The 57,671-nt window shown below is 64.6% G+C and carries 44 protein-coding genes, 3 other RNA genes and 1 pseudogene (2 of these 48 cut by a window edge); 24 read left to right on the forward strand and 24 right to left on the reverse strand.

Annotated features, from left to right (window positions below):
• Both XcyCFBP4188_RS10855 and XcyCFBP4188_RS10860 read right to left on the reverse strand, forming a co-directional pair.
• On the reverse strand, positions 1-2,004 hold the 5' portion of the coding sequence (locus XcyCFBP4188_RS10855; protein ID WP_006449791.1) for an NADP-dependent malic enzyme. Its footprint begins 306 nt before the window's first position; 2,004 of the gene's 2,310 nt are visible here — the first part of the coding sequence; it begins with the start codon at positions 2,002-2,004; its stop codon lies off the left edge, out of view.
• A gap of 199 nt (positions 2,005-2,203) precedes the next feature.
• On the reverse strand, positions 2,204-3,550 hold the full coding sequence (locus XcyCFBP4188_RS10860) for a dicarboxylate/amino acid:cation symporter (protein ID WP_104592088.1): 1,347 nt from the start codon (positions 3,548-3,550) through the stop codon (positions 2,204-2,206).
• 286 nt (positions 3,551-3,836) lie between these two features.
• On the opposite strand from XcyCFBP4188_RS10860, the gene XcyCFBP4188_RS10865 reads away from it, so the two are divergent.
• From XcyCFBP4188_RS10865 to XcyCFBP4188_RS10880, 4 genes are all read left to right on the forward strand, one after another.
• Positions 3,837-5,009, forward strand: a complete 1,173-nt coding sequence (locus tag XcyCFBP4188_RS10865) for an OprO/OprP family phosphate-selective porin (RefSeq protein ID WP_104592089.1) — start codon at positions 3,837-3,839, stop codon at positions 5,007-5,009.
• Positions 5,010-5,247: 238 nt separating this feature from the next.
• Complete coding sequence (locus tag XcyCFBP4188_RS10870; RefSeq protein ID WP_104592090.1) at positions 5,248-7,893, forward strand: PAS-domain containing protein; 2,646 nt, start codon at positions 5,248-5,250, stop codon at positions 7,891-7,893.
• 305 nt (positions 7,894-8,198) lie between these two features.
• Positions 8,199-9,035 (forward strand): DUF1460 domain-containing protein, encoded by an 837-nt coding sequence (locus XcyCFBP4188_RS10875; RefSeq protein WP_104592091.1) that lies wholly within the window; start codon positions 8,199-8,201, stop codon positions 9,033-9,035.
• 339 nt (positions 9,036-9,374) lie between these two features.
• On the forward strand, positions 9,375-11,495 hold the full coding sequence (locus tag XcyCFBP4188_RS10880) for a TonB-dependent receptor (RefSeq protein ID WP_233397291.1): 2,121 nt from the start codon (positions 9,375-9,377) through the stop codon (positions 11,493-11,495).
• A 268-nt stretch (positions 11,496-11,763) separates the two neighbouring features.
• Here the strand turns inward: XcyCFBP4188_RS10880 and XcyCFBP4188_RS10885 are convergent, their stop codons facing one another.
• The 4 genes from XcyCFBP4188_RS10885 to XcyCFBP4188_RS10900 form a co-directional block, all read right to left on the reverse strand.
• Positions 11,764-12,402 carry a response regulator gene (locus XcyCFBP4188_RS10885; RefSeq protein ID WP_024938967.1) on the reverse strand — a complete coding sequence of 213 codons (639 nt, stop codon included), beginning with the start codon at positions 12,400-12,402 and terminating at the stop codon, positions 11,764-11,766.
• 194 nt (positions 12,403-12,596) lie between these two features.
• Positions 12,597-13,646, reverse strand: coding sequence for an ABC transporter substrate-binding protein (locus XcyCFBP4188_RS10890; RefSeq protein ID WP_046932869.1), 1,050 nt, complete (start codon positions 13,644-13,646; stop codon positions 12,597-12,599).
• Entirely contained in the window at positions 13,646-15,031 is a 1,386-nt protein-coding gene (locus tag XcyCFBP4188_RS10895) for a sensor histidine kinase (RefSeq protein WP_104592093.1), read from the reverse strand. Before XcyCFBP4188_RS10895 ends, XcyCFBP4188_RS10890 begins: the two co-directional genes overlap by 1 nt.
• A complete protein-coding gene (locus XcyCFBP4188_RS10900; protein ID WP_104592094.1) occupies positions 15,024-15,725 on the reverse strand; it encodes a response regulator in 702 nt (233 codons plus the stop codon). Before XcyCFBP4188_RS10900 ends, XcyCFBP4188_RS10895 begins: the two co-directional genes overlap by 8 nt.
• Positions 15,726-15,967: 242 nt before the next feature.
• On the opposite strand from XcyCFBP4188_RS10900, the gene XcyCFBP4188_RS10905 reads away from it, so the two are divergent.
• The 4 genes from XcyCFBP4188_RS10905 (at position 15,968) to XcyCFBP4188_RS10920 (ending at position 20,737) form a co-directional block, all read left to right on the forward strand.
• Positions 15,968-17,161, forward strand: coding sequence for an OprO/OprP family phosphate-selective porin (locus XcyCFBP4188_RS10905; RefSeq protein WP_104592095.1), 1,194 nt, complete (start codon positions 15,968-15,970; stop codon positions 17,159-17,161).
• A 114-nt stretch (positions 17,162-17,275) separates the two neighbouring features.
• Positions 17,276-18,604, forward strand: coding sequence for a CitMHS family transporter (locus XcyCFBP4188_RS10910; protein ID WP_074058229.1), 1,329 nt, complete (start codon positions 17,276-17,278; stop codon positions 18,602-18,604).
• Positions 18,605-18,727: 123 nt separating this feature from the next.
• Entirely contained in the window at positions 18,728-19,468 is a 741-nt protein-coding gene (phbB, locus tag XcyCFBP4188_RS10915; protein ID WP_023905067.1) for an acetoacetyl-CoA reductase, read from the forward strand.
• A gap of 237 nt (positions 19,469-19,705) precedes the next feature.
• Positions 19,706-20,737 carry a LacI family DNA-binding transcriptional regulator gene (locus XcyCFBP4188_RS10920; protein ID WP_104592096.1) on the forward strand — a complete coding sequence of 344 codons (1,032 nt, stop codon included), beginning with the start codon at positions 19,706-19,708 and terminating at the stop codon, positions 20,735-20,737.
• 73 nt (positions 20,738-20,810) lie between these two features.
• Here XcyCFBP4188_RS10920 and XcyCFBP4188_RS10925 read toward each other — a convergent pair whose 3' ends face one another.
• Complete coding sequence (locus XcyCFBP4188_RS10925; RefSeq protein ID WP_104592097.1) at positions 20,811-22,130, reverse strand: MFS transporter; 1,320 nt, start codon at positions 22,128-22,130, stop codon at positions 20,811-20,813.
• Positions 22,131-22,397: 267 nt separating this feature from the next.
• Here XcyCFBP4188_RS10925 and XcyCFBP4188_RS10930 point away from each other — a divergent pair, with 267 nt between their 5' ends.
• The 3 genes from XcyCFBP4188_RS10930 (at position 22,398) to XcyCFBP4188_RS10940 (ending at position 27,232) form a co-directional block, all read left to right on the forward strand.
• A complete protein-coding gene (locus XcyCFBP4188_RS10930; protein WP_167393531.1) occupies positions 22,398-24,851 on the forward strand; it encodes a TonB-dependent receptor in 2,454 nt (817 codons plus the stop codon).
• 34 nt (positions 24,852-24,885) lie between these two features.
• Positions 24,886-26,805: an alpha-amylase family protein gene (locus XcyCFBP4188_RS10935; RefSeq protein WP_104592099.1), complete on the forward strand. Its 1,920-nt coding sequence runs from the start codon at positions 24,886-24,888 to the stop codon at positions 26,803-26,805.
• Positions 26,806-27,155: 350 nt separating this feature from the next.
• Positions 27,156-27,232: non-coding RNA, sX9 sRNA (locus XcyCFBP4188_RS10940), on the forward strand.
• 64 nt (positions 27,233-27,296) lie between these two features.
• Here the strand turns inward: XcyCFBP4188_RS10940 and XcyCFBP4188_RS10945 are convergent.
• Positions 27,297-27,977, reverse strand: coding sequence for a type 1 glutamine amidotransferase domain-containing protein (locus tag XcyCFBP4188_RS10945; RefSeq protein ID WP_104592100.1), 681 nt, complete (start codon positions 27,975-27,977; stop codon positions 27,297-27,299).
• Positions 27,978-27,988: 11 nt separating this feature from the next.
• On the opposite strand from XcyCFBP4188_RS10945, the gene XcyCFBP4188_RS22855 reads away from it, so the two are divergent.
• The gene (locus XcyCFBP4188_RS22855) at positions 27,989-28,156 is read left to right on the forward strand and encodes a hypothetical protein (protein WP_155767035.1); all 168 of its coding nucleotides are present in this window, start codon (positions 27,989-27,991) and stop codon (positions 28,154-28,156) included.
• Here the strand turns inward: XcyCFBP4188_RS22855 and XcyCFBP4188_RS10950 are convergent.
• The 3 genes from XcyCFBP4188_RS10950 to rsgA all read right to left on the reverse strand — a co-directional run bounded on the left by XcyCFBP4188_RS10950 (position 28,151) and on the right by rsgA (position 30,703).
• Positions 28,151-28,224, reverse strand: a non-coding RNA gene (locus XcyCFBP4188_RS10950) — sX9 sRNA. The two genes, XcyCFBP4188_RS22855 and XcyCFBP4188_RS10950, sit on opposite strands and share 6 nt — an antisense overlap.
• Positions 28,225-28,347: 123 nt before the next feature.
• Positions 28,348-29,610, reverse strand: a complete 1,263-nt coding sequence (locus XcyCFBP4188_RS10955) for a flavohemoglobin expression-modulating QEGLA motif protein (RefSeq protein ID WP_006451985.1) — start codon at positions 29,608-29,610, stop codon at positions 28,348-28,350.
• Between the two features lies 1 nt (position 29,611).
• Positions 29,612-30,703: a ribosome small subunit-dependent GTPase A gene (gene rsgA / locus XcyCFBP4188_RS10960; RefSeq protein ID WP_104592101.1), complete on the reverse strand. Its 1,092-nt coding sequence runs from the start codon at positions 30,701-30,703 to the stop codon at positions 29,612-29,614.
• Positions 30,704-30,856: 153 nt separating this feature from the next.
• Between rsgA and XcyCFBP4188_RS10965 the strand changes: the two genes are divergently transcribed.
• The 3 genes from XcyCFBP4188_RS10965 to XcyCFBP4188_RS10975 are packed head-to-tail and all read left to right on the forward strand — an operon-like array spanning position 30,857 to position 33,480.
• Positions 30,857-32,128, forward strand: coding sequence for a pyridoxal phosphate-dependent aminotransferase (locus tag XcyCFBP4188_RS10965; RefSeq protein WP_104592102.1), 1,272 nt, complete (start codon positions 30,857-30,859; stop codon positions 32,126-32,128).
• Positions 32,128-32,751 (forward strand): SGNH/GDSL hydrolase family protein, encoded by a 624-nt coding sequence (locus XcyCFBP4188_RS10970; RefSeq protein ID WP_006449297.1) that lies wholly within the window; start codon positions 32,128-32,130, stop codon positions 32,749-32,751. The genes XcyCFBP4188_RS10965 and XcyCFBP4188_RS10970 overlap by 1 nt, the downstream gene beginning before the upstream one ends.
• 57 nt (positions 32,752-32,808) lie before the next feature.
• Positions 32,809-33,480 (forward strand): class I SAM-dependent methyltransferase, encoded by a 672-nt coding sequence (locus tag XcyCFBP4188_RS10975; RefSeq protein ID WP_006449296.1) that lies wholly within the window; start codon positions 32,809-32,811, stop codon positions 33,478-33,480.
• 34 nt (positions 33,481-33,514) lie between these two features.
• Here XcyCFBP4188_RS10975 and XcyCFBP4188_RS10980 read toward each other — a convergent pair.
• From XcyCFBP4188_RS10980 to XcyCFBP4188_RS11000, 3 genes are all read right to left on the reverse strand, one after another.
• A non-coding RNA gene (locus tag XcyCFBP4188_RS10980) (sX9 sRNA) lies at positions 33,515-33,590 on the reverse strand.
• Positions 33,591-34,772: 1,182 nt separating this feature from the next.
• Positions 34,773-36,956 carry a TonB-dependent siderophore receptor gene (locus tag XcyCFBP4188_RS10995; RefSeq protein ID WP_104592103.1) on the reverse strand — a complete coding sequence of 728 codons (2,184 nt, stop codon included), beginning with the start codon at positions 36,954-36,956 and terminating at the stop codon, positions 34,773-34,775.
• A gap of 415 nt (positions 36,957-37,371) precedes the next feature.
• Positions 37,372-38,148, reverse strand: coding sequence for a polysaccharide deacetylase family protein (locus tag XcyCFBP4188_RS11000; RefSeq protein WP_006449804.1), 777 nt, complete (start codon positions 38,146-38,148; stop codon positions 37,372-37,374).
• 60 nt (positions 38,149-38,208) lie between these two features.
• Here XcyCFBP4188_RS11000 and grxD point away from each other — a divergent pair, with 60 nt between their 5' ends.
• The gene (gene grxD / locus XcyCFBP4188_RS11005) at positions 38,209-39,135 is read left to right on the forward strand and encodes a Grx4 family monothiol glutaredoxin (RefSeq protein ID WP_104592104.1); all 927 of its coding nucleotides are present in this window, start codon (positions 38,209-38,211) and stop codon (positions 39,133-39,135) included.
• 439 nt (positions 39,136-39,574) lie between these two features.
• Here the strand turns inward: grxD and XcyCFBP4188_RS11015 are convergent, their stop codons facing one another.
• Positions 39,575-40,141, reverse strand: a complete 567-nt coding sequence (locus XcyCFBP4188_RS11015) for a DUF924 family protein (protein WP_006448582.1) — start codon at positions 40,139-40,141, stop codon at positions 39,575-39,577.
• Positions 40,142-40,275: 134 nt separating this feature from the next.
• Between XcyCFBP4188_RS11015 and XcyCFBP4188_RS11020 the strand changes: the two genes are divergently transcribed.
• The 5 genes from XcyCFBP4188_RS11020 to XcyCFBP4188_RS11040 all read left to right on the forward strand — a co-directional run bounded on the left by XcyCFBP4188_RS11020 (position 40,276) and on the right by XcyCFBP4188_RS11040 (position 45,813).
• Positions 40,276-41,673: an amidohydrolase gene (locus tag XcyCFBP4188_RS11020; RefSeq protein ID WP_006448581.1), complete on the forward strand. Its 1,398-nt coding sequence runs from the start codon at positions 40,276-40,278 to the stop codon at positions 41,671-41,673.
• A complete protein-coding gene (locus XcyCFBP4188_RS11025; protein ID WP_104592105.1) occupies positions 41,670-42,950 on the forward strand; it encodes an amidohydrolase family protein in 1,281 nt (426 codons plus the stop codon). Before XcyCFBP4188_RS11020 ends, XcyCFBP4188_RS11025 begins: the two co-directional genes overlap by 4 nt.
• 175 nt (positions 42,951-43,125) lie before the next feature.
• The gene (locus tag XcyCFBP4188_RS11030) at positions 43,126-43,533 is read left to right on the forward strand and encodes a ribosomal maturation YjgA family protein (protein WP_425525214.1); all 408 of its coding nucleotides are present in this window, start codon (positions 43,126-43,128) and stop codon (positions 43,531-43,533) included.
• Between the two features lie 138 nt (positions 43,534-43,671).
• Complete coding sequence (locus XcyCFBP4188_RS11035) at positions 43,672-43,998, forward strand: hypothetical protein (protein ID WP_043889875.1); 327 nt, start codon at positions 43,672-43,674, stop codon at positions 43,996-43,998.
• 207 nt (positions 43,999-44,205) lie between these two features.
• The gene (locus tag XcyCFBP4188_RS11040; RefSeq protein WP_104592107.1) at positions 44,206-45,813 is read left to right on the forward strand and encodes a rhamnogalacturonan lyase B N-terminal domain-containing protein; all 1,608 of its coding nucleotides are present in this window, start codon (positions 44,206-44,208) and stop codon (positions 45,811-45,813) included.
• A 202-nt stretch (positions 45,814-46,015) separates the two neighbouring features.
• Here the strand turns inward: XcyCFBP4188_RS11040 and XcyCFBP4188_RS11045 are convergent, their stop codons facing one another.
• Positions 46,016-46,813, reverse strand: coding sequence for a GH12 family glycosyl hydrolase domain-containing protein (locus tag XcyCFBP4188_RS11045; protein ID WP_104592108.1), 798 nt, complete (start codon positions 46,811-46,813; stop codon positions 46,016-46,018).
• A gap of 238 nt (positions 46,814-47,051) precedes the next feature.
• Positions 47,052-47,867, reverse strand: a complete 816-nt coding sequence (locus XcyCFBP4188_RS11050) for a GH12 family glycosyl hydrolase domain-containing protein (protein WP_043910621.1) — start codon at positions 47,865-47,867, stop codon at positions 47,052-47,054.
• A gap of 486 nt (positions 47,868-48,353) precedes the next feature.
• Between XcyCFBP4188_RS11050 and XcyCFBP4188_RS11055 the strand changes: the two are divergent.
• Positions 48,354-49,296: pseudogene (locus XcyCFBP4188_RS11055) on the forward strand (DegV family protein).
• Between the two features lie 646 nt (positions 49,297-49,942).
• On the forward strand, positions 49,943-50,281 hold the full coding sequence (locus tag XcyCFBP4188_RS11060) for a hypothetical protein (RefSeq protein ID WP_006448759.1): 339 nt from the start codon (positions 49,943-49,945) through the stop codon (positions 50,279-50,281).
• Between the two features lie 41 nt (positions 50,282-50,322).
• Here the strand turns inward: XcyCFBP4188_RS11060 and XcyCFBP4188_RS11065 are convergent, their stop codons facing one another.
• The gene (locus XcyCFBP4188_RS11065) at positions 50,323-51,249 is read right to left on the reverse strand and encodes a DMT family transporter (RefSeq protein WP_006448760.1); all 927 of its coding nucleotides are present in this window, start codon (positions 51,247-51,249) and stop codon (positions 50,323-50,325) included.
• Positions 51,246-52,037, reverse strand: coding sequence for a PhzF family phenazine biosynthesis protein (locus XcyCFBP4188_RS11070; protein ID WP_043907262.1), 792 nt, complete (start codon positions 52,035-52,037; stop codon positions 51,246-51,248). The genes XcyCFBP4188_RS11065 and XcyCFBP4188_RS11070 overlap by 4 nt, the downstream gene beginning before the upstream one ends.
• Before the next feature lie 130 nt (positions 52,038-52,167).
• Between XcyCFBP4188_RS11070 and XcyCFBP4188_RS11075 the strand changes: the two genes are divergently transcribed.
• Positions 52,168-53,577 carry an aminotransferase-like domain-containing protein gene (locus XcyCFBP4188_RS11075; RefSeq protein WP_104592109.1) on the forward strand — a complete coding sequence of 470 codons (1,410 nt, stop codon included), beginning with the start codon at positions 52,168-52,170 and terminating at the stop codon, positions 53,575-53,577.
• Between the two features lie 493 nt (positions 53,578-54,070).
• Here the strand turns inward: XcyCFBP4188_RS11075 and fghA are convergent, their stop codons facing one another.
• The 5 genes from fghA to XcyCFBP4188_RS11105 form a co-directional block, all read right to left on the reverse strand.
• Positions 54,071-54,901 carry an S-formylglutathione hydrolase gene (fghA, locus tag XcyCFBP4188_RS11085; RefSeq protein ID WP_074058254.1) on the reverse strand — a complete coding sequence of 277 codons (831 nt, stop codon included), beginning with the start codon at positions 54,899-54,901 and terminating at the stop codon, positions 54,071-54,073.
• 58 nt (positions 54,902-54,959) lie between these two features.
• The gene (gene gfa / locus XcyCFBP4188_RS11090) at positions 54,960-55,535 is read right to left on the reverse strand and encodes an S-(hydroxymethyl)glutathione synthase (protein ID WP_043909729.1); all 576 of its coding nucleotides are present in this window, start codon (positions 55,533-55,535) and stop codon (positions 54,960-54,962) included.
• Between the two features lie 68 nt (positions 55,536-55,603).
• Positions 55,604-56,713: an S-(hydroxymethyl)glutathione dehydrogenase/class III alcohol dehydrogenase gene (locus tag XcyCFBP4188_RS11095; protein WP_006451640.1), complete on the reverse strand. Its 1,110-nt coding sequence runs from the start codon at positions 56,711-56,713 to the stop codon at positions 55,604-55,606.
• A gap of 63 nt (positions 56,714-56,776) precedes the next feature.
• Positions 56,777-57,052 carry a metal/formaldehyde-sensitive transcriptional repressor gene (locus tag XcyCFBP4188_RS11100; protein WP_023905100.1) on the reverse strand — a complete coding sequence of 92 codons (276 nt, stop codon included), beginning with the start codon at positions 57,050-57,052 and terminating at the stop codon, positions 56,777-56,779.
• Positions 57,053-57,330: 278 nt separating this feature from the next.
• Positions 57,331-57,671, reverse strand: the end of a protein-coding gene (locus tag XcyCFBP4188_RS11105; RefSeq protein ID WP_104592111.1) for a PAS domain-containing sensor histidine kinase. The gene runs 3,256 nt beyond the window's last position; 341 of the gene's 3,597 nt are visible here — the last part of the coding sequence; the start codon falls outside the window, past its right edge — the gene reads right to left on this strand; its stop codon occupies positions 57,331-57,333.

A 57,671-nucleotide genomic window follows, 5' to 3' on the forward strand; every position in this document is an offset into this window, starting at 1 on the left:
GCCCTGCATTTCGCCGTCGATGTTGAGCTCGGGCTTGCGCTTGAGCAGTGCTTCGCGCACCGCACGCATCTTCAAGGCATCGCGCGAATCGTGGCTGCCGAAGTTGGAGTGCGACAGCAGCGCGATGTTCGGCTCGATGCCGAACAGCTTGAGGCGATACGCGGCCTGCAACGTGGCTTCCACCACTTGTTCGACAGTCGGGTCTTCCTGCACATGCGTATCCAGGAAGAAGAACACGCCCAACTGGTTGATCACGCCGGTCATCGCCGAGGTGGAGCTCACGCGCGGTTCCAGCGGAATCACGCTGCGCGCGTAGCCCAGCTTCTTGTGGAAGCGACCGACCACGCCGGACAGCATCGCATCGGCCTCGCCACGCGCCACCATCACCGCGGCAATCAAGGTCGGACGCGAGCGCATCAACTCCTTGGCGGCAGTGACGGTCACGCCGCGGCGTTCGGTCAGTGCGTGGTAGTACTGCCAATACTCGTTGAAGCGCGGGTCGTCGTAGATGTTGGTGATTTCAAAATCCACGCCGGCGGTCAGGCGCAGACCCATGCGTTCGATACGCGCCTCGATGACGTCCGGGCGGCCGATCAGGATCGGGAAGGCCAGGCCTTCGTCGACCACGTTCTGTACCGCGCGCAACACCACTTCTTCTTCGCCTTCGGCATACACCACGCGCTGCTTGTCGGCGCGTGCGCGGTCGTAGACCGGCTTCATCATCAGGCTGGTGCGGTAGACGAACTGGCCGAGCTTGTCGCGGTACGCCTCCATGTCGTCGATGGGCCGCGTGGCCACGCCCGAATCCATCGCCGCCTGCGCAACGGCGGAAGACAACTCCACCAGCAGACGCGGGTCCAGCGGGCGCGGAATCAGGTATTCCGGGCCGAAACTCGGGGTCTCGCCGCCGTAGGCAGCGCCCAGGTCGGAAGCCTCGCGCCGTGCCATCGCCGCAATCGCCTTGACGCAGGCGATCTTCATTTCCTCATTGATGCCGGTGGCGCCCACGTCCAGCGCGCCGCGGAACAGGTACGGGAAACACAGCACGTTGTTGATCTGGTTCGGGTAGTCAGAACGGCCGGTGCCGATGATGCAATCCGGACGCACCGCCTTGGCCGCTTCCGGGGTGATCTCCGGATTGGGATTGGCCAGCGCGAAGATCACCGGCTGGCGCGCCATCGTGGCGACCATTTCCGGCTTGAGGATGCCGGCCGCCGACAGGCCCAGGAAGATATCGGCGCCCTCGACGATTTCGGCCAGGGTGCGCTTGTCGGTGTCGCGTGCGTAGCGCTGCTTGTCCGGGTCCAGATCGGTGCGGCCGGTGTGGATCACGCCGTCGCGGTCCAGCGCCAGGATGTTCTCCGGCTTCAGGCCCAGCGAGACCAGCATGTTGACGCAGGAAATGCCGGCCGCGCCCATGCCGGTGGTGGCCAGCTTGACCTCTTCGATCTTCTTGCCGGTGACCACCAGCGCGTTGAGCACCGCGGCGCCGACGATGATCGCGGTGCCGTGCTGGTCGTCATGGAACACCGGGATATTCATGCGCTCGCGCAGCTTGCGCTCGACGATGAAGCACTCCGGCGCCTTGATGTCTTCCAGATTGATGCCGCCGAAGGTCGGCTCCAGGCTGGCAATGATGTCCACCAGCTTGTCCGGGTCGTTCTCGTTGATCTCGATGTCGAACACATCGATGCCGGCGAACTTCTGGAACAGCACGCCCTTGCCTTCCATTACCGGCTTGGACGCCAGTGGGCCGATGTTGCCCAGGCCCAGCACGGCGGTGCCGTTGGTGATCACCGCCACCAGATTACCGCGCGCGGTGAGCTCGCTGGCCTGGGTGGGTTCTTCGACGATCGCCTCGCAGGCGAAGGCCACGCCCGGCGAATACGCCAGCGACAGATCGCGCTGGGTCAGCATCGGCTTGGTCGCGGTGACCTTGATCTTGCCGGCCGGCTGCTGGCGGTGATAGTCGAGGGCGGCCTGTTTGAAGTCGTCGTTGGACATCGGCTGTGTGGGTCTCGAAGGCGCAGGAGGGCTGAATTCTACCCTCCTGCCTGAACAAGGGCCTGTCGCGCAGCTGTCAGCGCGGCAGGGAGATTGCATGCTGCAGCGCGTCGTGCACTGCGGCCGGGGTCTGGCTCAAAGCGAAAACGGCCCTGCATCCCGCCGGCATCACCGGCGGAATACAGGGCCGCAGGAAGCATCAGCGCGCGCTGATCGGGGCGACGACGCCGGTCGAGGCCACCGGCGCCTGCAGCGGCGGCGAGCCGCCATCCAGCACCAGCTTCAACTGGTCGCGATCCAGCGCATTTTCCCAGCGCGACACCACCACGGTGGCGACCGCGTTGCCGATGAAGTTGGTCAGCGAGCGGCACTCGCTCATGAAACGGTCCACGCCCAGGATCAGCGCCATGCCGGCCACCGGCACGTCCGGCACCACCGACAGCGTGGCCGCCAGGGTGATGAAGCCGGCACCGGTCACGCCGGCCGCACCCTTGGAGCTGAGCATGGCCACCGCCAGCAAGGTGATCTGCTGGCCCAGGGTCAGGTCCACATTGGTGGCCTGGGCGATGAACAATGCGGCCAGGGTCATGTAGATGTTGGTGCCGTCCAGATTGAATGAATAACCGGTCGGCACCACCAGGCCCACCACCGACTTCTCGCAGCCGGCCTTTTCCATCTTTTCCATCAGCGACGGCAGCGCCGACTCCGACGAGGAAGTACCCAGCACCAGCAGCAGCTCGGCCTTGAGATAGCGGATCAGCTTGAGCACCGAAAAGCCGCACAACCGACAAACAATGCCCAGGATCACCAGCACGAAGAACAGCGAGGTCACATAGAACGAACCCACCAGCCAGGCCAGATTGACCAGCGATTCCAGCCCGTACTTGCCGATGGTGAAGGCGATCGCACCGAACGCACCGATCGGCGCGGCCCTCATCAACATGTGCACCAGGCGGAATACCGGTGCGGTCAATGCTTCCAGAAAGCTCAGCACCGGGCGGCCGCGCTCGCCGACCAGGGCCAGCGCGATACCGAACAGCACCGCCACGAACAGCACCTGCAGGATGTTGCCATCGACGAACGCGCTGATCAGCGTGGCCGGGATGATGTCCATCAAAAAGCCGACCAGGCTCAGCTCGTGCGATTTCTGCACGTAGGTGTTGACCGCGCTCTGATCCAGCTCGGCCGGGTTGATGTTCATGTCCGCGCCGGGCTGCACCACGTGCGCCACGATCATGCCCACGATCAACGCCAGCGTGGAGAAGAACAAAAAGTAGGCCATCGACTTGGCGAACACCCGGCCCACCGTCTTGAGATGGGTCATGCCGGCGATGCCGGTGACGATGGTCAGGAAGATCACCGGGGCGATGATCATCTTCACCAGCTTGATGAAGGCGTCGCCCAGCGGCTTGAGGCTTTCGGCGAAGGCCGGCTCGAAATGGCCGAGCAAGGCACCCAGGACGATCGCCACCACCACCTGGAAATACAGCTGGCGGTAGAAGGGGACGGACGCCGGCAACGGGCCGGCTGGCTTGCTGATGTGCATGACACCACTCCGAGGGAACATAGAGGGCGCCTGAGCAGGCACCCGGTGCACGCATTCTGGCCGCACGTCACAGCCAGGGCCGATAGCCCATTGGTACTACGCACTGTCCGCGGGCTGAACGCCGTCTTACACTTCAGCCGCGCCATCGCCGGCCGTTAATTTCGTTTAACGCAGACACCGATTCCTGTGTTGTTGGCCGTCCGGAACCTGCGCGCTTGCTGAAGCTATTCAGTGCGACCGCCATGGCAGGACGCCCGGCCCCTTCTCATTGCCGAAGATCACTCCTATGCGCCTCAATCCGCTCGTTCTCGCGTTGGCCATCGCCGCCGCGCCCGCTGCCGCCAATGCGGCCACCTCGATCGAAAACTGGCCGACCAAGTACACCTTCGGTGATGGCACCGAGCTGGGTCTGACCGGCAACTACGCCTACGACGACAACAACTTCTCCGGCGACGACCGCCTGGAAGACCGCACCGACTTCCGCCGCAAGGAGTTCGGCGCCACCCTCAAGAAGAAGGGTGCCTACGACGCCATGGTGTATTTCGACTTCGAAGCCAAGCTATGGCTGGACGTGTTCTTCCGCTTCGAGACCAAGGCGCTGCTGGGCCAGGACTACGGTCGCGTGCGGCTGGGCTACATGAAGGTGCCGGTGGGTCTGGAAGCGGTGCAGAGCTCGCGCGCGGGCAGCTTCATGGAACTGGGCCTGCCGGTGCAGGCGGTGTTCCAGGGCCGCCGCACCGGTGTGGAGTGGACGCTGGAGCGTCAGCAGTACCTGCTGCAGGCCGGCGCGTACGGCGGCCAGGATCTGCAGGGCGACAACCCGGGCACCACCCAGGCCGTGCATGCGGCATGGACCCCGTTCAAGGCCGAAGGCGACGTGCTGCATCTGGGTATCGCCGGCTCGGTCGAAAACCCGCGCGGTTTCAGCGACGGCCGCGGCGTGTCCTTCAGCCCGCGCGTGCGCCTGCGTGCCCGCCCGGAAGCCGGCCTGACCGACGTGCGTCTGATCGATACCGGCACCATCCTCGATGTGGACCACGTGATCCGTACCGGCGTGGAAGCGGTCTGGATCCACGGCCCGTTCTCGCTGCAGAGCGAAGCGCTGCGTGCCGAAGTGGCGCGTAATGCCGGCCAGCCGCACTTCATCGCGCAGGGCCAGTACCTCTACGGCACCTGGTCGCTGACCGGCGAGTCGCGCAGCTATGCCGGCGGCGTCCCGGGCAATATCAAGCCGGCGCACGACTACGGCGCGGTCGAGCTGACCGCCCGTTACAGCCGTCTGAATCTGGAAGACAACAACGTCCACGGCGGCCGCCAGCACGACACCACCATTGGCGCCAACTGGTACCTCACCAGCCACTTCAAGATGCAGGCCAACTACAGTTGGGTGGATTCCTCGCGCAATGGCGTGCATGAGACCCCGCACGTGATGGAACTGCGTGCGCAGGTGCAGTTTTAAGCGCTGTTGAGCAGAGGCAACGCGGGCCGGGTTGGCCGCACGTTGCCTTGGTTGGCCGCTTCAACGCGGTGATGCTGTAACGCACACCAGCGTGTGTGCCTCTGCGGCCGCATCCTTCCGAGGATGCGGCCGTAGTCGTTTGTCGGGGGCTTGTTTGGTGGTCATGCGGGGCGGTTGTCGGGGCGGATATCCGCGGCCATAGCTGCGCGATGTACCTGCGCACCGCCATACTTGCCGCATGTACGCCTCGCAACGCCGCCGCCTGCTGTTCACGCTGTCCATCGTATTGGGCGGCATGTTGGTGGCCATGTTCGCGGCCGGGCATTTTGTCGAGCAGAACGCCTTGCGCGACGAAAGCGCCACCGTGCGGCGTCAGCTGCGGCTGTATGCGCAGGCCTTGCAGCAGCGTATCGATCGCTATCGCACCTTGCCCCAGATTCTGGCGCTGGACCCGGAGCTGCGCGCTGCGGTGTCCGGGCCGTTGTCTGCCGCGCAGGTGGAACAGCTCAACGACAAACTCGAACGCGCCAACAACGTCACCCAATCGTCCACGCTGACGGTGATCGACCGCAGCGGTATCGCGTTGGCGGCCAGCAACTGGCGCGCGCCGCGCAGCAATGTGGGCGTGGACTACGCGTTCCGCCCTTATTACCAGCAGGCACTGGCCACCGGCAGCGGCAGCTTCTACGGCATCGGCATGACCACCAGCGAGCCGGGGTATTTCCTCTCGCAGGCGATCGTCGACTCTGCCGGGCAGGTGCAGGGCGTGGTGGTGATCAAGATCGCGCTGGCTGCACTGGAACGCGAATGGCTGCAGACCCCGGACATCGTGCTTGCCTCCGATGCGCACGACGTGGTGTTTCTGGCCAGCCGCCCCGAGTGGCGCTACCGCATGCTGGCACCGTTGAGCCTGCGCGATCGCAGCGAATTGCAGAGCACCCGCCAGTACGCCGACCAGGGATTGCTGCCGTTGCAGCGCCGGCTGATCGAGCAGACCGGCAACGGTGGCGTATTGACCGAGGTGCGCGAGCCAGCGCTCGCCGGCCCGGTGCTGTGGCAGACCCTGGAAGTGCCCGAAAGCGGCTGGCGCCTGCATCTGCTGCACGACACCCGCGCCAGCGCAGCCGCCGGCCGCGCTGCTGCGATTGCCGCCGCCGGTGTATCGCTGGCACTGGCCTTGCTGTGGTTGTTCGTGCAGCAACGGCGGCGGCTGGCGGCTTTGCGTCAGCGCAGCCGGGACGAACTGGAAACACTGCTGCAACAACACGCCGAAGAACTGCGCACCGCCCAGGATGGCGTGGTCACCGCCGCGCAGCAGGCCAATGCGGGCTTGAGCCGCAGCCTGGAACACCTGCCGCAAGGCGTGGTGGTGATCGACGATGCGCTCAATCTGGTGGCGTGGAATTCGCGCTATGTCGAGCTGTTCCGCTTCCCGCCCGAGCTGCTCAAGATCGGCCGCCCGATCGAAGACCTGTTCCGCTTCAACGCACGCCGCGGCCTGCTCGGTCCCGGACCGATCGAAGCGGCGATCGAGCGCCGCTTGAACCACTTGCGCAGCGGCAAACCGCATATGCGCGAGAGCGAGAAGGAAGACGGCACGGTGCTGGAAATCCGCGGCAATCCGCTGCCCGATGGCGGCTTCGTCACCAGTTACGCCGACATCACCAGCTACAAGAACGCCGCGCGCGAACTGCGCTCGTTGGCCGACGCGCTGGAACACCGCGTGGCCGAACGCACCCGCGACCTGGCCGCCGCCAAGCGCGAGGCCGAGAGCGCCAATCGCTACAAGACCCGCTTCGTCGCCTCGGCCGTGCACGACCTGCTGCAGCCGCTCAACGCCGCGCGCATGTTCGTCTCGGTATTGCGTGGCCAGGTGCGCGAGACCGGCAGCGCGCGCGTGGTCGACAACATCGAAGGCGCGCTGGCCGCGCAGGACGCCATCCTCAACAGCCTGCTGGATATCTCGCGGCTGGAAGCGGGCAGCCTGAAAACCCAGGTGCGCGATTTCGCCATTGCCCCGCTGCTGGAAACGCTGGCACGCGAGTTCGGGATCCTGGCCGAAGACCGCGGCCTGGTGCTGGATTGGGTGCCCACCTCAGCGGTGGTGTTGAGCGATGAAAACCTGCTGCGGCGCATCCTGCAGAACTTTCTCTCCAATGCCATCCGCTACACCCCGCGTGGGCGGGTGCTGATCGGCTGTCGTCGCCGTGGCGGCTGGCTGCGCATCGAAGTGCACGATCAAGGACCCGGCATTCCCGAAACACTGCAGCATGAAATCTTCGAAGAATTCCGCCGCCTGGACGACGGCGTGGCCAACGATCGCGGCGCTGGTCTGGGGCTTGCCATCGTCGAACGTATCGGCCGCCTGCTCGGTCACCGCATCGGCCTGCATTCCACGCTGGGGAGCGGCAGCGTATTTTCGGTAACGCTGCCGCTGGGCGAGCGTGCCGCCATCGCCAAGCAATTGCCGCCGCCCACCACCACTGCAGAAAACGCCAACGACCCGATTCTGCACGGCTGCCGCGTCTGGTGCGTGGACGATGAGCCACGCGTGTGCGAAGCCACGCGCGTCCTGCTCGAACGCTGGGAATGCCGGGTGGATTTTGCCGGTGCCCCCGACGATGCATTGGCCGCCGCCAACGCCGACGAGGTGCCGGAACTGCTGCTGCTGGACGTGCGCATGGGCGAGCACTACGGCCCCATCTTGCTGCCGCAGTTGGTGCAACGCTGGCAACGCGAACCGCGGGTAATTTTGGTCACCGCAGAACCCGACCCCGCGCTGCGCGAGCATGCGCTGGACCTGGGCTGGGGATTGTTGTCCAAGCCAGTGCGCCCGCCGGCACTGCGCGCTCTGATGACGCAAACACTGTTGCGACGCGGGTGAGCTGCGCAATCAGCAGCATCGACAGGCAGGTTAGGCCTGCGGTTGGTGTGTAGCGACAATGTCGGCTTGCTTACCGCCGAGAGGCCGAACGATGTCGCGCCGTGCTGCATGCGTCCTATGCAGCGATTTCCGCGCCGCGCACGGTCTTGCGAGTTTCGCCGGATCGTTTCAGCGTACAGAAGTGCGTTCCGTTTCAAGCGTGCATTCGCGATGGCGCTACAGTGCTTGCGCCTCTGTCGCTGCGCAGATCTGCTTCGTGCATAGCTCAGCTGCCGATTTTTCTCCCCCAGGAAATTGGAGCCCACATGTTCAGACCTGCCTCCGTGATGTTGACCGCGTTGCTTGCCGCAGGCTGCGCGGCCGATCTGCCTGCGCACGCGTCCACGCCATCAAGGACCGTGCAGCCCTCCGGCCCGGTGCACGCGGAGATGGACCCATCCACGCTGCAGACCTTGAATCGCGTGCTGCATCAGGCATCCACGCATCGCGGTCTGAGCCCGGGGCATCTGATCAAGCTGCTCTCGGCGGAATTTCTCGGCACGCCGTATCAGGCCAACATGCTGCAGGGATCGGCCACCACGCCGGAGCAGCTGATCATCGACTTCAGGGGCCTGGATTGCTTCACCTATCTGGACTATGTCGAAGCGGCGCGCCACGCCCATTCGCAGCAGGACTTTGTCGATCGCGTGATCCTCACCCGCTACGTCGATGGCATCATCGGCTTCACCTCGCGCAAGCACTTCTTTTCGGACTGGGTCGCACGTCCCTACCAACTTGCCGACGACATCACCGCCACGCTCAGCCCCAGGGCCGTGAGCGTGGACAAGGCGCTCAATCTCAAAGCTGACGGCAGCAACTATCTGCCCGGATTGCCGGTGGTGCAGCGGTCCATCACCTACATCCCCGCCGCCGATGTGGATAGCACTGTCGTTAGGCGACTGCGCACCGGCGACTATGTGGGCAGGTACTCGCCGGCGCCCGGGCTGGATGTCAGCCATGTCGGCATCTTCGTCATGACCGACCAGGGTCCGGTGTTGCGCAATGCCTCATCGCGTCCGGAAAACGAAAAGGTCGTGGACTCGCCGTTCATGGAGTACGTCGCACGCACGCAGGGCATCGTCGTCTACAGGCCCCGGCCCTGATACCGATCGCGACGCGGATAACATCCATTCCGGAGGCAACGGGCGTCTCAATCCGCTCCGCTCGGCAAGCGCATTGTCGGAACCGCCTTGTGTCAGTGGGGTGGGCGAGTGGCAGCCCCATCGCCCGCTCCAGCGCGCGCTGCGCGATGCCAACGCAGCGTGCGGATCTACAGGATCGCCGCTCAGCAATCGCGGGGGTGTCGGCGCGACGCCGGCACTCGCGGATCCAGCCGGGCACCGGGACGAGTGCACCTGCTACAATATCGAGAACGATTCTCATTTGAATTTGCGTAGCGGTGCATGTCGCGTGCTCCGTCCGCGCCTCGGAGTTCTTACTCGATGAAGCTTTCCGCCCATGGATCGGCCGCCATGCCGTTCGTTGCCACCCTCTGCCTGCTTGCCTCTGCCACCGCGTCCGCACAATCGGATGTCACCGATACGCTGGACACGGTGGTGGTTGCCGCCTCGCGCTCCAACATGACCGTGGCCGAGTCGCCGCAGACGGTGCTGATCATCGACAAGGCGCAGATCCAGCAACAGCTGACCATCTCCAGCAACTCCTCCGACGTGCTCGCCAACCTGATTCCTTCGTACACGCCCAGCCGCGGCAAGATGAACGGCAGCGGCGAAACCCTGCGCGGGCGCACGCCGCTGATCCTGATCGACGGCGTGCCGCAGTCCAATCCGATCCGCCCCACCGGTCGCGAAGCGCACACCATCGACTACGCGATGGTCGAGCGCATCGAAGTGATCCAGGGCGCCAACGCGATCAACGGCCTGGGCGCCACCGGCGGCACCATCAACATCATCACCCGGCGTCCGCAGGACGGTGAGCTCAACCAGCACGTCGACGTGCAGGCCACCGCCCCCACCTCGGAAACGCGTGCGGAAACCACCAGCGTCGAGACGCGCTACCGCGTGGACGGCCGCTCGGACAAGCTCGATTACCTGCTCTCGGCCAGCTACAGCGACCAAGGTCTGTATGTGGATGGACAAGGTCGGCCAATCGGTGCCGACAACACCCAGGGCGACCTGATGACCTCCAAGAGCTACGACGTGCTGGCCAAGCTCGGCTACGCGCTCACCGATGCGCAGCGCCTGAGCGTCAGCGTCAACCGCTATCGCATCAAGAATGACAACGACTACATCGGCATCGCCGGCAACCGTGCGCAAGGCCTGCCCACCACCTCGGTGCGCGGCACCCCGCAAGGCACCGCGCCCTGGAACGATGTGCTGACCTCCAGCCTGTCGTACACCGATGACGATCTGGCCGGCATGCAGCTGAGCGCGATGGTATTCAACCAGGAATTCGAAGGGCTGTTCGGCGCCGACAATTCGTCCACGTTTCAGGACCCGCGCATCGCACCGGTCGGCAGCTTGTACGACCAATCGCGGTCGGTCGCGTCCAAATGGGGCAGCAAGATCAGCCTGACCAAGGATGATCTGCTCGATGGCCGGCTCAAGCTCACCGGCGGCGTCGACCTGCTGGCAGATACCGGCAAGCAGGATCTCTACGGCACCGGACGCACCTATGTGCCCGAGTCGGACTACCGCAATCTGTCGCTGTTCGTGCAGGGCGAATACAAGCTGCTGCCCGAACTGAACCTGCACGCCGGCGTGCGCCGCGAAGAAGCCGAGTTGAAGATCGACAGCTACCAGACCCTGTGGCGCTACAACCGGGTCGATGTCGAAGGCGGCACGCTCGACTTCAACCAGACCCTCTACAACACCGGCCTGGTCTATACGCCACTCGAAGGTGTGAGCTTTTTCACCAGTTATTCCGAAGGCTTCGGCATGCCGGACGTGGGCCGCGTGCTGCGCGCGATCAATACGCCGGGCACGCGCGTGGCCAACCTGAGCACGCTGGAACCGATCCTGACCAAGAGCGTGGAAGCCGGCACCCGCCTCACGCGTGGCGCCTTCGATGCGGACCTGAGCTACTTCCAGTCCAACTCGGATCTGGGCACGCGCGTGGTACCGATCAATGGCGCTTTCATGATGAGCCGCGAGAAAACCCGCGTGCAGGGTGTGGACGCCAGCCTGGGGTATCGCCTGGATGCGGCGCATCGCCTGCGCCTGTCGTATGCGTACACGCGTGGCCGCTACGACAGCGACAACGATGGGCAACTGGATGCCCGCCTGGATGGCCTCAACGTAGCGCCCAATCGCGTGATCGCTTCGTGGTCGGCGCAGTGGACACCGAAGTTCTCCTCGTTCGTGCAGGCCCAGCATGCCTTCAGCCAATCCTTCGACGAGGCCGACAAGCGCTTCAGCGGCTACACGCTGGTGGATGCGACCTTCAACTACGCGTTGCCGCGCGGTGCAGTGCGCATGGGTGCGTCCAATCTGTTCGACAAGCAGTACATCACCTACTACTCGCAATCGGCCCTGGTCGAACCGCTGCGCTACTTCGCCGGACGCGGCCGCACGTTTACGCTGGGATATTCGCTGGATTTTTGATGCTGTCGCGGCATCGTCGGCTGCACGCTTGCGCGCGATGGGTCTGCGCAAGCGTGCTGTTGCACCGGTGCCGCATTGCCTGCGATCCCGCTCGTTGCTGGCTGCTCGCTCAGCAGGAGCGTTCCGATTTCAACGTTCCAGTTCGCATGCCTGCATGCGCACGGATGCACGTCTGCACTCAGCAGCCTGGCCGCTCACTCGCCGCACGGCGCTAGCGCTGCATCGCCGAACGGCGAAAGAAAACAATCAGCACGGTGGCCCGATTCGATCAGCCCTCGCCTTCCGGCTCCAGCGCCTTGACCAGCACTGCCGCCTGCGTGCGGCTGTAGCAATCCAGCTTCTTCAGGATCGCGGTGACGTGCACCTTGACGGTGTTCTCGGCCAGCCCGAGTTCGTGCGCGATCTGCTTGTTGAGCAGGCCATCGGCCAGGCTCAGCAAGACGCGGAATTGCTGCGGGGTGAGCTGGGCGAGTTTGGAGGCCAGCTGCGCGTCGGCCTCGGAGCGCTCGGCGGTCATCGGCGGGAACCAGGTGCCGCCCTCCAACACGCTGGCCACCGCGGTGCCGATCGATTCGGCCGGGGTGGATTTGGGAATGAAACCGGCCGCGCCGAATTGCTGCGCGCGCCGGATCACGCGCGGGTGATCGTTGGAGGAGATCACCACCACCGGGATGTCCGGATGCTCGCCACGCACGTGCAACAGCGCCGAGAAGCCGCGTGCGCCCGGCATCGCCAGGTCCAGCAGCACCAGCTCGGCCTGCGGGTGCGAGCGCAGCATGGCGCTCAGCGTGGCGGCGCTGGAGGCCTCCACCACATCGGCCTGCGGCAAGGTCTGCTGCAGTACGTGGATCACGGCGGCACGGAACAGCGGGTGGTCGTCGGCGACGAGGATGGTGAGATCGGCCATGCGCCAAGTCTGGCACATGGACGTGTCTGTTTCCGTCCCCGAGCGTCCACCGCCACGGCGGCGCGCGTGTCAGGGCGGCGCGCCGCCGGCGGCGCATGCGCGGCGACCGCCGATTCCAGCTCCCGCACATGCACCCCTGGCGGTCACGCAGCGCGGACGCGCAGCGCATATCGCCGCTCGTGTTATTGCTCGCGCTAGCGCGGCGGCTGCGTGCTGGCGCGCCAGGCGTCCAGAAACTGCCGGCGCTTGAGTTTGTCCAGATACACCAGCAGGCCGGGGCCCAGCGGGATCGGGCGGAACGGCGGTTGCGCCGAGCCGCCACGGCCACCGGCGGCCGGCAGGATCGGCATCAATCGCGCCTCGCGCGAGAGCACCTGCTGGCCGCGTGGCGAGAGCAGATAGTCGAGGAATCTGCGCGCCTCGGGCGCATGCGGCGCGGTCTTGGGGATCACTGCGGTGCGCAGCGCCACCAGCGTGTAGTCCTGCGGCTGCACGATGCCCAGCGGCGCGCCGGCATCGATGCGCGTCTGCGCGTACGAGCCAAGCACGTTGTAGGCCAGCAGCAGCTCGCCACGGCTGACGCGGTCGAGCAAGGTGCCCGTGCGTTCTTCCAGCCTGACCTGGTTCGCGCCCAACGCGGCCAGCAGCGCGCCGGCGATACTGCCGACCTGCCCGTCCTGGGTGGCGAACAGATAGCCCACGCCGCTGCGCTCCACATCGTAGGTGCCCACCCGGCCGCGCAGCGGTGCATCGGGCGCGCGCAACAGGGCCAGCAGCTGTCTGCGCGTGCGCGGCACGCGTGCGGCCGCCAGCTTGCGGGTGTTGTAGACGATGGCCACCGGCTCGTAGCTGATGCCGAACACCTCGTGCCGCCACTGCGCCCACGCCGGCAGCGCTTCGGTCTGTGCGGAGCGGTGCGCGAGCGCGTGACCGTCGTTCACCAGCTTGGTCTGCAGATCCATGCTGGCGCTGATCAGCATGTCCGCAGCAGGCGTGGCCTTGCCTGGATGCAGATAGCGCGCATAGATGTCCCAGGCGATCACGTCTTCGTAGATCACCTCGGTGCCCGGATGCAGGCGCTGATAGTCCTGGATGACCGCGCCGAACACTTCCAGATCGGTGGAGCCCTGCACGCGCAATTGCGCCTGCATCGGGCCCTGCGCGGGAAACCGCCGTACATCGCCGGGCGCGGCGCAGGCGATGCCATGTGCCAGCAACACCACCATCAGCAACAGCACGCGCATCAGCGTGTCCCTCCAGGAAAATGCAACGAGGCGATCAGCCCGCCGCCAACGCGGTTGGCCAGATCGATGCGCCCGCCATGCGCCTCGACCACGCGTTTGACGATCGCCAGCCCCAGCCCCGCACCGCCGGCCGGCGCATCCGGCCCGCGCGCGAAACGCTCGAACACGCGCTCGGCTTCGGCTGCGGGAATGCCGGGGCCGTGATCGGCGATGGTGATGACGTGGTGGCTGCCATCGCTGGTAAGCGCCACCTGCAATGGCGCGCCGCCACCGTACTTGCAGGCGTTGTCGATCAGGTTCTTGAGCGCCTCGCGCAACAGCAAGGCATCGCCATGCAACAGCGCCGGTTGCGGGTCGATCGCCAGGTGCGCGCGCGGTGCACTGTCGCTACGCGGTAGCGCTTCGTGCAAGGCCTTGTGCAAGACCTCGGCCAGATCCACCGTGGCAAAGCGCTGCAGATTGGCGCGGTGAATCACGCTGGCATCGCTGAGTAATTGATTGAGCAGCCGGCTCATATGGCTGGCATTGCGCTCGATCGCCACCAGGCTGCGCTGCATCTCGCGCGGGTCGTCCTCGTCCATCGCCAGCTGCGCCTGCGCGCGCAAGGCAGCCAGGGGCGTGCGCATCTGGTGCGCGGCTTCGGCCATGAACGCGCGCAATGTTTCGTTGCTGGACGACAGCCGCGCCATGAAACGATTGAGCGCGGTCACCATCAACTGCATTTCCTGCGGTGCCGGCACGCTCAGCGGTTTCAGGTCGGAGGGCTCGCGCCGCGACAGATCGCGCTCGATGCGCTGCAACGGACGCAACGCGCGGTACACGCCCAGCCACACCAGGCCCAGGGCGAGCAGCGACAACACGCCGATCGCCACCAAGGCATTGAGCACCACATCGCGCGCCAACGCATCGCGCGCGCGCCGGGTCTGGCCTACCTGCACGCGCACTTCGCCCTGCCCGGACGCCGATGCCACCCGATGCATCACCACCGCAAAGCGCACCGGCTCGCCGCTGTAGTCGGCGTCGAACAACAGCGGGCGCTCGTCGCTGGGCGGGCGTGGCGGCAGCGGCAAATTCTCTTCGCCGGTGATGGTGCGGCCTTGCGCATCGAACACGCGATAGAACACGCGGTCTTCCGGCGCCATGCCGAGCAGATCCAGCGAGGCATACGGCAGATCCACCTGCCAGTCGCCGCCGACCAAGGCCACGCTGTCGATGATGGACAGTGCCGAGGACACCAGCAGATGGTCGTAGGAGCGATTGGCCGCCCGCTCGCCGTAATCGCGCGCGGCAAAGAACAGCACCACCGCGCCAAGCAGCGACAGGCTGCCCAGATACAGCAGCAAGGTGCGCCGGATCGAGGGCGCTACCAGCAGCGGCTCAGCCATCGACGCCCGACTCCACCGGCGCGTGCTGGTCGGCTTCTTCGAGCTTGTAACCGGCGCCGCGCACGGTGACGATGCGCAACGGCGCCCCCGCCAACTTGCGACGCAAGCGGCCGACATACAGCTCGATCGCATTGGGCCCGGCATCGTCGTCGAAACCGAACAAGCCGTTGCCGATCTCGTCCTTGCCCACCACCTGCCCGAGCCGCCCGATCAGGATTTCGAACAGCCGGTATTCGCGATTCGGTAATTCGATTGGCACGCCGTCCAGCAGTAGCGTGTGCGCGGCGTTATCGAACACGAAACCGCCGATCTGCACCACTTCGCTGGCCTGGCCGCGATTGCGCCGCAGCAGCACGCGACAGCGCGCTTCGAACTCGCGGAAATCGAACGGCTTGCCCAGGTAATCGTCCGCGCCGACATCCAACGCCTGCACGCGGTCTTCGATGCCATCGCGCGCGGTCAGCATCAGCACCGGTGTGGTATCGCCGCGCTCGCGCATGCCGGCCAGCACCCGCAAGCCATCCAGCTTGGGCAGGCCGATATCCAGCACCACCAGATCGAAGCTCTGATAGCGCAACACACTCGCCGCCGCCAGGCCATCGGCCTGCCAATCCACCGCATGCCCGCTACGGCGCATGCGCCGCACGATGGCATCGGCGAGGTCGGCGTTGTCTTCGACTAGCAGCAGGCGCATTGGGCGGGGAATCGAGAATGGAGAATGGGGAATCGGAACGGCGGTTGGCTGCGGCCGGAAGGTAACAGGCCGCGAAGACAAAAGCTCTTAACGCTCTTGCGATTCCCCATTCCCGACTCCCCATTCCCGCCCCAACGACAGGTCCATGACAGCTTCACCGGACTAGGCTGCTGCCAACCTGCCGCAGCGTGCTTGTGCGGTGCATCGCTGAACGTGATTCACACATGTACCTGGGAGGGTCTGTGAGCAACGACACCCTGCGTCTGCGCGTCTTCACCGCCTGCGCCGCGATCTGCCTGGCGCCGGCGGCGCATGCGGCGGATGGCGACGGTCCGGTCACCGCCGAGGTGGGTGGGCGCGTGCACTGGGACTTCACCATGTTCGACAACGACGAACGCGGCACGCCCGAGCGCAACGACACCCAGTTCCGCCGCGTGTGGCTGGATGTGGCGGGCAAGTTCTACGGCTTCAACTACAAGGCCGAAGCGGAATTTGCCGGCCTGCAATACGAATCCGGCAGCCGCGGCATCCTGGCGCGCGATGTGTATATCGCCAAGAAATTTTCCGCCGGTACGCTGACCGTTGGCCAGTTCAAGCAGTACTTCTCGCTGGACGATCGCACCGGCTCCAACTACGGCCCGTTCCTGGAACGCGGCTATGCCTCCACCACGCTGGCGCCGATCTATCGCAAGGCGATCTCCTGGCAGGCCAATCGCCCCGATGCGACCTGGTCCACCGCGGCCTACAGCCTGGAAAGCATCGACAATTCCTCGACCAAGGGCGGCGCGCTCGGCACGCGGCTGACCTTCGCACCGGAGATGGGCGAGGCGCGGCTGCGCCACCTGGGTGTGTCGCTGGCGCACGAGCGCTATTCGCATCCGGGCAGCGGCGGTGCGGCGCCGTTGCTGATCCGTCCACGTCCGGAGAACGATCTGGCCAACAACAGCCGCATCACGCTGGCGCGCTTTGCCGATGGCCGCGACACCGACTTCGATAAATGGTCGCTGGAATACGCCGAAGTACTGGGCCCGTGGTCGTGGCAGAGCGAATTCAGCGGCGGCCTGTTCGACGATGGCGGGCAGCATGCCAAGGTGTTGGCTAGCTACGGCTTGGTCAGTTGGTTCATCACCGGCGAGTCGCGCGGCTACGACCGCAAGACCGGGCGTTTCAGCCGCATCAAGACGCCCAATCGCCCATCCGGCGCGTTCGAGCTGGCCTTGCGCTACGACTACATGCGCGGCGACCAACATATGGATGGCCAGCCCAACTTCATCGATGCCAGCACGCAGTCGTGGACGCTGGGCGGCAACTGGTATTTCAAGCCGAATCTGCGCGTGATGCTCAATGTGATCGACAGCCGCAACCGCGACCGCATGGTCGATGCGGTGGTCGATCACACGCTGGCAGTGACCGGCCGTTTTCAGTACGACTTCTGATGTGTCGTTCGTGACCGAGCCAGATTTCCAGCAACTGCAAACGCGTCATCGCTTCCGCGCTGCATGCGCACGCCCCATCCTCTCCCTGTTGTACGTCTCAAAGGATTTTCCCGCATGCTGACCGCGCTCGGTTTCGGAATGGTGATCACCTTCATGTACCTGATCATGAGCAAGCGGTTGTCGCCGCTGGTGGCTCTGATCACGGTGCCGATCGTGTTCGCGCTGCTGGGCGGCTTCGGCACCGGCATCAACGAGATGATGCTCGAAGGCATCAAGAAGATCGCGCCCACCGGCGTGATGCTGATGTTCGCCATCCTCTACTTCGGGGTGATGATCGATGCCGGCCTGTTCGATCCGCTGGTCGGCCGCATCCTGCGCCTGGTCAAGGGCGACCCGTTGAAGATCGTGATGGGCACGGCGATCCTGGCGATGCTGATCTCGCTCGATGGCGATGGCTCCACCACCTACATGATCACCGTGTCGGCGATGCTGCCGCTGTATCAGCGCCTGGGCATGAACGCGCTCAACCTCACCTGCGTGACCATCCTGGCCAGCGGCGTGATGAATCTGACCCCGTGGGGCGGCCCCACCGCGCGCGCCGCTACCGCCTTGCATGTGGATCCGGCCGATGTATTCGTGCCGCTGGTCCCGGCGATGGCGATGGCGATCGCCGGCATCATCGCGCTGGCCTGGCTGTTGGGGATGCGCGAACGTCGCCGCCTGGGCGTGGTGCGCTTGCCGGCCGACGGCAACTGGCTGGACACCAGCCTGCCGGAGGAAAACGACGCGTTGCCGCGCGTGGAAGACACCGAGGACATGAAGCGGCCCGAGCTGCTGTGGGTGAACCTGATCCTGACCCTGGCGCTGATGGCCGCACTGGTGGTCGGGGTGCTGCCGATGCCGGTGCTGTTCATGATCGGCTTTGCGCTGGCGCTGATGATCAACTACCCCAACCTGGCCGAGCAGCGCCGCCGGCTGGTCAATCACGCCGGCAACGTGCTGTCGGTGGTGTCGCTGATTTTTGCCGCCGGCATCTTCACCGGCATCCTGTCCAACACCGGCATGGTCGAGGCGATGTCGCGCAGCTTTCTGGCGGTGATCCCGGACAGCTGGGGCCCGTATCTGGCGGTGATCACTGCGATCGTCAGCATGCCGTTTACGTTCTTCATGTCCAACGACGCGTTCTACTTCGGCGTGCTGCCGATCCTGTCCGAAGCGGCCGGCCACTACGGCATCACCCCGGTGGAAATGGCCCGCGCCTCGCTCGCCGGCCAGCCGGTGCATCTGCTCAGCCCCCTGGTGCCCTCGACCTATCTGCTGGTTGGCCTGGCCAAGGTGGATTTTGCCGACCATCAACGCTTCACGCTGAAGTGGGCGGTGTTGATTTCGATGCTGATGTTGGCGGGCGGATTGTTGTTTGGCTTGTTTCCGTTGGCGCGCTGACGCCCGCCGGGATTCGGCATTCGGGAGTGGGGATTCGCCAAAAGCCAGAGCGAACGCCAATGCCCGCTGTTGCCAATCCCATCATCCCCAATCCCGAATCCCAACTCCGAAGGAGTTACACCAATGACACTTCGCATCGCATACGTCACCAGCGGCATGGGCAGTGTGGGCACCGCGATCTGCCAGAAGCTGGCGCGCAGCGGGCATACCGTGGTCGCCGGTTGCGGACCCAATTCGCCGCGCAAGACCTCGTGGTTGCGTGAGCAGCGCGAGCAAGGCTTCGAGTTCGTTGCCTCCGAGGGCAATGCCGCCGATTGGGATTCCACCGTGGCCGCGTTCGCCAAGGTCAAGGCCGAGGTCGGCGAGATCGATGTGCTGGTCAACAACGCCGGCGGTAGCCGCGACACCTTGTTCCGGCAGATGACGCGCGACGACTGGAACGCGGTGATCGCCAGCAACCTGCACTCGTTGTTCAACATCACCAAGCAGGTGGTCGATGGCATGACGTCGCGCGGCTGGGGACGCATCGTCAATATCGGCTCGGTCAGCGCGCACAAGGGCCAGATCGGGCAGATCAATTTCGCTACCGCCAAGGCGGCGATGCATGGTTTCAGTCGCGCGTTGGCGCAAGAGGTCGCCTCGCGCGGCGTCACCGTCAACACCATTTCACCGGGCTATATCGCCAGTGCCTCGATCAGCAGCTTTCCGCCCGACGTACTCGACCGCCTGGCCACCTCGGTGCCGGTGCGCCGGCTCGGCAAACCTGCAGAAGTCGCAGGTTTGTGCGCGTGGCTGGCTTCCGATGAAGCCGCCTACGTGACCGGTGCGGACTATGCCGTCAACGGCGGCCTCTACATGGGCTAGCGCGGCCAAAAAAACTACTGCGCTCACCACCAGATGAGCGCGGCCGGTGCTCGCTACGTTTGTCTGCTCCTGCGAAGCGTCATGCTTGGCGAGTGGCAAGCACAACCTACAGGCTGTGCGCTTGCACCGATGTGCGTGCTTGCAGTTGGTCATCCCCCGCAAGCAACCGCCACTGCGATGAGTGACCCACCTGCTGCGCGAACTGATTACACTCTGGTTTTTAAGCAGCGCGTTGTCATGGTCAAACCTCCAGAACGCGCAACGCCGGGCGCCCGCCCGCAGATGGCCGATATCGCCCGCATGGCGGGCGTGTCCGAATCCACCGTGTCGCGCGCACTCGCCGGCAGCCCGGTGGTGGCCGAGCGCACACGCGCCTACATCAAGCAGATTGCCGCCGATGCCGGCTATCAGGTCGATCCGATCGCACGCAGCCTGCGCGCCAAACGCTCAAACACCGTGAGCGTGGCAGTGCCGATGATGCATGCACTCGATCAGCCGTTATCCGATCCCTTCATGATGACCATGCTGGCGTTGCTGGCCGAAGAGCTCACCGGGCGCGGTTACAGCATGCTGCTGTCCAAGCTGGATCGGCATCAGGATGGATGGGTGGAACAACTCGCACGCGGTAGCCGCTCCGATGGCGTGATCGTGCTCGGGCAAAGCTCCGAACACGATGCGCTGGATGCTGCCGCGCGCGACGGTCTGCCGATGGCGGTGTGGGGCAGCAAGATCGAAGGGCAGTCGTACATCAGCGTGGGCAGCGACAACTTTCAGGGCGGCGCCATTGCCACCGAGCATCTGATCGCCAGTGGCCGTCGCCGTATCGCCTTTCTGGGCGACGATCAACTGCCCGAGGTCGCACCGCGCTTTGCAGGGTATCGGCATGCACTTGAGCAGCACGGGCTGGAATTCGACACGCGCCTGCATGCGCGCAGCCACTTCCTCAGCGAAGACGCCTACCGCCTGACCCGCGCAATGCTCAAGAAGACCGACCCACCGGACGGGCTGTTCGCGGCCTCCGATGTGATCGCAGTCGGTGCGATTCGCGCCCTGGTCGAAGCCGGCCATCGTGTGCCGCAGGATATTTCGCTGGTGGGCTTCGACGACATCCCGCTGGCCGCCTATAGCCAGCCGCCACTGACCACGGTGCGGCAGGACTTGGGGCTTGCGGCACGCCTGCTGGTGGATCGGCTGTTGGCACTGATCGCGGGCGAATCAGTGGAATCGGTGGAAATGGCGGTGAAGCTGGTGGTGCGCGAGTCGGCTTGAAGCGGGGATTGGGGATTGGGGATTCGCAGGTCGTCAACTATCCCGACGTGTTCGCTGACGACTGCAACCACCGCTACACCACTGCAGCACGCGGCTTGCGGACGCGCACGCACAACATCGCCACCGCTGCAGCCAACATCAGCGCGCCGGCAAGACGGATCACGTTGCGCGGGTCGCCGTGCAACAGCCGCTCGTAATACAGCGGCAAGGTGACGATCTGGATCAGCATCGGCAGCACGATGAACAGATTGAACAGGCCCATGTACACGCCGGTGCGCTCGGGCGGGATGCTGTCGGCCAGCATCAGATACGGGTTACCCATCATGCTGGCCCAGGCCAGGCCAATGCCGATCATCGGCAGCAGCATCAGCCAGCGGTCCTGGATGCCCGGCAACACCCACATGCCGATCCCGGCAGCGACCAGACAGGCCGCATGCGTGTATTTCGGGCCGAAGCGGCGCACCACCGGCACCATCGCAAATGCTGCCAGAAAGGCGATGAAATTGTAGAACCCGCCGATCTGCCCGTTGACCAGTCCCGCCTCGCGGAAGCCATGCGAGTTGGCCTCGGTGGTGCCGAACAACGTGGTCGACAACGACAGCACGATGTATTGCCAGTAGCAAAAAATCCCGTACCACTGGAACAGCATCACCGGTGCGAGCTGGCGCATCGTGAGCGGCATCGCGCGCAAGGCACCGTAGATTTCGCGCACCGTCGCGCCCAACCCCGCACCGGTCTGGCGCATGCGGGCAATCTCGGCCGGCGCAATCGCCGGCTCGCGCACGCTGCGCGCGGTGAGCAGGATCGAGGCGGCAGAAAATCCCGCGCCGATCACGAACGCAGCGATGGTGACGTAGGGAATATGGTGCGCATTGGCGGCGTCCTGATTCATGCCCAGCCACACCAGCAACGGTGGGGTGAGATAGGCCAGCGTCTGCGCAAGACCGGTGAATGCACTTTGCGTGAGATAGCCAAGCGGCCGCTGCGGCGGCGCCAGCACATCGCTGACCAGGGCACGGTACGGCTCCATCGCCACGTTGTTGGCCGCATCCAGGATCCACAGCAGGCACACCGCCATCCACAACGCGGTACTGAACGGCATCGCCAGCAGGCACAGGCTGCACACCAGCGCGCCCAGCACCATGTACGGCATGCGCCGGCCCCAGCGGGTCACCGAGCGGTCGCTCCACGCGCCCACGAACGGCTGCAGCACCAGCCCGGTGATCGGCCCGGCCAGCCACAGGTACGGCAGGCTGGCGTGGTCGGCACCCAGATAGTTGTAGATCGGGCTCATATTGCTCTGCTGCAACCCGAAGCTGTATTGCACGCCAAAAAAGCCGGCGTTGAGCGCCAGGATGCGCAGGAAGGAAAGCGGTGGAGCGTTCGACGACATACAAGATCCTGAGCTTGGGTGCGGCGATCGGTGGCCGCAGCGCACTGTACGCTGACGCTTATGCAATCGATTGTAACGCTGCGATGCAACACACTTCCGCTTTGAAGATTCTGTCCTTCCAGCATGCATTGGATTGCTGCAATGCAGGATTGCAATCGATTGTATTGCAGCGTATTACTGCGCTCGCACTGCAGGCTACACGGCCACTCCCTGGGAGGGGACGATGCAGATATCGGCACACCACCATTCGTGAGAGAGAGAACCGCGATGTCCACTTTGCACCCCCTTCGCCTGCATGCCCTGGCCTGCGCGGTCGCCTCCTGCCTGTGCGTGCCTGCCGCGCTGGCGCAGGACGCCACCAGCGCAACCACCACCCCGCCGGCTGCCGACAGCGCCGCGGTCAATCTGGATTCGGTGTTCGTCACCGGCACCTCCACCGCCACCACCAAGCTGAAGTCCAGCGTGTCGGTGAGCACCGTGGGCGCCGAGGCGATCGAGCAATCGGCCCCGCGCAGCACCGCCGAGATCTTCCGCAACATTCCCGGCATCCGCTCCGAATCCAGCGGTGGCGAAGGCAACGCCAATATCGCCGTGCGCGGCCTCCCCGTCGCTTCGGGCGGCGCCAAGTTCCTGCAATTGCAGGAAGACGGTTTGCCGGTGATGGAGTTCGGCGATATCGCCTTCGGCAACTCGGATATCTTCCTGCGTTCGGATTTCACGATGGACCGCATCGAAGCGATCCGCGGCGGTTCGGCCTCGACGTTCACCAGTAACGCGCCCGGCGGCATCATCAACTTCATCAGCAAGACCGGCGACACCGAAGGCGGCAGCGTCGGCGTGAGCCGCGGCGTGGATTACGACAGCACGCGCGTGGACTTCAACTACGGCGCACCGTTTGCCGAGCATTGGCAGTTCAATATCGGCGGCTTCTTTCGCCAGGGCGATGGCGTGCGCGACGCCGGTTACACCACCGAAAAGGGTGGCCAGCTCAAGGCCAACCTCACCCGCCTGTTCGAGAACGGCTACGTGCGTGTGTACGGCAAATACCTCAACGACCGCGCCGCCGGCTATCTGCCGGTGCCCACCTCCGTGCGCGGCCGCGACGGTTCGCCGGACCTGGGCGGCTTCGCCGGCTTCGACCCCGGCAACGACACCTTGTATAGCCGCAATTTCCGCAGCGATGTGGGCCTGGATGGCAACAACCAGCCGCGCCGCACCGACCTGGGCGACGGCATGCACCCGATCTCGCGCACCATTGGCGCCGAAGCCTGGTTCGACCTGGGCAACGGCTGGAACCTGAGCGAGAAATTCCGCATCGCCGACAACAGCGGCCGCTTCGTCAGCCCGTTCCCGGCCGAAGTCACCGATGCCGCCTCGCTCGCCTCTTCCATCGGCGGCGCTGGCGCGCAACTGGTGCAGGCCAGCGGCCCCGACGCCGGTCAGGCCTACACCGGCAACGCAATCCGCACGCATCTGTTCAACGTGGCGATCAACGACCTGGGCAACGTCACCAACGACCTCAGCGTCTCGCGCGCGTTCGACGGCGATGACCGCACGCTCACCCTGCGCATGGGCTATTACAGCTCGCGCCAGACCATCGACATGGACTGGACCTGGAACTCCTACGTGCAGACCCTGGGCCGCGACTCGCGCCTGCTCAACGTGGTCGATGCCGGCGGCGTGTCGCGCTCGCAAAACGGTTTGTACGCCTACGGCGTGCCGTTCTGGGGCGATTGCTGCAACACGCGCAGCTACGACGTGCGCTACGACGTGAACGCACCCTACGTGGCGCTCACCTTCGACAGCGGCAAGCTCAGCGTCGACGGCAGCCTGCGTTACGACATGGGCGATGCACGCGGCAGCTATTCCGGTACCGCGATCGCACAGAACCTGGACGTCAACGGCGATGGCGTGATCCAGCCGGTGGAACAACGCGTGGCCACGGTCGATACCGCCAACGCGCGGCCGGTGGATTACGACTGGAATTACCTGTCGTATTCGTTGGGCAGCAATTATCTGATCAACGACGACCTGGGCGCGTTCGCGCGCGTCAGCCGCGGTGCACGTGCCAATGCCGACCGCCTGTTGTTCGGGGTGATCCGCGACGATGGCTCGGTGTCTTCCGACGAAGGCGTCAACGTGGTCCGCCAGACCGAAGCCGGTTTGAAGTGGCGCCGCGACGGGCTGAGCCTGTTTGCGACCGCGTTCTCCGCACGCACCCAGGAACAGAACTTCGAAGTGACCAGCCAGCGCTTCTTCAACCGCAGCTACAAGGCGCACGGTGTGGAGCTGGAAGCCAGCTACCGCTACGAAGGATTCACCGTCAACGGCGGCCTGACCTGGACCGATGCGGAAATCTCCAGGGACCAGATCACCCCGGAAAACACCGGCAATGTGCCGCGCCGCCAGGCCGATGTCGTGTGGCAGCTGACGCCCAGCTATCGCGGCGACGGCTATCAGTTCGGCGTGAACCTGATCGGCACCACCGATGCCTACACCCAGGATTCCAACCAGCTGAAGATGCCCGGCTATACCCAGGTGAACCTGTTCGGCGATTACCGCGTGACCGATGCGCTCACCGTCGCGCTCAACGTCAACAACCTGTTCAACACGTTTGGCCTGACCGAAGCCGAGGAAGCCACGATTCCTGCCAACGGCATCATCCGCGCGCGTTCGATTGCCGGCCGCACCACCAGCATCAGCTTGCGCTACGACTTCTAAGGACCCCTCGCCGGCTTCTTACCGGCGCTTGCCAATGAGCACCTCCCCCATCGATTTCACTGTAGTGCGCGCAGCCTTTGCTGCGCCGTTGGATGCGCAGCGTGCGAATGCGCTGTTGCCGCGCTTCGATCAGCATGCGCCGCGTCTGCTCGACGCGCTGCAAGCGCTGTATGGGCAACGCCCGGACTATGCGTCGTGGTTGACGCAGTGGTTGAGCGCGCTCGGCAACACTGCGCAACAGCGCCCGCAGCCACTGCAACAACTGGACACAACGCGTCAGCCCGGCTGGTTTGGCGAACAACACATGCTGGGCTACAGCGCGTATGTGGATCGCTTCGCCGGCACCTTGCAAGGCGTGGCCGAGCGTGTGCCGTATCTGCAGGAACTGGGCGTGCGCTATCTGCACTTGCTGCCGTTCCTGCGTGCGCGCGCCGGCGACAACGATGGCGGCTTTGCGGTCAGCGATTACGGCCAGGTCGAACCAAGCCTGGGCAACAACGACGACCTCATCGCACTCACCACGCGTTTGCGCGAGGCCGGCATCAGCCTGTGCGCGGATTTCGTACTCAACCATACCGCCGACGATCACGCCTGGGCACAGGCGGCGCGTGCGGGCGACGCACGCTATCTCGATTACTACCATCACTTTGCAGACCGCGCGCTACCCGATCAGTACGAAACCACGCTGGGGCAGGTCTTCCCACATACCGCACCCGGCAACTTCACTTGGGTGGACGACACCGCGCACTGGATGTGGACCACCTTCTATCCCTATCAATGGGATTTGAACTGGAGCAACCCGGCGGTGTTCGGCGAGATGGCGCTGGCGATGCTGCAGCTGGCCAATCTGGGCGTGGAAGCATTTCGGCTGGATTCCACGGCGTATCTGTGGAAGCGCACCGGCACCGACTGCATGAATCAGCCCGAGGCGCACACCTTACTGGTGGCGCTACGCGCGGTCACTGACATCGTGGCGCCCTCGGTGGTGATGAAGGCCGAAGCCATCGTGCCGATGACGCAGCTGCCGCCGTATTTCGGCACAGGTGCGGATCAGGGACACGAGTGCCATCTCGCGTATCACAGCACGCTGATGGCAGCCGGCTGGTCGGCCTTGGCGCTGCAACGCGGCGACATTCTGCACACCGTCATCGCGCATAGCCCGCCGTTGCCGCACAACTGCGCGTGGCTGAGCTATGTGCGCTGCCACGACGATATCGGCTGGAACGTGCTGCAGCATGAAGCGGCCGGCAATGCCGAGCAGCCACCGTTTGCGTTACGCGATGTCGCGCGCTTCTATGCCAACCATGTGCCCGGCAGCTACGCGCGCGGCGAGAGCTTCCAGAGCAGTGGCGACGGTGTGCATGGCACCAATGGCATGGCCGCTGCGCTTGCGGGCATTCAGGCGGCGCAGGAGGCAGGTGATGCGGTGGCGTTGGACACTGCGGTGGACCGGTTGGTACTGCTCTATGCGATCGCGCTTGCAATGCCGGGCGTGCCGTTGATCTATATGGGCGACGAACTCGCCTTGCCCAACGACATCAGTTATCGAGGCGACCCGCTCCGTCAGCACGAAGGCCGCTGGTTGCATCGTCCGGCGATGGATTGGCAGGTTGCTGCTCAACGTGAGACTGCGGATAGTTTGAGCGGCAAGGTGTATCGCCGATTGCGTGCATTGATCCGGCAACGTGCTGCGCTTTCTGCACTCGCTGCCGATCAGGCGTTGGGCAGTGTGGCGCTGGGCGATCCGCGACTGTTTGCGTTGACGCGTGGCGATGGTTTCTTGGCCGTCCACAACTTCGGCGATCAGCCGCTGACGGTGGAGCTTGCCGCGATCGGGGATGGCCGATGGACGTTGCTGGCTGATGATAGCGACGCATCGGTCGAATCGCTGAGCGATGACATGCGGCTGGTGCTGCCGGCTTATGCGGTGCGCTGGTTGGAGCGTAGTGCCTGAACGGTATGGGGCAGTTCTGAATCGCACTTCAGAGCGAGATGATCTGCCAGAGCAGACGATCTGCGGCTTGACTGCAGGGCCCTTGCCCGCCCACCGTCGCAGGACACGCCGCAAGTACGTCCGTGTAGGCTCTTACGCGGCATCCATGCCGCGTAAGGTCCCGCGACGGTGGGCGGGCAAGCGCCAGTCGAGATGGTCGGTGCGCTTGGTTGCGAGGACTGGATTGCGTTGAGCTTTCGGATGCTGCGGCATTCTGAATGCTGCGGCATTCTGAAAACGCACGACTCAAGAAAAGCTACAAAACTACTGCTCTCACCGTCAGGTGGGTGCGGCCGGTGCTCGGCATCGGCATGTACAACTCGTACATGCCCGCTCCTTCGCCTCGTCCGCACCCACCTGCACGACTAATCGCTACGTTTTGTCAGCCGCTCCAAATCAAAAGGCGCGGCTTGCTCCGGCGGTCGATGCACGACCACACGACAACCGCAAAATCAGCGCTTCAACAGCTCGAGCAACGTCTCGGCGGCTTTTTCGGACGAGGCCGGATTCTGCCCGGTCACCAGCGTGCCATCGGTCACCACATGCACGCCCCAGTCGGCGCCCTTCTCGTAACGTCCGCCGAGTTCGGTCAGCACGTCTTCGACCAGGAACGGCACGATCTTGGTCAGGCCAACGCCCTCTTCTTCGCCATTGGTAAAGCCGGTGACGCGGCGGCCATTGACCAGCGGCTTGCCATCGCTGCCCTTGACCCGACGCAGTACGCCCGGCGCGTGGCAGACCAGGGCATGCGGTTTGTCGGCAGCGGCGAAGGCTTCGATCAAGGCGATCGACTGCGCGTCTTCGGCCAGATCCCACAACGGTCCGTGGCCACCCGGATAGAACACCGCATCGAAGTCCTCCGCCTTGACGTCCGCCAGACGATGCGTGCTGGCCAATGCCTGCTGCGCGTCGGCGTCCTGCTTGAAGCGCTTGGTGGCATCGGTCTGTGCGTCGGGCTCGTCGCTCTTGGGATCCAGCGGCGACTGGCCGCCCTTGGGCGAGACCAGGGTGATGTCGGCGCCGGCATCCTTGAACACGTAGTACGGCGCTGCAAATTCTTCCAGCCAGAAGCCGGTTTTCTTGCCGGTATCGCCGAGCTGGTCGTGGGAGGTGAGCACCATCAGGATTTTCATCGCATTGCCTCGTGTCGTTGCCCATCTCGGGCGAGGCGACCAGTGTGTGGATCAGCCCGTTGCAACATCGTGTAGAACACGTCGCCGCGATGCATAAGGTTCAGCGCCACTTGCAGCAGGCCACGCAATTGCGAGGCCCGCTGCATCCGCAAGGGATGCGCGACTACCAAGAGCGCTAACAACACGTAGCGAGCAGTCCACAGGTGGTGCGGACGGCACGGAGGAACCGGGGTGTACGAGTGGCTATGCCGATTCCGAGCATTGGCCGCGACCGCCTGACGGCGAACGCAGTGGTTGTTTCAGCTGCGCTAAAATCGCGGTGCGTGTTCGCATCTACCCGGCAAGTGTTTGCACCCTGTCGTAACGATGCTCAGACATTCATCGCTGGCGGCTGCAGCTGATCCATGCGGATGCGATTGGCGAATAACGAAAACGCCAGCATGCCGGCCAGCCCGCTGACCCGGCTCACCCACGGCGGCAGCCAGCGCGGTGCAACCAGCACGCCGCTGTCGAACAAGGGCGCAAAGCGCGCCACATCGCCCAGCGCCATCTTGCCGGCAAACAGGTACCGGCACAGCTGCAGCTGGTCGCGCTGCAGGGAATGCCGGAAGAACGTGTGCACCGCGACCAAACCACGCAGATATACCGTGTCCTTGGTGAAGGCGCCGCCGCCTGCGGTGGGCACCCCGCGGAACACGCGTTGCGCCGAGGAAAAACTTTCGGTTGCGCTCTGCCCGCTGCTGGTGAAATAGCGGAACACCTCGATGAAGTCCGCGCCCGAGCGCGCCATCGCAATCGCCTCGATCCGCAGGCTGATGCGCTTCATGCGTTCGATGTCGATGCTACCGGTGATCTGCTCGGCGAACGTGGCCAGCCCTTCCTGGGTGGCCGTGGTGCGCGGCGAAGAGATCCCCAGGCTGGGCAGATGCACCTGCGCGCGGCCATTGAGTGCGGTCAGCGAATGCACCAGCGCTTCGTGATGGAACAACTGCGCGCGGTCGTAATCGCTGAAGGTGGCACCGCTGCGCAAGCGGATGCGATGCGCACCAGCGGCCGCTTTGGCCAGCAGATCCGGATCCAGGGTGACGGTGATGACGCGGCCTTCGAAGAACGCGTCCAGATCGTTCTGCAGCTGCATGCGCAAGGCGGTTGCCGAGACCGGCACCTGTTCTTCGGGCGCCAGCAGTTCGCGGTCCAGTTCCTGCGCAATCTGGATGAAATGCCGCGCCGCCTCGCGTGTGGTCGGGCCGTTGCCCGGCATCGGATCGTCGGGCACACCAAACAGTTGCGCCGAGTAATCGCTGACTGCGGTAGTGCCCAGCGATTCCAGCAGGCCGGCAGCCAGGCCCCAGCTATGCGCCGAGTCGATCAGATACGCGCCCAGCGGATGATGCGGATCGGCGGCCTTGGCAATCGCCGCCAATTCGCGTCGGGTATCGCCGAAATCCAGCGCCGGATACTCCACCTGCGGCAGTTCCGGCTGACCACGCGCCACGCTCTGCAGAAACGGCTCCTGCAGCGAGCGCGGCCAGCTGGCCAGAGCCAACAGACGCACGCCGCGCACCGCCTTGACCAGGCGCACATCCAGCGCCGCGTGATGGACGATGTCCGGCGGCGCCTTGCGCAGCGGCATTTCAGCGGCGCCCGGTGCGATCGACGCTGGCAGGCCGCCGGCCCGATCCCTTGCCCCGGTTGTTCTGCGCCAGGCGCGTGGCGAGTTTTTCGGCCGCAGCGGCTACTTCCACGCGCAGCTTCATGTAGTTGGCCACCCGCTCCGGATCCAGCGTATCGGCCTCGATCGCCGCACGCACCGCGCAGCCGGGCTCGGCGATATGCGCGCAATCGTTGAAGCGGCATTGCGCGGCCAATGCCTCCACATCCGAGAAACCGCCCTCGGCCAGGTCCTCTTCGCCAGTGGGCTTGAGCTCGCGCATGCCGGGCGTATCGATCAGGCAAGCACCGGACGGCAGCGGAATCAACGCGCGATGCGTGGTGGTATGCCGGCCGCGCGAATCGTTCTCGCGCACCGCATTGGTCTTCATCTTCTGCGACCCGAGCAAGGTGTTGGTCAGCGTCGACTTGCCGGCGCCCGATGAGCCCACCAGCACCGCGGTGCGGCCATCGCCCAGCCACGGCCGAAGCGCAGCCACGCTCTCGGGATCCTTGGCATTGACCGCGCGCAACGCGATGTTCTGCGCTTCCAGTTCCTCCAGCACCGCCAACGCATCCTCAGCGTATTCGGTCTGATCGGCCTTGGTCAGCACCACCACCGGCTCGGCACCGCCGCCGCCGACCAGCAGCAGATAGCGCTCGATGCGGCGCGGATTGAAATCCGCATCCAGCCCGCACACGATGAACACCGTATCGATGTTGGCCGCGATCACCTGCTGGTGGTAATGCTCACCGGCTGCCCCGCGCTTGATCGAGGTGCGCCGCGGCAGCAAGGCCACGATGCGCTTGCCGTCCATCAGCACCCAATCGCCCACCGCCGCCCGCTCATGGCTGGGAAACCGCGGCCGCTGCCACTCCGGCAACGACTCCGCCTTGAGACTGGCCTCCGGCGTATCGGCCACCACATAGCCGGTGCGGTGCTGCTCCACCACCCGCGCCGGCAGTGCCTGCGGATGCGCGGCAAAGATCGCCTGCCAGGCCGGGTCCTCGGCAGGGCCAGGCCAGGGCCAGCCGATGGATTGGAGGGTGGGGTAATCGGGGGGTGCGTTGCTCATGGGGCGATTCTAGCTGGCTGGCCGCAGTGGCTTGTGCAATCGGGCCCTGCGCCTGGACTGAAGCGCCCCTTGACATCGTTGCCGATGCAAGCATGCCCGCCTGTCATATTTCCGCTACCATGCCAAGCCTCACGCCTACAACCGGCCTGCCGTATGTCCACTGCCCAGCAAAAGCCGCTCGCCATCCGCGAGCGTCTGTCCGAAGTCCGCTACGAGATCCGGGGCGAGCTGGCGCGGCGAGCGCGGGAGCTGGAGGCGCAGGGCCGCAAGCTGATCAAGCTCAATATCGGTAACCCGGGTGCGTTCGGGTTCCGTGCGCCGGAGCATCTGCAGCGCGCGATCGCCGACGACATGGGCCGCACCGATCCGTACACCCATCAGCAGGGCCTGCCGGAAGCGCGCGAGGCGATCGCCAAGGCGTATTCGCGGCGCCAGCACCCCGATGCGCATCCTGACCGCATCTTCATCGGCAACGGCGTCAGCGAGCTGATCGACCTGTCGCTGCGTGCGCTGCTCAATCCCGGCGACGAAGTGCTGGTGCCCTCGCCCGACTATCCGCTGTGGTCGGCGGCGACCATCCTCAACGACGGCCGCCCGGTGTATTACCGCTGCGCGCCGGAGAACGGCTTCCAGCCGGACCCGGTGGAAATCGAAACCTTGGTGTCTTCTCGCACCCGCGCCATCGTGCTGATCAATCCGAACAACCCCAGCGGCGCCAGTTATTCGCGCGAGTTGCTGGAGCGCATCGTGGCGATTGCCACCAAGCACAATCTGTTGCTGATGGTCGATGAAATCTACGACCAGGTGCTCTACGACGATGCCGCCTTCGTGCCGGTCGCGCCGCTGGCCGGCGCGCATCCGTGCATCACCTTCGGCGGGCTGAGCAAGGTGCACCGCGCCTGCGGCTGGCGCGTGGGTTGGGGGCTACTGTCGGGCGAGCAATCGCGCATCAACGATCTGCGCAACGCGATGGACCTGCTTGGCGCGTTGCGCCTGTGCGCCAACGTGCCGGGCCAGTACGCCATCGATGCGGCAGTGAACGGGCCGGACACCATCTCGGCGCTGTGCGCGCCGGGTGGGCGTTTGTACGAAACCCGCCGTGCGGTGATCGAGGCCTGTGCAGCCAGCGAGCACTTGTCGCTGGTGGCGCCGGCCGGTGCGCTTTACGCGTTCCCGGCGGTGGTCGGCCCGGCGGCTCGCAATTTCGACGACCATGAATTTGCGCTCGAGCTGATGAACGAGGAAGGCGTGTTGGTGGTGCCGGGTTCCAGCTTCAACGTGCCGTACCGCCACCACTTCCGCGTGACCCTGATGCCGGAGGCGACGGTGATGCGCGATGTGTTCACGCGTATCGACCGTGCACTGGCACGGCGCGCCGAGGCGGTCACCAAGGTCGTGCCGCTCAAGTCGCGCAGCGTGGCCTGATGGCAGCGCCTGGTACGCCGTTGCGCTATCTGGCGCTCGGCGACTCGTACACCATCGGCGAAGGCGTTGCGTCTGCGCAGCGCTGGCCGGTGCAATTGGTCGAAGGTTTGCGTGCCTACGGCTGGAACGTGGCGCCGCCGCAGATCATCGCCACCACCGGCTGGACCACCGACGAGCTGCAGGCCGGCATCGATACAGCCGCACCGCAGGGGCCATTCGAGCTGGTGAGCCTGCTGATCGGCGTCAACAATCAATACCGCGGACGGTCGCTGGACGAGTACCGCAGCCAGTTCGATGCGCTGTTGCAGCGTGCGATCGGGTTCGCGGGCGGTCGTGCATCGCACGTGTTCGTGCTGTCGATTCCCGGTTGGGGGCTGACGCCGTTCGCGCATGCGCAGGGCGCCGATGCGGCGCTGATTGCCGCGCAGATCGATGCCTTCAACAGCGTCGCCTCCGATCTCTGCGCCAAACGTGCCGTACGCTTTGTCGACATCACCGCCACCAGCCGCGATGGCGACGATGCGGCAGACATGCTGGTCGACGATGGCCTGCATCCCTCTGGCGCGATGTATGCGCGCTGGACCGCATTGGCACTGCCTGCGGCGCGCGATGCTCTAAGCTAGCCGCGCAACATGCCTCACTGCCAAGGAACGACATTGCACAGCACCGCCACCCAACCCATGAGCCGCGCGCAGGCGCTGGCAATCGCGCGCGCGTTTCTGCCGCCGCATCCGCTGGGCAATCGCTACGATTACTACTACACGCAAGCCAAACTGCGCACCGATCCGCTGTATCCGGGCGTGCTGGCCGAACTGCGCAGCACCAACGCACCGGTACTGGATCTGGGCTGCGGCCTGGGCCTGCTCGCGCATGCATTGCGTGCCGATGGCCAGGCACTGGCGTATCACGGGGTGGATGTGGATGCGTCCAAGATCCGCCGCGCGCAACACATCGCGCAGCGCTCGGCGCTGGGCAACACGCAGTTCGCCGTGGTCGATCTGAGCGTGGCATGGCCGCAACACCGCGGCAGCGTGACCATCCTGGATGTGCTGCAGTATCTGCACGACGACATGCAGGCCAACCTGCTGCGCAGCGTGGCGCAGATGCTGACGCCGGGCGCGAAGCTGGTGATCCGCAGTGCCTTGGGCGATGCCAGCAGCCGTGGCCGCACCAGCCGCGTCACCGACGTGCTGGCGCATCTGAGCGGCTGGATGCAGCGCATGCCGCGCAGCTACCCTACCCGCGACAGCCTGCAGGCGCAGTTGGATGCCGCTGGTCTGCGCGCGACGTTTGCGCCGTTGTATGGGAATACGCCATTCAACAATTGGTTGATCGTGGCCGAACCGCGCTGAGGCGGTGCACGAAGTACTTGGCTCGATTTAGAACAGCTAACAAAACGTAGCAAGCGGTCGTCAGGCGGGTGTGGACGGCGCGAAGGAGCCGGGGTGTACGCGTGGAGCATGCCGCAGCGAGCAGCGGCCGCGCAGTCGTTTTAACGGCCGCTCTTGACGCTATGTGGATGATCCCAAGCTGCGTTGGTCGAGTGCGCGGTGCCCTCGCCGCTCGCGGGACACGCCGCAAGTACATCCATGTAGGCTCGGTGGCGGCATCCATGCCGCCACACGGTCCCGCAATCGGCGAGGACACCGCACCGGAAAGTTGGTCGGTCGTTTGATGAAAGCCTGCCTGTTGATCGCGTTGCGTTTTGCGTTGCGAAGCTAATCGGCCGCAGCGTTATCCGAGCAGCGCACGTCATGCATTGCTTGCACCATGCACACCGACCATCTCCACTGGCCCTTGCCCGCCCACCGTCGCGGGACCTTACGCGGCATGGATGCCGCGTAAGAGCCTACACGGACGTACTTGCGGCGTGTCCCGCGATGGTGGGCGGGCAAGGGCCCTGCAGCCAAGCCGCAGATCAACCGCTCTACAACTGATCTATCCGCACTCTCCATGCGTTTACAAGACACCCGAAATTTCGAGTCGTAGCGTTATGAGATGCAGCCACAAGCTAGTTAGTCGAGCGCGCGGTGCCCTCACCGCTCGCGGGACACGCCGCAAGTACGTCCATGTAGGCTCGGTGGCGGCATCCATGCCGCCACACGGTCCCGCAAGCGGCGAGGACACCGCACCAGAAAGTTGGTCGGCTGCTTTCTAAAAAGCTTGTTGGTTGCTCGGCTTGCGTTGGAAAGCTAACCGAACCCACCGTTATCCGAACAACATGCATCGTGTATTGCTTGCACCATGCACACCGACCAACCCGACTGGTCCTTGCCCGCTCACCGTCGCGGGACCTTACGCGGCATGGATGCCGCGTAAGAGCCTACACGGACGTACTTGCGGCGTGTCCCGCGAGGGTGGGCGGGCAAGGGCCCTGCAGCAAACCCTCAGATCAACCGCTCTGTAACTGATCTATCCGCACTCTCCATGCGTTCAAGACAACCGAGATTTCGAGTCGTAGCGTCATTAGATCCAGTGACAAGCTAGCTAGTCGAGCGCGCGGCGCCCTCACCGCACCAGAGAGTTCGCTGATTGCTTTGTTGAAAGCCATGCACACCGACACTCTCGACCGGTCCTTGCCCGCCCACCGTCGCGGGACCTTACGCGGCATGGATGCCGCTAGCGGCTGGCGCCTTGAGCGAGATCAGAACTTCCAGGACACGGTCAGCTCCACATCGCGTGGGTCGCCGTAGATCAGCTGGCTCTGATAGACGATGTTGGCGTAGTACTTGCGGTCGAACAGATTGCGCACGTTGAGCTGCGCCGACCACGCCTGGTTGATGTCGTAGCGCGCCATTGCGTTGGCCAGTAGCACGCTGCCCTGGGTCAGCCGCTGCGTGGTGCCCTGTGGCCCCAACATCAATTCGTGAATGGCCGACTGCCAACTTAGACCACCACCAACGCGCCATGGACCGGTTTGCCAACTGGTGAACAACGTCGCTTCGCGACGCGGACTGGTTGGATTCACGTCGACGCCGCTGGCGTCGTTGGCATCGAACTGGGCAAAGCCGAACGCGATGCGCCATTGCTCCGAAAGCTGGCCATCGAGCTGGAATTCCACGCCCTGGCTGACTGTGCCTTTGGCAGCGAGATAGGCCTGATCGGTGGTGCCGGGCACCAACTGGCCGGGGTCGTTGACGGCGAGGTTGTCCTGCTCGATACGGAACAGCGCCAATGCCGCATTGAGTTGGCCACCGAGGTACTCGCCCTTTGCGCCGACCTCGTAGCTGTTGCCTTGCAGCGGTTCGATATACCGCCCGCTACGGTCACGATTGCTCTGCGGTTTGAAGATGCCGGTGTAGCTGGCGTAGAACGAATGGTGATCGTCCACATCGAAGATCAGGCCGGCGTACGGCGTGCTGCGGCCGCGGCGTTCGTACGAGTTGGCCGGCACCAGTTGGTCGGTGTTCTTCCAGTCGGTGATGCGTGCGCCGACGATGGCCTTGAGCGCATCGGTCAGGCTGAAACGGCCGGCAGCGTAGGCGGCAACCTGGCGCACATCGCGCTCTTCGCCTTTGGTCAGCGGCGTCCACTCCGGCTGCGCCATGCGGCCGGTCCAGGCGTAGACGCTTTCGGCACTTAGCGGTTGCAGTGGTGCGTTGGACCAGCTGCGCAGGTTGCGATTCATCCAGGTGGCGCCAGCCACCAGTTCGTGTTCGCGGCCCCACAGCGTCAGCGGCACCGTGGCGTAGGCATCCAGACTGTTCTGCGCGCTCAAGGTGGGATAGCGGCCACCAAAGTTGCTGGCAAGGCCCAGGCCGGTGTCGCGGTCCGGGTAATCGAGATAGCCGAACAGCACCGATTTCCAATCGGCCTCGAAACGCTGATGCGAATACTCCACGTGCAGCTGCGTGCCGTTGTCGAAACGATGGGTCAGGCCGGCGAAGGCATTGGTGGTGTCGGCCACGCCGCGAGCCCAGCGCGGAGTGAACGAATCCGAGCGCGCAAAGTCGGTACGGCTGCCATCGCTGAAGTACGCCGGCACACCGCCCCAGGTGGTGCCGCGACCGTCGTTGCGCTGCTTGTTGACGCCGATGTAACCGCTGGTGGCATCGCTGAAATCGGCATCGACAATGCCGTAGAACAGCGACGATTGCTTGCTGTAGTAATCGCGGAAGGACTGCTTGTCTTCGTAACTGGTCACCACCCGTCCGCGCACGTTGCCTGCCGTGTTCAATGGCGATTGCAGATCCACAGTGCCGCGATAGCGGTCCCAGCGCCCCGCCGACAGATCCACGCGGCCCGCGAACACGTCGCTATTGGCATGCTTGCGCACCAGATCGATCGACGCGGCCGGGCTGCCCGCACCGGAGGTCAGTCCGTTGGCGCCGCGGATGATTTCGACGTGGTCGTAGATCGCCATGTTCTGCTGCACATCGCCGCTGTAGTCGGTGGGGATGCCGTCGATGCGGTAGTAGTCCACCTCGAAGCCGCGCGCGTTGATGTAGGTACGCTCGGTGTCCCAGGTCGGCGAGTTGAAGCCGGCCACGGTGTCGGTGACGTCCTGCAGCGATTGCAGATTGCGGTCGACGATCTGCTGGCGGGTCACCACCACCACCGATTGCGGCGTTTCGCGCAGCGAAAGTTGCAGCTTGGTCGAACTGCGCGCGACATCGGCGGTGTACGAGTCGGTGCCTTCGGTGGCAGCGCCGCGATGCGCGTGGATCTGCATGCGGTCCAGGTCGACCGGATCGCGCGTGCTCGACTGCGCCATCGCAGACAACGGCCATGCGCAGGCCAGCGCCAGCAAGGAATACGACAGGCGAGCGTTCAACAAACACACATCCGCACGCACAACAGCGCGCGCAGGAGCAATGCGATAAGACATGGTGTCAGCCTCATGAGCGAAACATTGCCGTCCGGGACGGCCGCTGAGGCTGGCGTCATGCATGCCATCGAAAGGCACGCACCATTTGCTGGCTGGGCGCGCATGTTCGATCCAGGTGAAAGTGCTGTCAATAGATCAGGGCACAAGGTCTGCCGCTGACGGCTGTGAATTGGCGTCTGTTTGTTGCAGCGAGTGATCGCAACCCGACGGACCCAGCGGCGACACCGCGACAGGCATTGGCTCTGCGCGCGCGCATCACATCCGGCGCTGTTTCAGCTGCATCCAGGCGCAGCTCACAGAGCGCAGCGAGCGGCCTCAGGCGGACATGCACGGCACAATCAGCACGACGTGCCGGCATCTAGAACTAAGCACCGGGCGCGCCTCGCGGTGAACGCAGCCGCCTTGCCGGGAACCTTCAGTCCGGACGCCGCCCAACTAACCCACGCTCCCGCATCGCCTCCAGCACGCCCCGCAGGATGGTCAGGTTGTGGCCGTGCGCGGCACCTTCGTGCAGCAGCACGATCGCGCCGGGGCGCAGGTCGCGCACGATGCGGGCGACGGTGGCGTCCGGCTCGCAATGCACGCCATCGAAGCCGCGTGCGCTCCAGGCCACACGGGTCAGGCCGTGCGCACGCAGCGGCGAGGCGACGAACGGGTTGGTCATACCCACCACCGAGCGGTACAGCCGTGGCGCCTGCCCGGTGATGGTGGCCAGCACGCGCTGCGCCTGGCCGATTTCCTGCGCCATGCGGCGCGGGCCCAGTGCCCAGAACCAGGCCTGCGGATGGGTATGGCTGTGGTTGCCGATGCCATGCCCGCGACACACGATCTCGCGCACCAGCTCAGGCCGCTGCTCGGCGCGTGCGCCGACCACGAAGAACGTGGCCTTGGCATCGTAGGCGTCCAGCAATTCCAGCATCGCCGGGGTGTCGTCGGAGGGGCCATCGTCGATGGTCAGCCACACCTGCGGCGCGTGTCCGGGCAGGCGTGCCAGTACCGGCGCATACAGGCGCGCGCGCGGCAGGAATACCGGCACCACGAACAGCGCGTGCGACAGCAACAGCGCCGGCACGCCCCAGATCCAGCCCAGGTGCCACCACAACAGCGCCACCGCAGCCTGCGAGAGGGCCAGCAGGCCAAGCCAGCGGTAAGGATGTGAGGGAATGCGATACAGCGTTTGCAGCGTGGTCATACCGCATGATGCCACGCGGCGTAGAATGGCTCGTCTCCACGATCTGACCGAAGTGCTGCCATGTCCCTCGATCCCGCCCTGCGTTCCCGTATCGATACGCTGCTGCAAGCCAGCCGCGTGGTGCTCTTCATGAAAGGCCAGCCCAGCATGCCGCAGTGCGGTTTCTCGGCCAAGGCGGTCGGCGTGCTGGACGGCCTGGGCATCGACTATGCCCACGTCAACGTGCTGGCCGACCAGGACATCCGCGAAGGCATCAAGGCCTATGGCGACTGGCCGACCATTCCGCAGTTGTACGTGGATGGCGAGTTGGTCGGCGGCAGCGACATCATCCTGCAGATGGCCGACAGCGGCGAGTTGAGCAGCATGCTCGGCCTGCAGGCGCCAGACCGGACTCCGCCCAAGATCACCGTCACCCCCGCGGCGGTCGAGATGCTCAAGGGCGCGCTGGCCGATGCGCCGGACGCCTCGCTGACGCTGTCCATCGACGCCGACTTCCAGCCGAACTTCCAGCTGGCGCCGACCAACCCGAATGCGATCGCGGCCGAATCCAACGGCCTGCGCGTGCAGTTCGACCTGGCCAGCGCGCGCCGCGCCGATGGCATCACCATCGATTGGGTGGACGACATCCGCGGCCGCGGCCTGGCCATCGACAACCCCAACGCGCCCAAGCCGGTGCAGGAACTGTCGGTGCGCGATGCCGACGACCGTCTCAAGGCCGGCACGCTGACCCTGGTGGACGTGCGCCCCGCCGACGAGCGTGCGCTGGCGTCGGTTGCCGCCCCGTTCCGCACGCTGGACGCGCACGAGCGTGCCGCCATCGAGCAGCTGCCCAAGGACACCCCGCTGGCGTTCCTGTGCCACCACGGCGGGCGCAGCCTGCAGGCGGCCGAGCACTTCCGCAGCCTGGGCTTCAGCAACGTCTACAACGTCACCGGCGGCATCGATGCATGGTCGGACCAGGTGGACAACGGCGTGGCGAAGTACTGAGCACGACGACAATTGCGCAGCAGTTTTGACGTAGCTATTTATTTACCTGTGCATATCGTTGCTGTCTCGGTTTAGAGCTGTCGTGTTCCATCGAGGGTCGAGGGCGCGGTGCCCTCGACCCTCGCGGGACACGCCGCAAGTACGTCCATGTAGGCTCGGTGGCGGCATCCATGCCGCCACACGGTCCCGCAATTGGTAAGGACACCGCACCAGACAGTTTGCCGGTTGCTTTATTGAAAACCCTGCACACCGACCATCTCGACTGGTCCTTGCCCGCCCACCGTCGCGGGACCTTATGCGGCATGGATGCCGCAGAAGAGCCTACATGGACGTACTTGCGGCGTGTCCCGTGATGGTGGGCGGGCAAGGGCCCTGCAGTGAAGTAACACCCCTAGGGACGCTGTAACTTAAACAGCGCCGAGAAACCCGCCGCCGCGCCTCAACCGGCAAATCCACCGTCATCGAGAAACTGCTGTTCTTCCGCGTTGCTCTCACGCCCCAGCACCGCATTGCGATGGGGGAAGCGCCCGAAGCGCTGGATGATCTGCTGGTGATGCACTGCCCAGTGCGTGGTTTCGGCATCGTCCAACGCGGTGATCAGCTGCACCGCGCGTGCCTGCTCCTGCAGATCTTCGGCATGCCCGAACGGCAAGTAGAAGAACAGCCGCAACTGCGCGGAGACCTGTCGATCGAAACCGCTGGCGAGTGCCTGCTTGGCGTAGTGCAACGCCAGGCCGTCGGTGGCATAGCAATGCGCGCTGCCGCGGAAGGCGTTACGCGGGAACTGGTCGAGCAGGATCAGCAAGGCCAATGCATCTTCGGCACCTTCCATCCAGTGCGCATACTCGCCGCGAGCGGCGGCAAAATGCTGCTCGCTGAAATGCTGGCGGAAGTTGGCATCGAACGCATCGTTGTGCGTGAACCAGCGGGCCGGGCCGGCCAGTTCCCAGAAAGCCAACACGACATCGGCCTGTTTGTTGCGCTCTGATTTGGCAATCATCGACATTTCCCCTGACGAATACGGCACAGCATGCACGCGCGGATGTGATGAGCCCGCCGCCACCGAGGGCGCAGCACTTGGCAAGCACGCCGCCGGCCGCTAGGTTTGCTGCTGACGTTTTCGTTGCACCGGGGAAATCCATGCGTTCCATCCTGTTCGCCGCGCTGGGCGCGGCTGTGCTGTGCGGGCCTGCCACTGCGGCATCGCGGTTCGTGCAAGACCCATATCCCAGCACCTATCACGCGCTCGCCTCCGGGCCGGTGCTGATCCAGCACGCCACCGTCCTCACCGGCACCGGGCAGCGCCTGGACGATGCCGATGTGTTGCTGCGCGACGGCAAGGTGTCTGCGGTCGGGCGCGGGCTGGAGGCGCCGGCCGATGCACGTCGCATCGACGGCACCGGCAAGTGGGTCACGCCCGGCATCATCGACGTGCACTCGCATCTGGGCGTGTATCCCAGCCCAGGCGTCAGCGCGCACAGCGATGGCAACGAGATGACCGCACCGGTCACGCCCAATGTCTGGGCCGAGCATTCGATCTGGCCGCAGGACCCGGGCTTCGGCACCGCGCTGGCCGGTGGCATCACCTCGCTGCAGATTCTGCCGGGCTCGGCCAATCTGATCGGCGGGCGCGGCGTCACGCTCAAGAACGTGGCGTCCACCACCTACCAGGGCATGAAATTCCCGGGCGCGCCCTGGGGCCTGAAGATGGCCTGCGGCGAGAACCCCAAGCGCGTGTACGGCGAGAAGGGCGGCCCCGCCACCCGCATGGGCAATGTGGCCGGCTACCGCGCCGCGTTCATCGATGCGGCCGAGTACCTGCAGAAGAACGCGCCTAAAAAGACGACCAAGAAGCGCCACTGGTGGAGCCGCGGCGGCGACAACGACAGCAGCGGCGATGCCGGCGGCAAGCGCGATCTCAAGCTCGACACGCTGGCCGGCGCCATCAACGGCGACATCCGCGTGCATATCCACTGCTACCGCGCCGATGAGATGGCGACCATGCTCGATCTGTCCAAGGAGTTCGGCTTCCACATCGCCGCCTTCCACCACGGCGTGGAGGCCTACAAACTGGCCGACCGCCTGGCGCAGGAAAACGTCTGCGGCGCGCTGTGGGCCGATTGGTGGGGCTTCAAGATGGAAGCCTTCGACGGCATCCAGGAAAACATCGCGATGGTCGACCGCCCGGCCAACAGCTGCGCCATCGTGCATTCGGATTCGGAAGAAGGCATCCAGCGCTTGAATCAGGAAGCGGCCAAGGTGATCGCCAATGCGCGCCGCAGCGGCACCGAGATTGCGCCCGAGCGCGCGATCCGCTGGCTCACCAGCAACGCCGCCAAGGCGCTCGGCATCGAGAAACAGACCGGCGCATTGGAGCCGGGCAAGATGGGCGATGTGGTGGTGTGGAACGGCAATCCTTTCAGTTCCTACGCGCTGGCCGAACAGGTCTATATCGACGGCGCGCAGGTCTACGACCGGCATAACCGCGCACTGCAGCCGGTGTCGGACTTCATGCTCGGCCAGGAGGTGGCACGATGAGCCGCGCAACCTTCGTTCGCCCGCGTCTGCGCGCGATCTCGGCAGTGGTCATTGCAGTGCTTGCACTACCCGCATTCGGCCAGCAGGTGCTGATCCGTGGCGCCACCGTCCACACTGCCACCGCACAAGGCACGCTGCGCAATACCGACGTGCTCGTGCAGGGCGGGGTGATCCGCGCCATCGGCAATCACCTGGCCGTGCCCACCGATGGCCGCGTGGTCGAGGCCAAGGGCCGTCCGTTGACGCCGGCGCTGTTCGGCGGCATCACCGAGATCGGCATCGAAGAAGTCTCCGGCGAAGACAGCACCGTGGACAGCGGCGTCAAACTGAGCGATCAGCCGATGCGCCCGGAATTCGACGTTACCCTGGCCTACAACCCCGACTCGGTGCTGGTGCCGGTGGCGCGCGTGGAAGGCATCGGTTTCACTGCGTTGGGCGCGACCACCAGCGGCGCGTTTATCGCCGGACAAGGCGGCATCGTGCGGCTGGATGGCAGCCCCGACCCGATCGGCCCGCATGCCCTGTTTCTCCGCATCGGTGCAGCCGCATCCGACCTCACCGGCAGCTCGCGTGCCGCGCAGTGGATGTTGCTCGACCAACTGGTTGCCGAAGCGCGCGGGCGCGTGCCGGCCGATTCGCCGCATGCGCTGCTGACGCCGGTCGGCCGCAGCGTGCTGGCCAAGTACCTGGCCGGGCAAGGCCGCATCGTGGTGCAGGTGGAACGTGCCGCCGACATTCGCCAGTTGTTGCGCTGGGCGCAGCGCGAAAAGGTGCGCATCGCCATTGCCGGCGGTGCCGAAGCCTGGAAGCTCGCACCGCAATTGGCGCAGGCCAAGGTGCCGGTGCTGGTGGATGCGCTGGCGGATCTGCCATCCACCTTCGACCAGATCGGCGCAACGCTGGAAAACGCCGCACGTCTGCGCGCCGCCGGCGTGGAGGTCAGCTTCACCCAGAGCGGCGATGCCTCGCACAACGCACGCAAGCTGCGTCAGTTGGCCGGCAATGCGGTGGCCAATGGACTGCCGTGGGAATCCGGCCTGGCCGGGCTGACCCGCGTGCCGGCGGAGATCTTCGGCGTGGCCGATCGCATCGGCAGCATCGCGGTCGGCAAGCAGGCCGATCTGGTGCTGTGGGACGGCGATCCGCTGGATGTCGCCCACTATGCCGAACAGGTGTGGCTGGGCGGCCGCGACATGCCGATGCGCTCGCGCCAGACCGACCTGCGCGACCGTTACATGCAACAGGCCGGGCCGTTGCCGCGTGCGTATCTGAAGTGAGCGTGCTTGTAACGGGCGTGCTTGTAACGGGCGTGCTTGTCACGCGCATGTTCGTAGTGAGCGTGTGCGTGATGTGCTGCACCGCTGCCCACGCAGGAAGGGGGATTGCGCCGCGCGGCGCCACCCTTACAGAGAGCACACACGGCTGTCATCTGGCAGGCACCCCCTGATGCCGATGTCCCCACGCGCACGCGTGCTCTACCTGCTGCTCGCACTCGCCGTGCTGCTGATCGAAGTGGCGATCGGCGCCGGTCGGCTCGGTGGGCCGTGGGTGCGCGGCAGCCTGGGCGATGTGTTGGCAGTGATCCTGGTCTACTGCGGATTGCGCGGTGTGCTTGCGCTCTCACCGCGTTGGGCGGCGCCGCTGGCGGTGGCGACCGGGTGCGTGATCGAAGGCTTGCAGGCGATCCATCTGGCCGACCGGCTCGGCCTGCGTCCCGGCAGCGCCGCAGCTATCGCGCTCGGCAACACCGCCACCCTGCACGATCTGGCGATGTATCTGGTTGGCGGTGGCGTGGCGTACATTGGCGATGTGCTGTCATGCCGTGTCGCTGCGTCTTCCGGGCGACATCCGCAGCAGTGATGCACTCCCCCGGGTCTACCGTATGTCTTGCGTTTCACCATCGGCACTGATCGAAACAGTCGCGGCCTTGCACCGGCAGACGCGGCCGATCTGCATGGCAGGGGTACCGCGGTGACCTCGCTGTTCCAGGGCAGCGGATTGCGCTCGATCGATCGCGTCGTGCTGCGCCAGGCACCCGCCAATCTGCAACGTGGTCTGGAAGCGGTGGGCGGGCGCTTGATCCTCACTGCCGATGCGCTGCACTTTCAGCCGCATGCCCTCAATATCCAGACCCAGTCGTTGACCGTGCATCTGGCGCAGATCGAGGCGATGCAACTGCGCTGGACACGCTTGTTCGGCTTGCTGCCGGTTGCGCCGACCTCGCTGGTGGTTCAACTGGACGATGGCGGCGAACATCGCTTCGTGATCGGCAAACGCGAACAGTGGGTGCTGGCGATCCAGTCGGCGCGCGACGCGCTGCACTGACGCATGTCACCGCAGTGAAATGCAGGCAGCACCGTCCATCGGTCGCTTCGCGCCTCCAGGTTGCAGACAGAGAGCGTGACCTCCACTGCGTTTCGGCACGCCACTTCGAACAGGGCGCACGCTCTGTACGCGTGGTCATCGTTGTCGCTGTCCAGCTCGCCTAGCATCGCGCGTCGGCATCACAACGCGCCCCACTCGGAGATCGATATGCCCCGCCCTACCCTGCGCATCCTGGCATGCGCACTGTTGTTCTACGGCAGCGTCAACGCACCTGCCATGGCGGCCTTCGGCGTGACCCGCAGCGGTGATCGCTTCATCGTGGACACCGGCGCCCAACTGGTGTTTTCGGTCAACGCCGGCAATGGCGATATCGTGTCGATGCGTTATCGCGACAACGAGTTGCAGACCACCGAGTCCAAGGGAACGCAGCTGGCCTCGGGGCTGGGTAGCGCCAGCGTGGAGGCGCGCACGGTGGGTGGGGCGATCGTGGTCTCGGCCAGGGCCGGCGACCTGACCCAGTACTACATTGCACGCACAGGCCGCAACGCGATCTACATGGCAACCTATGCACCGGCACTGTCGAAGGTCGGCGGCGAAGAGCTACGCTTCGTCACCCGCTTGAATGTCGCCAAGCTGCCGAATGCACAGCAGGAACCCGATTCCAACGTGGGCACGCCGGTCGAGAGCGAGGATGTGTTCTTGCTGCCGGATGGACGCACCAGTTCCAAGTTCTACTCGGCACGCCGCATGATCGACGACAAGGTGCATGGGGTCAGCGGTTCGGGGGTTGCGGCGTTCATGCTGATGGGCAATCGCGAGCGCAGTTCCGGCGGGCCGTTTTTCAAGGACATCGCCACGCAAAAAACCCGCGTGACGCATGAACTCTACAACTACATGTATTCCGACCATACCCAGACCGAGGCGTTTCGCGGCGGTTTCCACGGCGTGTACGGGCTGCTGTTCACCGATGGCGGTGCGCCCTCCAGCGCGCAACTGGACACCAGCTTTGTCGACGCCAGCCTGGGCCTGAGCGGTTATCTCGCCGATGCCGGGCGCGGTGCGGTGAGCGGCCGCGTCAGCGGCGTGTTGTCCGGCCAACCCGCCGTGATTGGCCTGCGCAGCGACCAGGCGCAGTACTGGGCCACGGCCAATGGCAGCGGCGACTACCAGCTTGCCGGTGTGCGCCCGGGACGCTATCGCATGACGCTCTACCAGAACGAACTGGAAGTGGCCCAACGCGATGTCGAAGTGTTTGCCAATGCGACGGCGCAAGCCGCGCTACAGGCAGTGGCATTGGCGGGCACGCCGAAGTGGCAGATCGGCGTTGCCGATGGCACGCCCGCCGGTTTCCGGCATGCAGACCTGTTGCCGCGCGCGCATCCCTCCGACAAACGCATGAGCTGGGTACCGGTCACCTACACCGTTGGCTCCAGCAGTGTGAGCAGCTTTCCGGCGGTGCAGTGGCGCAGCTTCAACACGCCGAACCGCATCGACTTCACCTTGGCGGCCAATGAAGTGCGTGGCTACCGCCTGCGTATCTTCGTACCACTGAGCCAGGTCAGCGCGCGTCCGCAGATCAGCGTCAATGCGCGCTGGAATGGACCGCTACCGGCCACACCCAACCAACCCAAGACGCGCGCCATCACCCGTGGCACCACGCGCGGCAACAACACGTTGTACGAGGTGGATATTCCTGCCTCGGCGCTGCAGGCCGGCAGCAACCGCATCGAGATCGGCGTCGCCTCCGGATCGCCGGACGATGGCTTCCTCAGCCCGGCGTTCGTGTTCGACAGCATCCAGCTGGTGGCGATGTAAGGCACCTGCCCCTGCCACCCACCGCGCACAGACACGTGCGGTGGGTGGCACAGCTCAGGAACGACGACACACGACCACCGAGCAGCGCATCGAATGCGCCTGACCGCTGATTGCAATCGGCCCATGCGATCCCTGCGCCAGAGTCCGCGGGAGCATGCCGCTTCCAGCTGCCGACTACACAACAGATCGTTGATCGCCGCGCTTATTTGGCGGTGATCGCCCCACTCAGCGACACCGAACCCATCCCGCCGGTGACTTCGAAGCCGCCCTCCACCACCTGCAGATACAACGCGTTGCTGTAACGGCCATCGCCGCCACGCAACTCCTGCAGCCTGGTCAAGAACGCCTTGACGTCCGCAGTGAGATGGCCCTTTGCCGGCAACGCGTTGCTGTTACCGGCAGTGCCATGCGGAATGAAGGTGTACACGTAATAGCCTGCAGCGGAGTTATTGCCTTCCCACAGGTCATAGGTGACGCCGCCGGAGGTGATGGCATTGGCGGTGGTCAGCGTACCCAGCGGATAGGAATTGTTGGCGCCCCAGATCATCACTTCCAGCTGCGGGTCGCCCTTGCTGGCGTCCTTGCGGAAGAACAGATCGTAGGCAAAGTCACCGGTCTGCCCGCTGCCGCTGGTGGTGAACGCCACTGCGCCGCTCAGGCTGCCGATCTTGGACACCTGATGCGGAAAGTAGCTGTCGGTGGCCGGGTTCATGGTGTAGTGCCAACCGCGGCAAATGGCCGGATAGCCATACAACGTTCCGCTGGGCAGGTTGTAGGTCACGATCATGCTCGGCGTACTGCCCGAGCCGAAGCTCGCCTTGATGTTGTTGTTCTTGTCGTTGAAATTATTGTTGTAGGCGTACTGCGTGCCGTAGACCTTGGTCTCGCCGGTAGCGGCGCTGGCGCTGGATGCGACCAGCACCAAGGCCAACGCCACAGCGCGCGGCAACCGGTTGGAACCAGCGGACGTCAGCGAACGGAAGCTGTTGTGCAACTGCATGGGGTGGACTCCGATGATGGATGGATAAACGTTCGTCCACCAGCGTGCAGCGCAACGCGCCGAGCGGTGAACGAACGACCATTACGCATCCGGCGCCATCGCCGCATTGGCGTCACTGGCAACGGACACCCTCGCGCTGACGGGGCGAGGACGTGGCCATCCCTGCAGACCGATCACCGTGGCCCCGTCCGATGCGCGGCGCATGCATGCGCCGCGCACAAGACCACGTTATTGCAGCTTACTGTGCGTCGAGTGTGGCGCTGACCTTGGCCCAGCCATTGCCGCGCACCACTTCAAAACCCGCTTCGACCGCATGCAGATACATGCTGTTGTTGTAGCGCCCATCCTTGGACCGGTTGGTCTGCAGCCAGGTGAGGAACGGCTTGGCATCCACGTTGAGGCTGCCGCTGGTCTTGAGCGTGGGCTGGCCGGCAGTGCCGGTCGGGATGAAGGTGTAGACGTAGTAGCCGGCACCGGAGTTGAAGCCTTCCCACAGGTCGAAGGTGCGTCCACCGGCAGTGATCACATTACTCGCGGTCAGCGTGCCGATCGGCCAGGAGTTGTGGTCGCCCCAGATCATCACTTCCAGCTGCGGATTGCCCTTGGCGGTATCCCAACGAAAGAAGATGTCGTAGGCAAAATCGCCGGCCAGATTGCTGCCGCCCGCGCTATAGGTGAACTTGAGCGGGATCTTGCTCAGCGAGGAAATCTGCTTCGGGAACAAGGTGTCGCTGGTCGGATTCCAGTCGTAATGCCAGCCGCGCACGATCGCCGGGTAGCCGTAGAGGTTGTAGTCGGCGAAGTTGAAGGTCACGGTCAACTCCGGCGTGCTGCCGGTACCGAAGGTGCCCTGGATAATGTTGTTGGGATCGTTGAAATTGTTCACCCACGCATAGTGGTTGCCGAAGATCTTGTAGGGCCCGGCCAGTGCCGCCGGCGCGAGCGCCACCAGACCGATTGCCAATGCTGCTTTCCACCAGCGCGATGCGCGCCGCCGCATGGTCGGCGCCTGCGCACCGGTGTGAGTGAGGGTGCTGGATTGGCTGTTGTGCATTTGACTCTCCGTGTGGGTTCCGCGCGGCAACGCCAGTACGGCGTTGTCGAAAACCGCCTTGCAGCGGTGGCGTCGGACCCTAGCAGCGCCGTTGTGAGCGGAGCTATAGCGATTCCGGCAGCCCTCGCTCGCCATGCACCATAGCAGGTGCTATCTGGCACGCGAAGCGTGCGCGAGTCCTCAGTTTGTGTTCGTTATCGGCTGCCAGCAGGATGTATCAGTCAGAAGGCACACAACGCCGCGATCAGGAATGGTGCAGAGCCGCATCACGCGCAGGCAGCGATTGCGCCACACAAGCGATCGCTTGTGCATGCCCTGCACGATGCATCTGTGGCTGCTGCCTGTCGTCACTGGCCGCTGCATCACGCCGATGAACGCGTCACCTTGCACCACGACAGCGACGCGCCAGGCGATAGTCCTACGCGCCACGGCCGTTTTGCGATAGCGTTCGCACTACAGACGACGCAACAGCCGAAGGGGGCGACGATGCGCATCGGAATCGTGGTGGACAGTGCGTGCGATCTGCCGCAGGACTTCATCCAACGCAATAACGTCATCGTGCTGCCGATCAGCGTACGCATCGGCGAAGCAGTGCTGGCCGATCACCGCGATGAAGAGGCCACGCTGAGCTTCCTGCACGCGCATGTGGCCGAGCGCGGTCACGAGGCGGAGACCACACCGTTCTCGGTCAATCAGATCCGCGATCTGTTCCTGCAGCGGCTGGTCATCGATTATGACCACGTGTTCTGCCTGACCATCTCCAAGCTGCGCAGCCAGATCTTCGATAACGCCATGCAGGCCAGCTTCGCGATCCTCAACGACTACAAGCCGATCCGCCAGGCGGCCGGCCATACCTCGCCGTTCGCACTGCGCGTGATCGATACGCTCAACCTGTTCGCCGGCCAAGGCATCACTGCGGTGGAGGCGGTGCGTCTGCGCGAGCAGGGCCAGGGCGTGGCGGCCATTCGCGCCCGGCTCGAGCAGCTGTCCGAACACACTTACGGCTACATGATTCCGCGCGATCTCTATTACCTGCGTGCGCGTGCCCGCACCAAGGGCGATCGCAGCGTGGGCTTGATCAGCCGCGTTGGGCAGTGCGCTGGATATCAAGCCGGTGCTGCGCGCGTATCGCGGCGTCACTGAACCGGTCGCCAAGTTGAAGGGCTTCGAGTCATCCGCAGAGAAGCTGTTCGGCTTCACCGTGCGCAAGCTCCGCGAGGGCTTGATGACGCCCACCGTATGCGTAGGTTACGGCGGCGAGCTGACCGAGTTGCACGCCCTGCCCGGCTACGCAGCCTTGCAGGCCGCCTGCCAGAGCCACGGTGTGGAATTGTTCGAAAGCATGATGAGCCTGACCGGCATGGTCAACGTGGGCAAGGGCGCACTGGCAGTGGCATTTGCGGCCGAGCCGCATAATTTTTCTGCCTGAAGCATGGTAGGTCGATGGCTTTGCAGCCAAGCGGCAGCGCTATCGCCTTGCAACTGATTCGTCTACATCGTGCAATCAGCTTACGGCTACAGAGATAATGTCGAATCGTTTAGATGTATTCAAAAGCTGAGTCATTCGAGGGCGCGGTGCCCTCACCGCTCGCGGGACACGCCGCAAGTACGTCCCTGTAGGCTCGGTGGCGGCATCCATGCCGCCACACGGTCCCGCAATCGGCGAGGACACCGCACCGGGGAATTTACAGGTTGCTTTGCTGAAAACCCTGCACACCGACCATCTCGACTGGTCCTTGTCCGCCCACCGTCGCGGGACCTTACGCGGCATGGATGCCGCGTAAGAGCCTACACGGACGTACTTGCGGCGTGTCCCGCGATGGTGGGCGGGCAAGGGCCCACAGCCAAGCTACAGATCAGCCGCTCTACAACTGAGCTATCCCCACTGGCCAACCACTCCAGAACAACCGAGAGTTGGCGTCATAGCGTCATATAGACGCAATCGAATGCTGAGGTCAAAAGCTTGGTTCCAAGTAGAAGTGGGTCGCAGAGAGCTACATGCCTGCACACCTGTCGACGGAATACTCACCGCCGCTGCACTAACGTGCCAACGTCATCCACCAGAGTCTTCGCACATGCCCGTCAGCTATTCGATCAGCCTGCCCGACCCCAAGCTCGCCCGCGGCAGCGATGCGAGCGTGAGCTTCAGCGCCCATGGCGCCGAGGCCTTTGCCGAACAGCTGCAGGCCGCCCTGCGCGACCCGGCCTGGTTCGATCGCTGGCGCCAGCTGCAGGCCGACCCGGACGCGGTGGATCCCAGCCTCGGCGTGACCGATCCCTCGGCCACGGTCACCGGCAAGCAGGGCGACCTGCGGATCGATCTGGTCGCCACCACCAGCATCCCCGGCGACCTGCTCAAACAGCGCATGCAGGCGCTGGCCGGACATCACTGGGAACTGCGCGACGTGCGTTGAAGCTCGCTGCCGCCGCGCGTAAGGCGCGGCGGCAACTCCACTCAGGTCAGCGCGCTGTCCGCCACCCGCCGCGGCCAACGCCACTTCAGATTCACCGCCAGCGTCCCGATCACGATCAACGCCAGGCCCAGCCATTGCACCGGTACCAGCGCGTGGCCGTAGAGCAGATAGTCCAGCAACAGCGTGACCAGCGGATAGACGAACGCCAGTACCGCAATCGTGGCCACGTGCAGATGGCGATAGGACGAATAGAACAGCACATACACGATACCGCTGTGGATCACGCCCAGGCCCACCAGCCACAGCCAATGCAGGCCTGGATGCAGCGCGGCGCCACTGGAAAACCCTGCCAGCAATAAGGTGCCGACCCAGCATTGGACGGTCACCACGGCCAGTGGCCGCTCGCGGCTGATGCGGCGCGACATCAGCAACGACGCCCCGCACAGCAATGCCGCCAGCAAGGTGAGCGCGATCCCGATCAGATAACCGCGATCGGCCGCCTGCCAGAGCCGCGCCGGATCGGCCGAACAGGCCACACCGACGAATGCCAGAAACGTCCAGCCCAGATCGACACGCCGCGTGCGCTCGCCCTGCAGCAATGCAGCAAGGATCAACATCACGAACGGAAACACGTGGTAGACCATCGTCGCCACACCGATCGACGAGCGCGCCATGCCGGCGAACAACGCCACCCAGTTCAGCACCAGCAACACACCGCTGATGACCGCATCGCGCAACAGCGCACGCTCGCGCCACAGGCCGCGCAGCTGCCCACCGATCAAACCGCACACCGTCAGAAACAGCGCACCGAACAGGCAGCGGTAGAACACCGCAGTCACCGGATCCTGCCCGCTTTCGTGCACAAACACGCCCACCGACCCGATCAACACTTCGGCCACCAGCAATTGCCAGATTGCACGTCGCGCAGCGCCCGCCGAGGTCGCTTGAGCAGACAAGGACACGCTCATAGCGCAATCGCTCCCTGCAGATACTGCACAGCGCTGCCGCGCACGTACACATGCTGCGGCTCGACCCGGCAATCGAGTTCACCGCCGCGTGCCGATGCCTGCAGCGCCCGCAGCTGCGTCCTGCCAAGCGTTTGTGCCCACAGCGGCGCCAACGCGGCATGGATCGACCCGGTCACCGGATCCTCGCTACCGCCATTGGCCGGCCAGAAATAGCGCGAGACGAAGTCATGCCCGACACCCGGCGCGGTGACCGCCACATCGCGCGGCGCCAGCACCAACATCCGGCTCAGATCGGGCGTTACCTCACGCACCTGTCCTTCATCGGCGTAGACGGCGATGTAGGCCTGCGCGTTTGCATAGACAGCCTGTGGCGCGATCGACAACGCCTCCAACAAGGCTTGCGGCACTACCGGCACCAGCGACGGCATCTGGTTGGGGAAGCGCAGCTCGAAGGTACTCTCGGCCACCCTGGCGACCTCGATCTCACCGACGGCAGGCGCGCGCAATCGCAACGGGAATGCAGCGCCTTGATGCATGGCAATCACCAACGCGCTGGCCAAGGTCGCATGCCCGCAGAAGCCGACTTCCTTGATCGGAGAAAACCAGCGAATGTCGAATACCCCGCTCTCGTCGCGCACGAAAAATGCGGTCTCCGACAAATTGTGTTCGCCGGCAATCGCCTGCATCAGCGACTCCGGCAACCATTCCTGCAACGGCACAACAGCCGCAGGATTGCCCTTGAAACGCACCGAGGTGAACGCATCGACGATAAACACAGGAAGCAGCACGGCCAACCTCACAAAAGAAAACAACCGCCTGGCGCACTCACCGGGCACAGCCAGTCTGCAGCGCAGTACACGACCATGACAGATTCAGATACGCTGTAAATCGACCAATACAGATAAAGGGCGCCCGCACATGCTCCTGTACGAATCGCTGGCCACCCAGCTGCGCCAGCAGATCGAAGACGGCACCCTGCGTGCCGGCGAGCGCCTGCCCTCGATTCGGCAACTGGCCGCCAATCACGGCATCAGCACGGCAACGGCAGTGCAGGCATGCCTGCAACTGGAACGCGAAGGCCGCGTGCAGGCGCGGCCGCGCTCCGGCTACTTCGTGCGCACCACCGCCTCTGCATTGCCTGTCGCTACACCCGCAATGCGTCGGCGCAAACCCGGCATGGTCGACAACCCTGCCTTGCAGCGCGTGCTCGACACCCTGGCGCGTACCGACCTGCTGCCGTTGCACACCGCCACTCCCGCGCCGGCGTTGTTGCCGGCTGCGCACTTGGCCGCCGCCCTGTCGCGTCAGTTGCGGCGCCAACGCACCGCCGCACTGGACTACGCACCGCCACAAGGCCACGCCGTACTGCGCCGGCAGATCGCACAGCGCTACGCACACTGCGCAACCACCGTAGCCGCAGAAGAAGTGGTGATCACCGCCGGTGCGATGGAAGCGATCAGCCTGGCACTGCGCACCCTCACCGCACCGGGCGATGTCGTGCTGGTGGAAACACCCACCTACCACGGCATCCTGCAGGCGGTGGCCACATTACGACTCAAGGTGCTGGAAGTCCCCAACCGCGCCGGCCATGGCATCGATGTCGCGCGCCTGGACGCGCTGCTGCAACGCACGCCGGTGCGCGCAGCAGTGCTGGTGCCCAACTTCAACAATCCCAACGGCAGCCTCACCCCCGACAGTGCCAAGCGCGCACTGCTCGATAGCTGCGCACGCCACGGCACCGTGGTGATCGAAGACGATATCTACGGCGAACTGGATTGGTCGGGCCAGCGCCCACGCCCGCTACGCCACTTCGACACGCATGCCAATGTGATCACCTGCGGCTCGTTCTCCAAGGTACTGTCGCCCGGCATGCGCGTGGGGTGGTTGCTAGGCGGCGACTGGACCGACGCCTTGGTGCGCGCCAAATACTTTTCCACCGTCGGCAGCGCCAGCCTGCCGCAACTGGCGCTGGCCGATTATCTGGCGCAACACGATCTGGAACGGCATCTGCGCAAGCTACGCCGCACCCTGGCCGACAACGGCCAACGCCTGCGCGATGCGATCGTGCGGCATTGGCCTGAGGGCACGCGGGTGGGCGACCCGGCCGGCGGACTCTCGCTGTGGCTGCAATTGCCCGATGGCGGCAGCGGCCAGGCATTGTTCGAAGCCGCATTGGCCGAAGGTATCGGCACCTCGCCGGGCCATCTGTACTCCAGCCGTGGCGACTACGCCGATCATCTACGTCTCACCTGCGGCCAGCCGTGGAGCGAGATGCTGGAACGCGGAATGCGGCGATTGGGCAGGCTTGCGGCGCAGGTGGCGCGTTAGCTTCGTCGTTGACATCAACTTTTGAATTGGCGTTGACGTCAGCTGTTGCTGTTGCTGTTGAACAAAAACAACGATGTCGCCGGCATCTACTCGACGCGGACTTTCAGATACGCAATGGCGAGCCCCTCTCCCCACGGGAGAGGGGTTGGGGTGAGGGTACGGGGCGAAGCCGTCGTCACTTTCAAACTGCACGAGGCTTCGCCCGTACCCTCATCCGCCCCTGCGGGGCACCTTCTCCCGAGGGGAGAAGGGAAATCAGCTCGGCGCTTTATTCATGCCACCGGTCCAGGCAACACGGCAACGCAAGCAATGCAACGCACGCAACTGCGCGAGCTCTACTGCCGCGCACACGCCACAAAGTTAACAAACGCAACAAAGGCAACAAAGGCAACAAAGGCAACAAAGTTAACAAACGCAACAAAGGCAACAAAGGCAACAAAGGCAACAAAGGCAACAAACGATCGACTATTTCCACAATCAAGCAATCAAGCAATCACGAACGCAACGCCGCAGCATGATGCGCAATATGCTCGCCGATAAAACTCGAAATAAAGTAATAGCTATGGTCGTAACCAGGCTGCAGACGCACCGTCACCGGATAACCCGCAGCCTTTGCAGCTTCTTCAAATAGCGCAGTTTTTAGCTGATTCTCAAGAAATTCATCTGCACCGCCCTGATCGATCAACAGCGGCAAGCGCTCCTGTACCTGCGCGATCAACGCAGTCGCGTCATACGCTTTCCACGCATCACGGTCCGGCCCCAGGTACTGGCCAAACGCCTTCTCGCCCCACGGCACCTGGCTCGGCGCGACGATCGGTGAAAATGCAGACACGCTGCGATAGCGGCCCGGATTCTTCAATGCGATGGTCAAGGCGCCGTGCCCGCCCATCGAGTGGCCGCTGATCGCGCGCGCGCCGGTGGTGGCGAAGGTCGCTTCGATCAACGCCGGCAATTCGTTCACCACATAGTCGTACATGCGGTAGTGCGCCGCCCACGGCTGCTGCGTGGCATCGACGTAGAAACCGGCGCCCTTGCCGATGTCGTAGCCGTCCGCGTCGGCCACCTCGTCGCCGCGCGGGCTTGTGTCGGGCGCAACCAGGATCACGCCATGCTCGGCGGCATAACGTTGCGCGCCGGCCTTGCTGATGAAATTCTGTTCGGTGCAGGTCAGGCCGCTGAGCCAGTACAGCACCGGCAGCGGGCCATCGGCGGCCTGCGGTGGCAGATACACGCCCACCTGCATGCTGCAGTTCAAGCTCTGCGACTGGTGCCGGTAGACATCTTGCCAACCGCCGAAGCAGGCACGGTGTTCGATACGTTCCATGAGATTCCTTCGATAAAAACCTGCGGCCGACATGGCTGCCGGCCGCGGGGTTGGGCGGTCAGTGCAGCAGGCCCTTATGGCGTGCCACATTGGCCGCCAATGCATCCATCAATCCCGGCGACAGGCAGTCGTACGGGGTCAAGCCGAGCTCGTTGAGGCGCGCGCGTACGCCGTCCATGTCATCCGGCGGCGTGCCGGTTTCGATGATGGAGGACACGAACGCCGCAAAGCCCGGCGGTGACCAGCCCGACTGCTGCGACAACTCGGTATGGATGAAGTCCAGACCATAAAACGCATGGTCCTTGTTCTCGATGCGGCCAATCATATGCACGCCGCAACCGGTACAGGCGTGGCGCTGGATCGCCGCGCTTTCGTCGACGATCTTGAGCTTCTCCGCATGCGCGGTGACCGTGACCTTGTCGCGCGGCACCACTGCAATCACCGAAAAGGTCGCGCCCTCCGGCTTCCAGCATTTACTGCAACCGCAGGCGTGGTTATGCGCGGTCTGCGCACCCACGTCCACGGTCACCTTGTCGCTGGCGCAATGACATTCAAGGGTTCCCCCCTGAAAGCTTTCTGCACCTCCACGCGCAACACCACTGTCTACCGAAGGATGAATCGAGACGCTGGTCATCATGCCCCTCCCGGAGTATCGGGTACCACGTGCGCGGAAGCGGCCGCGCGCCGATCCTGGCCGTACGGTCAGAAGTGAATCACGGTGCGGATCGACTTGCCTTCGTGCATCAGATGGAAGGCCTCGTTGATCTCTTCCAGCGGCATGGTGTGGGTGATGAACGGGTCCAGATCGATCTCGCCCTTCATCGATTGCTCCACCATGCCCGGCAATTGGGTACGTCCCTTGACACCGCCGAAGGCCGAGCCGCGCCACACGCGGCCGGTCACCAGCTGGAACGGACGGGTACTGATTTCCTGGCCTGCACCAGCCACGCCGATGATGACGCTCTCGCCCCAGCCCTTGTGGCAACACTCCAGCGCCGACCGCATCACGTTGACGTTGCCGATGCACTCGAAACTGAAGTCCACGCCGCCATCGGTCAACTCGACGATGACCTCCTGGATCGGCTTGTCGTAGTCCTTGGGGTTGATGCAATCGGTGGCGCCCATGCTGCGTGCCAGATCGAACTTGCCCGGGTTGGTGTCGATGGCCAGGATGCGCCCGGCCTTGGCCTGCACCGCGCCCTGGATCACCGCAAGACCAATGCCGCCCAGGCCGAACACCGCCACGCTCTCGCCGGGCTTGACCTTGGCAGTGTTGTGCACGGCACCAATACCGGTGGTGACGCCGCAACCGAGCAGGCAGACCTTCTCCAGCGGCGCTTCCGGGTTGACCACGGCCAGCGAAATCTCCGGCACCACGGTGTACTCGCTGAAGGTGCTGCAGCCCATGTAGTGATAAATCGGCTCACCGTTGTACGAGAAGCGCGTGGTGCCGTCGGGCATCAGGCCCTTGCCCTGCGTGGCACGCACTGCCTGGCACAGATTGGTCTTGCCGGACAGGCAGAATTTGCACTTGCGGCATTCTGCGGTGTACAGCGGGATCACGTGATCGCCGACCTTGACGCTGGTGACGCCCTCGCCGATCTCTTCAACGATGCCGCCGCCTTCGTGGCCCAGCACGGACGGGAAGATGCCTTCCGGGTCGTCGCCAGACAGCGTGAACGCATCGGTGTGGCAGACGCCGGTGTGGGTGATGCGGACCAGCACTTCGCCGGCCTTCGGCGGTGCGACGTCGATTTCGACGATTTCCAGCGGCTTGCCGGGTCCGAATGCAACTGCTGCACGGGATTTCATTGGATGACGCTCCTGACGATGAGATTCAAGGACGGGTGCGGCATGCGCCGACCCGGTGGGAGTTCATTTGAGGTAGGACCGGACCAGGCCGAGCAATTCCTGCACCCGCTCGGCGCGTTGCGCATCGGACGTTGCGGCATGTCCGAAATCTTCCCGGATATGTGCTTCAAGCACCTGCGACATCAGCCCATTCACGGCCCCCCGGATCGCGGCGATCTGCTGCAAGACAGGCGCGCAGTCTGCGCCTGCCTGCAGCGCCCGCTCAAGTGCATCGCACTGTCCACGCAAGCGGCGCACGCGTGCTAGCGCCCGCTTTTTCTCTTGCGGCGAATGCGGCATGACGGCTCCGATCCAGATACTGGGGGGCAGTATATGGATTCGGACGAAAAAAGCCATGGGCATCGGGGGCGTTGTGTCGAAGATGCCGGCTGGCAACTTGATGTTCGATCAACGCAGATGCGCGCGAGAATGCCGCCAACAGGGACTGTGGCGCGGCCTGTGCACAGACACGCACAGATCAAAATTTTCTGCCCTGCGCAGGAAATCCGCAACCGCAATCAGCAAAGTGGCCGCAGTGCAGCATGACGGTGGCTGATGTGCACGGGCAGCATCCAGCGTCATCCCTCATCTCCCTCCAGGCGCATGCTTTCCGACACCGGCAGCTCGATGGTGCAGCGCACCCCATCCGGGCCAAGCTCATAAGTGGTTTCGGCCTGCAGTTGATACGGCAGCGCGCGCTCGATCAGCTCGCGGCCGTACCCGGAGCCTTGTGGCGCTTCGCCGGGCGTTGGCATGGTCACGCCGGTTTCGCTCCATTCGATCCGCAGCCGCGTGCCGTTACCGGTGCGCAGCAGGCGCCAACGCACCTGCAACTGGCCGCCGGGTTGGGCGAGCGCGCCGTACTTGTTCGCATTGGTCGCCAGCTCATGCAGCGCCAGCGCAAACGTCTGCACGGTGC

Origin of the sequence: Xanthomonas hortorum pv. cynarae (assembly GCF_002939985.1) — a bacterium.
In the GTDB taxonomy this organism is placed as follows: domain Bacteria; phylum Pseudomonadota; class Gammaproteobacteria; order Xanthomonadales; family Xanthomonadaceae; genus Xanthomonas; species Xanthomonas hortorum_D.

What these genes read in the sequence shown, in the direction of transcription:
- XcyCFBP4188_RS10860 (WP_104592088.1), bottom strand. Translation starts at nt 3,550, where the DNA reads ATGCACATCAGCAAGCCAGCCGGCCCGTTGCCGGCGTCCGTCCCCTTC.
- XcyCFBP4188_RS10865 (WP_104592089.1), top strand. Translation starts at nt 3,837, where the DNA reads ATGCGCCTCAATCCGCTCGTTCTCGCGTTGGCCATCGCCGCCGCGCCC.
- XcyCFBP4188_RS10870 (WP_104592090.1), top strand. Translation starts at nt 5,248, where the DNA reads ATGTACGCCTCGCAACGCCGCCGCCTGCTGTTCACGCTGTCCATCGTA.
- XcyCFBP4188_RS10875 (WP_104592091.1), top strand. Translation starts at nt 8,199, where the DNA reads ATGTTCAGACCTGCCTCCGTGATGTTGACCGCGTTGCTTGCCGCAGGC.
- XcyCFBP4188_RS10880 (WP_233397291.1), top strand. Translation starts at nt 9,375, where the DNA reads ATGAAGCTTTCCGCCCATGGATCGGCCGCCATGCCGTTCGTTGCCACC.
- XcyCFBP4188_RS10885 (WP_024938967.1), bottom strand. Translation starts at nt 12,402, where the DNA reads ATGGCCGATCTCACCATCCTCGTCGCCGACGACCACCCGCTGTTCCGT.
- XcyCFBP4188_RS10890 (WP_046932869.1), bottom strand. Translation starts at nt 13,646, where the DNA reads ATGCGCGTGCTGTTGCTGATGGTGGTGTTGCTGGCACATGGCATCGCC.
- XcyCFBP4188_RS10895 (WP_104592093.1), bottom strand. Translation starts at nt 15,031, where the DNA reads ATGGCTGAGCCGCTGCTGGTAGCGCCCTCGATCCGGCGCACCTTGCTG.
- XcyCFBP4188_RS10900 (WP_104592094.1), bottom strand. Translation starts at nt 15,725, where the DNA reads ATGCGCCTGCTGCTAGTCGAAGACAACGCCGACCTCGCCGATGCCATC.
- XcyCFBP4188_RS10910 (WP_074058229.1), top strand. Translation starts at nt 17,276, where the DNA reads ATGCTGACCGCGCTCGGTTTCGGAATGGTGATCACCTTCATGTACCTG.
- phbB (WP_023905067.1), top strand. Translation starts at nt 18,728, where the DNA reads ATGACACTTCGCATCGCATACGTCACCAGCGGCATGGGCAGTGTGGGC.
- XcyCFBP4188_RS10920 (WP_104592096.1), top strand. Translation starts at nt 19,706, where the DNA reads ATGGTCAAACCTCCAGAACGCGCAACGCCGGGCGCCCGCCCGCAGATG.
- XcyCFBP4188_RS10925 (WP_104592097.1), bottom strand. Translation starts at nt 22,130, where the DNA reads ATGTCGTCGAACGCTCCACCGCTTTCCTTCCTGCGCATCCTGGCGCTC.
- XcyCFBP4188_RS10930 (WP_167393531.1), top strand. Translation starts at nt 22,398, where the DNA reads ATGTCCACTTTGCACCCCCTTCGCCTGCATGCCCTGGCCTGCGCGGTC.
- XcyCFBP4188_RS10935 (WP_104592099.1), top strand. Translation starts at nt 24,886, where the DNA reads ATGAGCACCTCCCCCATCGATTTCACTGTAGTGCGCGCAGCCTTTGCT.
- XcyCFBP4188_RS10945 (WP_104592100.1), bottom strand. Translation starts at nt 27,977, where the DNA reads ATGAAAATCCTGATGGTGCTCACCTCCCACGACCAGCTCGGCGATACC.
- XcyCFBP4188_RS10955 (WP_006451985.1), bottom strand. Translation starts at nt 29,610, where the DNA reads ATGCCGCTGCGCAAGGCGCCGCCGGACATCGTCCATCACGCGGCGCTG.
- rsgA (WP_104592101.1), bottom strand. Translation starts at nt 30,703, where the DNA reads ATGAGCAACGCACCCCCCGATTACCCCACCCTCCAATCCATCGGCTGG.
- XcyCFBP4188_RS10965 (WP_104592102.1), top strand. Translation starts at nt 30,857, where the DNA reads ATGTCCACTGCCCAGCAAAAGCCGCTCGCCATCCGCGAGCGTCTGTCC.
- XcyCFBP4188_RS10970 (WP_006449297.1), top strand. Translation starts at nt 32,128, where the DNA reads ATGGCAGCGCCTGGTACGCCGTTGCGCTATCTGGCGCTCGGCGACTCG.
- XcyCFBP4188_RS10975 (WP_006449296.1), top strand. Translation starts at nt 32,809, where the DNA reads ATGAGCCGCGCGCAGGCGCTGGCAATCGCGCGCGCGTTTCTGCCGCCG.
- XcyCFBP4188_RS10995 (WP_104592103.1), bottom strand. Translation starts at nt 36,956, where the DNA reads ATGTCTTATCGCATTGCTCCTGCGCGCGCTGTTGTGCGTGCGGATGTG.
- XcyCFBP4188_RS11000 (WP_006449804.1), bottom strand. Translation starts at nt 38,148, where the DNA reads ATGACCACGCTGCAAACGCTGTATCGCATTCCCTCACATCCTTACCGC.
- grxD (WP_104592104.1), top strand. Translation starts at nt 38,209, where the DNA reads ATGTCCCTCGATCCCGCCCTGCGTTCCCGTATCGATACGCTGCTGCAA.
- XcyCFBP4188_RS11015 (WP_006448582.1), bottom strand. Translation starts at nt 40,141, where the DNA reads ATGTCGATGATTGCCAAATCAGAGCGCAACAAACAGGCCGATGTCGTG.
- XcyCFBP4188_RS11020 (WP_006448581.1), top strand. Translation starts at nt 40,276, where the DNA reads ATGCGTTCCATCCTGTTCGCCGCGCTGGGCGCGGCTGTGCTGTGCGGG.
- XcyCFBP4188_RS11025 (WP_104592105.1), top strand. Translation starts at nt 41,670, where the DNA reads ATGAGCCGCGCAACCTTCGTTCGCCCGCGTCTGCGCGCGATCTCGGCA.
- XcyCFBP4188_RS11030 (WP_425525214.1), top strand. Translation starts at nt 43,126, where the DNA reads ATGTCCCCACGCGCACGCGTGCTCTACCTGCTGCTCGCACTCGCCGTG.
- XcyCFBP4188_RS11040 (WP_104592107.1), top strand. Translation starts at nt 44,206, where the DNA reads ATGCCCCGCCCTACCCTGCGCATCCTGGCATGCGCACTGTTGTTCTAC.
- XcyCFBP4188_RS11045 (WP_104592108.1), bottom strand. Translation starts at nt 46,813, where the DNA reads ATGCAGTTGCACAACAGCTTCCGTTCGCTGACGTCCGCTGGTTCCAAC.
- XcyCFBP4188_RS11050 (WP_043910621.1), bottom strand. Translation starts at nt 47,867, where the DNA reads ATGCACAACAGCCAATCCAGCACCCTCACTCACACCGGTGCGCAGGCG.
- XcyCFBP4188_RS11060 (WP_006448759.1), top strand. Translation starts at nt 49,943, where the DNA reads ATGCCCGTCAGCTATTCGATCAGCCTGCCCGACCCCAAGCTCGCCCGC.
- XcyCFBP4188_RS11065 (WP_006448760.1), bottom strand. Translation starts at nt 51,249, where the DNA reads ATGAGCGTGTCCTTGTCTGCTCAAGCGACCTCGGCGGGCGCTGCGCGA.
- XcyCFBP4188_RS11075 (WP_104592109.1), top strand. Translation starts at nt 52,168, where the DNA reads ATGCTCCTGTACGAATCGCTGGCCACCCAGCTGCGCCAGCAGATCGAA.
- fghA (WP_074058254.1), bottom strand. Translation starts at nt 54,901, where the DNA reads ATGGAACGTATCGAACACCGTGCCTGCTTCGGCGGTTGGCAAGATGTC.
- gfa (WP_043909729.1), bottom strand. Translation starts at nt 55,535, where the DNA reads ATGACCAGCGTCTCGATTCATCCTTCGGTAGACAGTGGTGTTGCGCGT.
- XcyCFBP4188_RS11095 (WP_006451640.1), bottom strand. Translation starts at nt 56,713, where the DNA reads ATGAAATCCCGTGCAGCAGTTGCATTCGGACCCGGCAAGCCGCTGGAA.
- XcyCFBP4188_RS11100 (WP_023905100.1), bottom strand. Translation starts at nt 57,052, where the DNA reads ATGCCGCATTCGCCGCAAGAGAAAAAGCGGGCGCTAGCACGCGTGCGC.